Origin of the sequence: Sedimenticola selenatireducens (assembly GCF_963675335.2) — a bacterium.
Classification (GTDB): Bacteria; Pseudomonadota; Gammaproteobacteria; order Chromatiales; family Chromatiaceae; genus Sedimenticola; species Sedimenticola selenatireducens.
The window spans coordinates 1,153,433-1,211,103 of record NZ_CAXXYC010000004.1; the positions used below are offsets into that span (position 1 = coordinate 1,153,433).

At 60.0% G+C, this 57,671-nt stretch carries 52 protein-coding genes (1 of these 52 cut by a window edge); 17 read left to right on the plus strand and 35 right to left on the minus strand.

What is annotated here, in order from left to right:
• Window positions 1–126 precede the first annotated feature (126 nt).
• A complete protein-coding gene (locus tag ACHZBF_RS16540; protein ID WP_273440190.1) occupies window positions 127–798 on the plus strand; it encodes a TetR/AcrR family transcriptional regulator in 672 nt (223 codons plus the stop codon).
• 449 nt (window positions 799–1,247) lie between these two features.
• Window positions 1,248–2,885 (plus strand): AMP-binding protein, encoded by a 1,638-nt coding sequence (locus ACHZBF_RS16545; RefSeq protein WP_321529047.1) that lies wholly within the window; start codon window positions 1,248–1,250, stop codon window positions 2,883–2,885.
• A gap of 78 nt (window positions 2,886–2,963) precedes the next feature.
• Here ACHZBF_RS16545 and ACHZBF_RS16550 read toward each other — a convergent pair whose 3' ends face one another.
• The 7 genes from ACHZBF_RS16550 to ACHZBF_RS16580 all read right to left on the minus strand — a co-directional run bounded on the left by ACHZBF_RS16550 (window position 2,964) and on the right by ACHZBF_RS16580 (window position 10,411).
• Window positions 2,964–3,758: an alpha/beta hydrolase gene (locus ACHZBF_RS16550; RefSeq protein ID WP_321529048.1), complete on the minus strand. Its 795-nt coding sequence runs from the start codon at window positions 3,756–3,758 to the stop codon at window positions 2,964–2,966.
• A gap of 451 nt (window positions 3,759–4,209) precedes the next feature.
• Window positions 4,210–5,787, minus strand: coding sequence for a 3-hydroxyacyl-CoA dehydrogenase (locus ACHZBF_RS16555; RefSeq protein ID WP_321529049.1), 1,578 nt, complete (start codon window positions 5,785–5,787; stop codon window positions 4,210–4,212).
• Between the two features lie 3 nt (window positions 5,788–5,790).
• Window positions 5,791–6,561, minus strand: a complete 771-nt coding sequence (locus tag ACHZBF_RS16560; protein WP_321529050.1) for an enoyl-CoA hydratase — start codon at window positions 6,559–6,561, stop codon at window positions 5,791–5,793.
• Window positions 6,562–6,702: 141 nt separating this feature from the next.
• Complete coding sequence (locus ACHZBF_RS16565; RefSeq protein WP_321529051.1) at window positions 6,703–7,461, minus strand: enoyl-CoA hydratase/isomerase family protein; 759 nt, start codon at window positions 7,459–7,461, stop codon at window positions 6,703–6,705.
• Window positions 7,462–7,539: 78 nt separating this feature from the next.
• On the minus strand, window positions 7,540–8,724 hold the full coding sequence (locus ACHZBF_RS16570) for an acyl-CoA dehydrogenase family protein (protein ID WP_321529052.1): 1,185 nt from the start codon (window positions 8,722–8,724) through the stop codon (window positions 7,540–7,542).
• 59 nt (window positions 8,725–8,783) lie between these two features.
• Window positions 8,784–9,602, minus strand: coding sequence for an enoyl-CoA hydratase family protein (locus tag ACHZBF_RS16575; RefSeq protein ID WP_029132325.1), 819 nt, complete (start codon window positions 9,600–9,602; stop codon window positions 8,784–8,786).
• Window positions 9,603–9,664: 62 nt separating this feature from the next.
• Window positions 9,665–10,411: an SDR family NAD(P)-dependent oxidoreductase gene (locus tag ACHZBF_RS16580; protein ID WP_029132324.1), complete on the minus strand. Its 747-nt coding sequence runs from the start codon at window positions 10,409–10,411 to the stop codon at window positions 9,665–9,667.
• Between the two features lie 403 nt (window positions 10,412–10,814).
• On the opposite strand from ACHZBF_RS16580, the gene ACHZBF_RS16585 reads away from it, so the two are divergent.
• Entirely contained in the window at window positions 10,815–11,573 is a 759-nt protein-coding gene (locus tag ACHZBF_RS16585) for an SDR family NAD(P)-dependent oxidoreductase (protein ID WP_321529053.1), read from the plus strand.
• A 102-nt stretch (window positions 11,574–11,675) separates the two neighbouring features.
• Here ACHZBF_RS16585 and ACHZBF_RS16590 read toward each other — a convergent pair whose 3' ends face one another.
• On the minus strand, window positions 11,676–12,104 hold the full coding sequence (locus ACHZBF_RS16590; RefSeq protein WP_029132322.1) for an acyl-CoA thioesterase: 429 nt from the start codon (window positions 12,102–12,104) through the stop codon (window positions 11,676–11,678).
• 145 nt (window positions 12,105–12,249) lie between these two features.
• The gene (locus ACHZBF_RS16595; protein ID WP_029132321.1) at window positions 12,250–13,092 is read right to left on the minus strand and encodes a LysR family transcriptional regulator; all 843 of its coding nucleotides are present in this window, start codon (window positions 13,090–13,092) and stop codon (window positions 12,250–12,252) included.
• A 113-nt stretch (window positions 13,093–13,205) separates the two neighbouring features.
• Between ACHZBF_RS16595 and ACHZBF_RS16600 the strand changes: the two genes are divergently transcribed.
• On the plus strand, window positions 13,206–14,393 hold the full coding sequence (locus ACHZBF_RS16600; protein ID WP_321529054.1) for a YbfB/YjiJ family MFS transporter: 1,188 nt from the start codon (window positions 13,206–13,208) through the stop codon (window positions 14,391–14,393).
• 92 nt (window positions 14,394–14,485) lie between these two features.
• Window positions 14,486–14,689, plus strand: a complete 204-nt coding sequence (locus tag ACHZBF_RS16605) for a 4-oxalocrotonate tautomerase family protein (protein WP_273440206.1) — start codon at window positions 14,486–14,488, stop codon at window positions 14,687–14,689.
• Between the two features lie 32 nt (window positions 14,690–14,721).
• Here ACHZBF_RS16605 and greB read toward each other — a convergent pair whose 3' ends face one another.
• Complete coding sequence (greB, locus tag ACHZBF_RS16610) at window positions 14,722–15,222, minus strand: transcription elongation factor GreB (protein ID WP_273440208.1); 501 nt, start codon at window positions 15,220–15,222, stop codon at window positions 14,722–14,724.
• A 105-nt stretch (window positions 15,223–15,327) separates the two neighbouring features.
• Here greB and trpC point away from each other — a divergent pair, with 105 nt between their 5' ends.
• Window positions 15,328–16,131, plus strand: coding sequence for an indole-3-glycerol phosphate synthase TrpC (trpC, locus tag ACHZBF_RS16615; protein WP_029132317.1), 804 nt, complete (start codon window positions 15,328–15,330; stop codon window positions 16,129–16,131).
• Window positions 16,132–16,175: 44 nt separating this feature from the next.
• On the opposite strand, the gene ACHZBF_RS16620 is transcribed toward trpC, so the two are convergent.
• Window positions 16,176–16,712 carry an invasion associated locus B family protein gene (locus ACHZBF_RS16620; protein WP_321529055.1) on the minus strand — a complete coding sequence of 179 codons (537 nt, stop codon included), beginning with the start codon at window positions 16,710–16,712 and terminating at the stop codon, window positions 16,176–16,178.
• A 223-nt stretch (window positions 16,713–16,935) separates the two neighbouring features.
• On the opposite strand from ACHZBF_RS16620, the gene ACHZBF_RS16625 reads away from it, so the two are divergent.
• From ACHZBF_RS16625 to ACHZBF_RS16635, 3 genes are read left to right on the plus strand one after another with little or no spacing between them, the layout of a single operon-like run.
• Window positions 16,936–18,984, plus strand: coding sequence for an elongation factor G (locus ACHZBF_RS16625; protein WP_321529056.1), 2,049 nt, complete (start codon window positions 16,936–16,938; stop codon window positions 18,982–18,984).
• A gap of 38 nt (window positions 18,985–19,022) precedes the next feature.
• Window positions 19,023–19,892, plus strand: coding sequence for an Hsp33 family molecular chaperone HslO (gene hslO, locus ACHZBF_RS16630; RefSeq protein WP_321529057.1), 870 nt, complete (start codon window positions 19,023–19,025; stop codon window positions 19,890–19,892).
• 30 nt (window positions 19,893–19,922) lie between these two features.
• Window positions 19,923–20,603 (plus strand): SIMPL domain-containing protein, encoded by a 681-nt coding sequence (locus tag ACHZBF_RS16635; RefSeq protein ID WP_029132314.1) that lies wholly within the window; start codon window positions 19,923–19,925, stop codon window positions 20,601–20,603.
• A gap of 22 nt (window positions 20,604–20,625) precedes the next feature.
• On the opposite strand, the gene msrA is transcribed toward ACHZBF_RS16635, so the two are convergent.
• Window positions 20,626–21,201, minus strand: coding sequence for a peptide-methionine (S)-S-oxide reductase MsrA (msrA, locus tag ACHZBF_RS16640; RefSeq protein WP_321529058.1), 576 nt, complete (start codon window positions 21,199–21,201; stop codon window positions 20,626–20,628).
• Between the two features lie 74 nt (window positions 21,202–21,275).
• On the opposite strand from msrA, the gene ACHZBF_RS16645 reads away from it, so the two are divergent.
• Entirely contained in the window at window positions 21,276–22,577 is a 1,302-nt protein-coding gene (locus tag ACHZBF_RS16645) for a TAXI family TRAP transporter solute-binding subunit (RefSeq protein ID WP_321529059.1), read from the plus strand.
• A gap of 79 nt (window positions 22,578–22,656) precedes the next feature.
• Here the strand turns inward: ACHZBF_RS16645 and ACHZBF_RS16650 are convergent, their stop codons facing one another.
• From ACHZBF_RS16650 to ACHZBF_RS16660, 3 genes are read right to left on the minus strand one after another with little or no spacing between them, the layout of a single operon-like run.
• Window positions 22,657–22,881, minus strand: a complete 225-nt coding sequence (locus ACHZBF_RS16650; RefSeq protein ID WP_029132311.1) for a hypothetical protein — start codon at window positions 22,879–22,881, stop codon at window positions 22,657–22,659.
• Window positions 22,882–22,917: 36 nt separating this feature from the next.
• Window positions 22,918–23,274, minus strand: coding sequence for a TraR/DksA family transcriptional regulator (locus tag ACHZBF_RS16655; protein ID WP_051301812.1), 357 nt, complete (start codon window positions 23,272–23,274; stop codon window positions 22,918–22,920).
• Window positions 23,261–24,136 (minus strand): HpcH/HpaI aldolase/citrate lyase family protein, encoded by an 876-nt coding sequence (locus tag ACHZBF_RS16660; protein WP_029132309.1) that lies wholly within the window; start codon window positions 24,134–24,136, stop codon window positions 23,261–23,263. Before ACHZBF_RS16660 ends, ACHZBF_RS16655 begins: the two co-directional genes overlap by 14 nt.
• 163 nt (window positions 24,137–24,299) lie before the next feature.
• Between ACHZBF_RS16660 and ACHZBF_RS16665 the strand changes: the two genes are divergently transcribed.
• Window positions 24,300–25,277, plus strand: a complete 978-nt coding sequence (locus tag ACHZBF_RS16665; protein WP_321529060.1) for an ACP S-malonyltransferase — start codon at window positions 24,300–24,302, stop codon at window positions 25,275–25,277.
• Window positions 25,278–25,522: 245 nt separating this feature from the next.
• Window positions 25,523–27,271, plus strand: coding sequence for an EAL domain-containing protein (locus ACHZBF_RS16670; protein WP_321529061.1), 1,749 nt, complete (start codon window positions 25,523–25,525; stop codon window positions 27,269–27,271).
• A gap of 159 nt (window positions 27,272–27,430) precedes the next feature.
• Here ACHZBF_RS16670 and ACHZBF_RS16675 read toward each other — a convergent pair whose 3' ends face one another.
• The 11 genes from ACHZBF_RS16675 to ACHZBF_RS16725 all read right to left on the minus strand — a co-directional run bounded on the left by ACHZBF_RS16675 (window position 27,431) and on the right by ACHZBF_RS16725 (window position 43,101).
• Window positions 27,431–28,591 carry an HD domain-containing phosphohydrolase gene (locus ACHZBF_RS16675; RefSeq protein WP_321529062.1) on the minus strand — a complete coding sequence of 387 codons (1,161 nt, stop codon included), beginning with the start codon at window positions 28,589–28,591 and terminating at the stop codon, window positions 27,431–27,433.
• On the minus strand, window positions 28,588–29,799 hold the full coding sequence (locus ACHZBF_RS16680; RefSeq protein WP_321529063.1) for a response regulator: 1,212 nt from the start codon (window positions 29,797–29,799) through the stop codon (window positions 28,588–28,590). Before ACHZBF_RS16680 ends, ACHZBF_RS16675 begins: the two co-directional genes overlap by 4 nt.
• Before the next feature lie 15 nt (window positions 29,800–29,814).
• Entirely contained in the window at window positions 29,815–31,983 is a 2,169-nt protein-coding gene (locus ACHZBF_RS16685; RefSeq protein WP_321529064.1) for a PAS domain S-box protein, read from the minus strand.
• A gap of 251 nt (window positions 31,984–32,234) precedes the next feature.
• Window positions 32,235–32,681, minus strand: coding sequence for a YiiD C-terminal domain-containing protein (locus ACHZBF_RS16690; protein WP_051301809.1), 447 nt, complete (start codon window positions 32,679–32,681; stop codon window positions 32,235–32,237).
• Entirely contained in the window at window positions 32,678–33,322 is a 645-nt protein-coding gene (gene can / locus ACHZBF_RS16695; protein ID WP_288108468.1) for a carbonate dehydratase, read from the minus strand. Before can ends, ACHZBF_RS16690 begins: the two co-directional genes overlap by 4 nt.
• A 197-nt stretch (window positions 33,323–33,519) precedes the next feature.
• Entirely contained in the window at window positions 33,520–33,918 is a 399-nt protein-coding gene (gene mce / locus ACHZBF_RS16700; RefSeq protein WP_029132305.1) for a methylmalonyl-CoA epimerase, read from the minus strand.
• Window positions 33,919–33,945: 27 nt separating this feature from the next.
• Window positions 33,946–34,950: a methylmalonyl Co-A mutase-associated GTPase MeaB gene (meaB, locus tag ACHZBF_RS16705; protein ID WP_321529065.1), complete on the minus strand. Its 1,005-nt coding sequence runs from the start codon at window positions 34,948–34,950 to the stop codon at window positions 33,946–33,948.
• 332 nt (window positions 34,951–35,282) lie between these two features.
• Window positions 35,283–37,265, minus strand: coding sequence for an acetyl/propionyl/methylcrotonyl-CoA carboxylase subunit alpha (locus ACHZBF_RS16710; protein WP_321529066.1), 1,983 nt, complete (start codon window positions 37,263–37,265; stop codon window positions 35,283–35,285).
• Window positions 37,266–37,344: 79 nt separating this feature from the next.
• Window positions 37,345–38,877, minus strand: coding sequence for an acyl-CoA carboxylase subunit beta (locus ACHZBF_RS16715; protein ID WP_029132302.1), 1,533 nt, complete (start codon window positions 38,875–38,877; stop codon window positions 37,345–37,347).
• Between the two features lie 80 nt (window positions 38,878–38,957).
• The gene (gene scpA / locus ACHZBF_RS16720; RefSeq protein ID WP_321529067.1) at window positions 38,958–41,108 is read right to left on the minus strand and encodes a methylmalonyl-CoA mutase; all 2,151 of its coding nucleotides are present in this window, start codon (window positions 41,106–41,108) and stop codon (window positions 38,958–38,960) included.
• 97 nt (window positions 41,109–41,205) lie between these two features.
• Window positions 41,206–43,101: a propionyl-CoA synthetase gene (locus ACHZBF_RS16725; RefSeq protein ID WP_321529068.1), complete on the minus strand. Its 1,896-nt coding sequence runs from the start codon at window positions 43,099–43,101 to the stop codon at window positions 41,206–41,208.
• 383 nt (window positions 43,102–43,484) lie between these two features.
• On the opposite strand from ACHZBF_RS16725, the gene ACHZBF_RS16730 reads away from it, so the two are divergent.
• The gene (locus tag ACHZBF_RS16730) at window positions 43,485–44,375 is read left to right on the plus strand and encodes an isocitrate lyase/PEP mutase family protein (protein WP_321529069.1); all 891 of its coding nucleotides are present in this window, start codon (window positions 43,485–43,487) and stop codon (window positions 44,373–44,375) included.
• 58 nt (window positions 44,376–44,433) lie between these two features.
• On the opposite strand, the gene ACHZBF_RS16735 is transcribed toward ACHZBF_RS16730, so the two are convergent.
• Together ACHZBF_RS16735 and ACHZBF_RS16740 are read right to left on the minus strand one after the other, a co-directional pair.
• Window positions 44,434–45,174, minus strand: coding sequence for an OmpA/MotB family protein (locus ACHZBF_RS16735; RefSeq protein ID WP_273440231.1), 741 nt, complete (start codon window positions 45,172–45,174; stop codon window positions 44,434–44,436).
• A complete protein-coding gene (locus tag ACHZBF_RS16740) occupies window positions 45,174–46,022 on the minus strand; it encodes a motility protein A (protein ID WP_037374667.1) in 849 nt (282 codons plus the stop codon). The genes ACHZBF_RS16735 and ACHZBF_RS16740 overlap by 1 nt, the downstream gene beginning before the upstream one ends.
• Window positions 46,023–46,259: 237 nt before the next feature.
• On the opposite strand from ACHZBF_RS16740, the gene ACHZBF_RS16745 reads away from it, so the two are divergent.
• Window positions 46,260–46,691, plus strand: coding sequence for a CBS domain-containing protein (locus ACHZBF_RS16745; protein ID WP_029132297.1), 432 nt, complete (start codon window positions 46,260–46,262; stop codon window positions 46,689–46,691).
• A 77-nt stretch (window positions 46,692–46,768) separates the two neighbouring features.
• Window positions 46,769–47,440 (plus strand): endonuclease I family protein, encoded by a 672-nt coding sequence (locus ACHZBF_RS16750; protein ID WP_273440232.1) that lies wholly within the window; start codon window positions 46,769–46,771, stop codon window positions 47,438–47,440.
• A gap of 18 nt (window positions 47,441–47,458) precedes the next feature.
• Here ACHZBF_RS16750 and ACHZBF_RS16755 read toward each other — a convergent pair whose 3' ends face one another.
• The 6 genes from ACHZBF_RS16755 to ACHZBF_RS16780 all read right to left on the minus strand — a co-directional run bounded on the left by ACHZBF_RS16755 (window position 47,459) and on the right by ACHZBF_RS16780 (window position 52,861).
• Complete coding sequence (locus ACHZBF_RS16755; protein ID WP_321529070.1) at window positions 47,459–48,085, minus strand: DsbA family protein; 627 nt, start codon at window positions 48,083–48,085, stop codon at window positions 47,459–47,461.
• 3 nt (window positions 48,086–48,088) lie between these two features.
• On the minus strand, window positions 48,089–49,408 hold the full coding sequence (locus tag ACHZBF_RS16760) for a hypothetical protein (protein WP_321529071.1): 1,320 nt from the start codon (window positions 49,406–49,408) through the stop codon (window positions 48,089–48,091).
• A gap of 38 nt (window positions 49,409–49,446) precedes the next feature.
• Window positions 49,447–50,550 carry a prephenate dehydrogenase/arogenate dehydrogenase family protein gene (locus ACHZBF_RS16765; RefSeq protein WP_029132293.1) on the minus strand — a complete coding sequence of 368 codons (1,104 nt, stop codon included), beginning with the start codon at window positions 50,548–50,550 and terminating at the stop codon, window positions 49,447–49,449.
• Between the two features lie 95 nt (window positions 50,551–50,645).
• On the minus strand, window positions 50,646–51,260 hold the full coding sequence (locus ACHZBF_RS16770) for a flavin reductase family protein (RefSeq protein WP_273440235.1): 615 nt from the start codon (window positions 51,258–51,260) through the stop codon (window positions 50,646–50,648).
• Entirely contained in the window at window positions 51,257–52,426 is a 1,170-nt protein-coding gene (locus tag ACHZBF_RS16775; RefSeq protein ID WP_321529072.1) for an alkaline phosphatase family protein, read from the minus strand. The genes ACHZBF_RS16770 and ACHZBF_RS16775 overlap by 4 nt, the downstream gene beginning before the upstream one ends.
• A 3-nt stretch (window positions 52,427–52,429) precedes the next feature.
• On the minus strand, window positions 52,430–52,861 hold the full coding sequence (locus tag ACHZBF_RS16780; protein WP_029132290.1) for an FKBP-type peptidyl-prolyl cis-trans isomerase: 432 nt from the start codon (window positions 52,859–52,861) through the stop codon (window positions 52,430–52,432).
• Window positions 52,862–53,039: 178 nt separating this feature from the next.
• Between ACHZBF_RS16780 and ACHZBF_RS16785 the strand changes: the two genes are divergently transcribed.
• Window positions 53,040–53,642 carry a TrmH family RNA methyltransferase gene (locus tag ACHZBF_RS16785; protein WP_321529073.1) on the plus strand — a complete coding sequence of 201 codons (603 nt, stop codon included), beginning with the start codon at window positions 53,040–53,042 and terminating at the stop codon, window positions 53,640–53,642.
• 3 nt (window positions 53,643–53,645) lie between these two features.
• Here ACHZBF_RS16785 and ACHZBF_RS16790 read toward each other — a convergent pair whose 3' ends face one another.
• Entirely contained in the window at window positions 53,646–55,268 is a 1,623-nt protein-coding gene (locus tag ACHZBF_RS16790; RefSeq protein ID WP_029132289.1) for a PAS domain-containing protein, read from the minus strand.
• Between the two features lie 221 nt (window positions 55,269–55,489).
• Between ACHZBF_RS16790 and metH the strand changes: the two genes are divergently transcribed.
• On the plus strand, window positions 55,490–57,671 hold the 5' portion of the coding sequence (gene metH / locus ACHZBF_RS16795) for a methionine synthase (RefSeq protein ID WP_321529074.1). 1,526 nt of this gene lie beyond the right edge of the window; only the first 2,182 of its 3,708 coding nucleotides appear in the window; its start codon is at window positions 55,490–55,492; the stop codon falls past the right edge of the window.

Here is a 57,671-nt window from a genome sequence, read left to right on the forward strand (position 1 = left end):
GGCAGAATATGAGAAATGCCTGACCGAAGTCATATAGCACCGGCCGGCATGAAGAAAAGGTTTGTTCGATGCGAGTCTCTATCGCATAATCAGGACGCCTTATCAACGTTCGAGTGCAAAAAAATCATGTCAGCTCCCATAAAATTTGCCAGCACTGTCACCGATCCCAAACTGGTTGAAGAGCGCAGAACCCAGATTCTGGGAGCGGCCATAAAACTGTTTTCCGATAAGGGCTACTACCGCACCACTATTCTTGATATTGCCAAGACTGCCGGTATCAGCAGCGGTTTGATATACCAGTACTTCAGTGAAAAAGAAGATGTACTCTGTTTTGCACTACTGCATGTGGTGGATACCTACGAACGTGAAATCCCAACACGGATTGCCGGGGCGAAGGACCCGGTAGACCGTCTGTGTCAGTCAGTGGAGGCCTACTGTACCATTGTCGATAACTTGCGAGACGCCACCCTGCTGGCCTACCGCTCAACCAAATCACTCTCTCCGGCAGGCCGGAAACATGTCATGGCGGGCGAACAGCGCTCAAATCAGATAATTCTCGGATGCATCAATGAATGTATTGATGGAGGATACTTCCGGGAAGTCAACAGTGACCTGCTTGTCTATCAGTTTGTCATGTATTGTCATACCTGGGCACTCAAATACTGGGCTTTCAGGGACAAATATACGCTGAAGCAGTACGTAGATGAGGGATTAAAGCTGTTGGTAGAGCCATATCTGACGCCGCGCAAAGGACGGGGAGCATTCCGCAAAAGGCAGGAAACCGCTGTAGTTGACTGAGCGGTGATTAGACCGCCGTTGCGCATAAATCCATAACCCCGGTTATTTCACTGCCGGATTCGGACTCATACCGATTGCCACTGCGCGGAAGCAATCCCATCGGCACCCGCCACCTGAAACCCGCCTGGTATCCTTCCCACCGCACTTAACCATTATCTGTGAGTCAGGCCAACATCGCTGCCTGATGCGTCAGTAACCTAAACAGCTTATGTGATCACTGACTATTCTGCACCAATAAATGAATGATCATTCATTCAGTTATTGACACCGGTGATATGAATGAGTAATCATTCAGTATCTGATCGAATACAGACTGGCATAGCTGGAAAACTCCCATACACGTCATCGCCATCTATCCCCCTGATGGCAGGGCGTGACGGAAAACTCACGCTGGCCCTATGGCTTGACTAGCCCAAATCACCTGAGCAGGCTAAAGGAATGGAGGATTTATGAATTTACCCGGTGGTATCCCGTCGGCGCATACAGACACCTTCGCACGCACACTTTTACCTGCCAGGAAGTACTGGCCAGAATTCGACTATTCTGCCGACCATCTCAGCCATTACCCCGATCAGATTAATGCTGTTGAAGTTCTACTTGACAATGCCATCAGGGAAGGAGCCGGGGATAAGCCTGCCTATATCCATCAGGGCGAGACCTGGACCTATAGCATGCTCAAGGAGCAGGCCGAGCGTATTGCCCGCGTCCTGGTGGAAGATTATGGCCTGGAACCGGGCAATAGGGTGTTACTCCGTTCGGCCAATAATCCCATGGTCATAGCCTGTTGGCTTGGGGTACTCAAGGCGGGCGGAATCTGCGTCTCCACCATGCCGCTGCTGCGCGCCAAGGAGCTTTCCTACATAGTCGAGCGGGTCAAAATCCGCCTGGCTTTGTGCGAGTATTCCCTGGATTCCGAGATGGAAAAGGCCAAAGACCTGTCGCCCTGCCTTGAGCGGGTGAGCTACTTCTCCCCCCTCGGCCAGAACAATGATGAAAAAGCCGACCTGGACCGCCGCACAGCGGAAAAGCAGCCGTCCTTTGAAAACGTCAAGACGGCCGCCGACGATGTTGCATTGATCGTATTTACATCCGGCTCAACTGGACAACCCAAGGCGGCCGCGCAGTTTCACCGGGATATTCTGGCTGTCAGCGACAGCGTGCCACTGACTTATCGTATTCAAGCCGATGATGTAATTTGCGGATCGCCGACCTTCGCCTTCACTTACGGACTGGCGGCCTTCATTCTCTACCCCCTGCGTTACCGTGCCTGCGCGGTTTTGACCCCACCCAAACCGGAATTGATATTGCAGGCCATTGCACAACATCGGGTAACCAATTTGCTTGCGGTACCTACCTCCTTTAACGCCATGCTGAATATTATCGACAATTACGACACCAGCAGCCTGAGGCAGTGCAGTTCAGCCGGGGAGCATCTGCAACTGCCTCTCTGGGAAAAGTGGCTGGAAAAAACCGGCGTCAGGATTATCAACGGCGTCGGGGCAACCGAGTTCATGTCGCACTTCCTGTCCGATGATGTGGCTGTCAATCGCCCCGGTACCGCTGGACGTGCAGTGCCCGGCTTCAAGGTCAAGATCATTGATCAACTGGGTAATGAAGTACCTCGCGGAACCAGTGGGCTTATCGCGATAAAAGGACCCACCGGCTGTCGTTATCTTGATGACGAAGACCGCCAGCGCGGATTTGTTCGTGATGGCTGGAACGTGCCCAGCGATCTGTTCATGCAGGATGAAGATGGTTATTTCTGGTATCTCGACCGCGCCGACGACATTATTGTTTCATCTGGTTACAACATCTCCCCCCTGGAAGTGGAACGCTGCATTCTGGAGCATCCGCTGGTAGCCGAGTGCGCGGTGGTGGGGGTGCCAGATAGTGAACGAGGCAAGCTTGTACGCGCCTGCGTGGTGCTGAAAAATCCGGCACTGGAAGGTGCACAAACCGCTAAATCGATTCAGGATTTCGTCAAGGAGAATATTGCACCCTATAAATATCCGCGTGATATTGTTTTCTTCGACGAACTACCCCGCACCCCCACTGGAAAAATTCAGCGTTTTCGTCTGCTCGAGTAAAGTGAAAACCGCCGGAGACTCTTTATCCGCTGAACGGTATCGAGGGGGGGGTGGTTACCCAGCCATTCCTCGGCGATATCAGGTTTGCGCGGATGGCGCTTTCGCATCCCGAGCGGTATCAAATGCCCTGAGCAGCACCGCCGAGATCTCCCGCAGCGCCACATGCGCTGCCGAGATTACCCCACCCATACTTAGAAACCCGTGAATAGTGCCCTCGAAACAGCGGTACTGAACCGGAATGCCGGCCTGTTGCAATCGTTCGGCATAACACCTTCCCTCATCAACCAGGGGATCGAGCCCGGCCGTCAGGATCAGGGCGGGAGGCAAGCCGCTGAGGTCGCGTTTTTGGATAGGGGCGGCAAGGGGGTCGAGAAGCGTATTCTCATGTCCGAAATAGTGGTGTGAAAACCATCTTATGGTATCGGACGTAACCGGAAATACCTCCCGGTACCGCTCTCGGGATGGATAGCATTTCGCAAGCTCTTCGCCGCCCTGGTCCAGGCAAGGATAGATCAATACCTGGCATATCAGGCGAAATGTATCACACTGCTGCGCCACTACCGCGGCCAGCGTGCCGCCCGCACTATCGCCGGCGACGGCGACCCGTTCGCGATCTCCCCCATGACGTTCAATCTCACTCATGACCCAGGATACGGCTGCCATTGCATCTTCAACCGCAGCGGGGTAGCGATGCTCGGGGGCCAGGCGATAATCCACGGAGATCACCAGACACTGGGCGGCGAGGCAGAGAGTGCGGCAGAGCGAGTCATGACTATCCAGGTCTCCCAGCACAAAACCACCCCCGTGAAAAAAGACCAGGACCGGCAGCAGCACATCGCCTCCGGCCGGAGGCCCATATAATCGCAGGGGCATCTCGCCTCCAGGACCTGGAATCCGAATATCTTTGCAGACATCAACGGCAGGCGGGGGAATATCGGCTTTTTCCGACCGCAGCCTGAACTGGCGGCGCGCTTCAGCCGGTGTGTATGCAGTCAATGGTGGCAGGTTGGCCGCGGCCACCCAGTCTAAAAGGGCCTGCGTTTCCGTGTCCGGGTGCATACTTGGGCATCCTCATTAAAGAGAAGGGCGGCGATAGCGGCCGCTCTTTTATCGAGATAATCAGGGTGAGATTAATCCATACCTTCACGAATGCATGCGGTCTGTTATTCCAGAGCGCTGTATAGGGCGAGTGACATCCGATAAAATCCCGCCCCCTGCCTGAACAGAGCAGCACCGTGACCGATCCGATCAACCACGCTTCATGGTAAACGCTGGACGCCTGCGCCTAGGAGGACCCACGGGCGCTGCCTGCGCCACACCTCCATCAGACCACCGCCCCTGTCCAATCTTCCGAAAAAATATGTTCGTCTGACAATAACGATAATCCGAGTCGCGCCCGCCGGGACAACCAGGGGCTGACCCGATACCGGGGATCCTGCGACGCCTGATGCATATTGGTCAGAATTTTAACCAGCTTTTCCGCGCCCAGGATATCGCCCCAGGCCAGCGGGCCATGCGGATAGCCCAACCCCAGGGTAACCGCCCGGTCAATATCGGCCGGTGACGCGATACGTTGCTGCGCCATATCACAACCGATATTGGCTATGGTCGCCAATACCCGTTGCGCCACGAAGCCCGCGCTTTCGCGGATCATAACCACCGGTACCTTATCGCTTGAAAACAGATAATATGCCGCCCGCTTGATCGCTTCCCGGGTAGCCGGTGTCGCCATCAGCGTACGAACCCTGTCGAGGTCGGGTATCACGTCTATGGCGATAGCACGGGTCGGGTCCACCCCCAGTTCCAGCGCCGCCGTAGTCGCGTCCTGCCCCAACGGAGCCAACAGACAGAGGGAATCGTCCGCCGGCTTAGCTCCCCGATCGACCGTTCCACCCAGCTTTTCCACTAAGTCGCTCAGCTGTTTAAAAGTCGGCTCATCCCCTGGGCTGACCCAGATGCTCGGCAAGGGCACCGCCCGGGGTTCAGCCCGTGGCGCAAGCAACTTCTGATTCTGTTCATAGGTGTAAAATCCCTTGCCGCTCTTTCGTCCCAGGAGGCCGGCCTGCAACCGCTGAAGCGCCAGTGGTGTAGGACGATAGCGCGGCTCCTGATAATACTGTTGATAGATGGACTCCATTACCGGTTGCGAGACATCCAGACCGGTAAGATCCATCAATTCAAACGGCCCTAATCGAAAACCCATCCCATCGCGCAGAATATCATCGACCGCACGGAAATCGGCAACACCCTCACTGTGAAGCCGCAGGGACTCGGTGATCATGCCACGTCCCGCATGATTGACCACGAATCCCGGGGTGTCCTGCGCCCGTACCGGCGTATGCCCCACCTGTTGCGCTAACGCTGTCAGTTTATCGGTCACCCGGGACTCGGTTTGCACGCCTTCGATTACCTCTACCAGTTTCATCAACGGAACCGGATTGAAACAGTGAAAGCCGCCGACCCGCTCCGGGCGCGAGCAACCGGCGGCAATTGAAGTTACCGACAGGGAAGAGGTATTGGTGGCCAGGATGCAGTCGTCCGCAACCACCCGCTCCAGCAAACCCAGCAGTTCCTGCTTGGCATCGAGACGTTCGACAATTGCCTCAATGACAACTGCGCAAGAGCTGAACGCGTCGAGATCGGTTGCACATGAAATACGTGAAAGTGCCTGTACCACCTGTTCGGGTGTGAGCTTCTTCTTGTTTTGCAGTCGGTCGAATATGTGGGCGATTTCCTCTATGGCGACACTCACCGCCTCGCTGTTGGCGTCGTACAGGACGACATCAATACCTGCCTGCGCGGCCACCTGCACAATACCACGGCCCATGACTCCGGCGCCCACGACACCCAGGGTCTCTCCAGGCACCCATGCCCTGGTGCAATTTGGCTGCTGTTGCGACATTTATTAGTTCCCCCGGTAAGCCGGTATACGCTTCTCGATAAAGGCCTGCATACCCTCTTTTTGATCGTTGGTGGCAAATAGCAGCTGGAACGCCTTGCGCTCCAGCGCGAGCGCCTGATCCAGCGAGGCATCCTGGCCCGCCAATACCACCTCTTTAATCTGTGCAACGGCGAGTGGAGGCATACTGGCGATACGCCGGGCCATGGCCAACGCGCGGTCGAGCACCTGCTCATCAGGCACGACCATCGAGACCAGACCCATCTCCCGAGCTTCACCGGCGGAGATTGCATCACCCGTCAGGAGCAGCCGCATGGCGTTGTATTTACCGACCGCTCGAAGCAATCGCTGGGTTCCGCCCGCCCCGGGCATAATTCCCACCTTGATTTCAGGCTGGGAAAAACTGGCGTTTTCACCGGCAATGATGATGTCGGCATGCATGGCCAGTTCACAGCCGCCGCCGAATGCATAGCCGGCAACGGCGGCAATCACCGGCTTGGGGCAGTCGGCTATCGCCTGCCACATCAGGTGCGTCTTGCGCAGCATCATATCGAGGGCACTGCGTTGCGCCAGGTCGACGAGATCTGCGCCGGCGGCAAACGCCTCCTGATTACCCGTGACAACAATGGCGCGCACCTGATCATCATCACTCAACAAGGAAAAGCAGGTAGCCAACCGTTCACGTACCGCCATATTGAGAGCGTTCTTGCACTCAGGACGGTTAATTTGGATGATGGCCACTTCGGTCGTGTGCTTTTTGAGAATAACTTCGTTCATGTTCAGCACCGTTATTTTCGCAAATTTTTCCCGCGTCGAGCCGGCAACGGTCATCCCGGGAACGACCACCATAAGAAGGGCAAAACTCTCTGCTGCGCTGGCTTGCCGGCGGCAAGAGCGGGCTGTCGCTGCCGGATCAGATCAACCCGCCTTATCTAAAAACCGGCGGACGATTTCCTGGGAAATCGGGTTTTCATACAGACGTTGCGTACCTTCAAGTTCGATCGCGTAACCGTCCTGGTCGGGGTTCAGCGCCGCCTGGATGCAGCGCTTGCATTCCGTGATGGCGTCCCGGGGAACTCTACCTATTCTGACCAGCAACTCATCGACCAGACCGGGCAATTGCGCCTTGTCGGCCACCCAATGCACCACGCCCAGCTTTTCCGCCTGAACACCATCCAGCACTTCGGCCGAAAGAATCATACGACGCGCAACCGCATCACCGCACAATCGGGTCAGGCGCTGGGTACCACCCGCTCCCGGCAACAGACCAAGGCCCGCCTCCGGCAGGCCAATCCTGGCCGTATCAGCGACCACCCTGAGATCGCAGGCAAGCGCCAGTTCCAAGCCTCCGCCCAGCGCTGCACCTTCGATTTGTGCCACTGTCACCATAGGCATCGCCTCAAGCTGGGCGAATACGCGTTGCATCTTTGCAGCCAACTCCACCATTTGCAGCCGACCTGCCTCACTGGTAAAACGACTGCGCATCACTGCCAGATCAGCGCCGGCACAGAATACCTTCTCGGCGCTACGGATGCGCAAGGCAGACAGGTCCGGATTTGCACTGGTTTCATTCAGAACCCACTCGAGTCGCTCGATCCATTCGTCGCTGATCGCATTTACCGGCGCACGGGACAGCGTGGCGGTGGCGACGGCACCGTCTATCTCTAGTGAAATCATACTAACCCTCTCAACGACGTTTCGTTTCGGCAGGTACGGGATCGCTTCAATTGCGGCCTGGCGGCGGCCGCATGCGACTTACCCCAAAAGTACGGCATTCGCGATGACAAGCTTCTGGACCTCGGTTGTACCTTCATAAATGCGCAATGCCCTGATGTCCCGGTAGAGTGATTCGACACGCACGCCGTGCACCACACCCAAACCGCCAAACAGTTGTACCGCCTTGTCTATCACCTCTTGCGCTTTCTCGGTGGCGTACATCTTGGCCATCGAGGAGGGAGCGGTATTGCGCCCGCCAAAGGTGTCCTTGCTCCATGCCGAGCGATATACCAATAGGGAAGCCGCATCGATCTCTGTCGCCATCTCGGCAATCTTTGCCTGGGTGAGCTGAAACTCGGACAGCAGCTTGCCAAATACGGAACGCTCCTGAACGCGGGCCAGAGCCTCGCTCAATCCCCGCCGGGCAAAGCCGAGTGCGGCAGCCCCTACGGTGGTACGAAATACATCCAGCGTACCCATCGCCACCTTAAAGCCTTCGCCCGGATTGCCCACCATGGCCGAAGCCGGCACCCGGCAGTTTTCCAGCCTGATGGTGGCGAGAGGATGGGGAGCGATCACACGGATCCGCTCTACCACGCTAAACCCGGGATTATCGGCGTCGACAATAAAGGCGGAAAGGCCTCTGGCTCCGGGGGCCTCGCCGGTGCGGGCAAAGACCACATAGTGATCGGCAATGCCACCGTTCGATATCCAGGTTTTAATACCATCAAGAACAAAATCGGCACCCTCGCGGCGGGCGGTGGTGGAAATCGCCGAAACATCGCTGCCGGCATCCGGCTCGGAAAGCGCAAAGGCGGCCAGGCGCTCTCCCCGCATCACCGGCGGTAGATAGTCGGCGCGCTGCTGTGCGCTACCGGCGATAGATATGGGCCCGGTACCCAACCCCTGCATGGCAAACGCGAAGTCGGCCAGCGGCGCATGACAGGCCAGCGTATCGCGACTCAGGCAGAGGCTGCGCACATCAAACTGCCCCCGGGCATCAACTACGGCGCTACAGTTCAGAAACCCGGCTTCACCCAACCGGCGGACGATCTCCCGGCAGGCAATATCCTGTGCGTCGTCGTCCTCTCCGGCGTCCTCGGCAACAGCAACCAGCTGCTCCCTGGCAAAGGAGTCCAGTGCCGCAACCTGGTTGCGGTGCCGATCTTCAAAAAACGGCCACTGCGCAAAGCCCGAAGCACGATAATGTACCTGTTCAACCATGGAAGACCTCTCCTGTTCGACCCTGCCGCACGAGGTTTTCCCTGTACGGCAGGTGGATCTCAGTTGCCCTCGAACTGGGGCGTCTGCTTGTTGACGAAGGCGTTGTAGGCGCGCTCAAAGTCTTTGGTTGCCATACAGATGGCCTGGGCCTCAGCCTCGGTCTCCAGTGCCTGTTCGATGCTCTGGCTCCACTCCTGGTGCAGGCATTTCTTGGTGACCGTGTGGGCGAAGTAGGGCCCTTCGGTGATCACCCGGGCCATACTGTAGGCCTTTTCCATCAGCTCTTCCTGCGAGACCACTTCGTTAAAGAATCCCCAGTTGGCACCCTCTTCAGTGCTCATGACCCGCCCGGTATAAAGCAGTTCCGAGGCCCGGCCATGACCAATAATTCGCGGCAGGATGGCGCACGCCCCCATATCGCAACCTGCCAGCCCTACCTTTACAAACAGGAAAGCGGTTTTAACCCGTGGCGTTGCATAACGGAAATCACTGGCCATCGCCAGAATGGCGCCGGCACCCACACAGATGCCATCGATCGCGGCGATAATGGGTTGCGGGCACTGGCGCATCTCCTTGACCAGATCGCCGGTCATGCGGGTGAAGCGCAGCAGGTCATCCATGCCCATGCGGGTCAGCGGTCCGATGATATCGTGCACATCGCCCCCGGAGCAGAAATTGCCACCGGCACCGGTGATCACCACGGCCCGCACGTCCTCGGCATACTGCAGCTTATGGAAGGTATCGCGAAGCTCCGCATAACTTTCAAAGGTAAACGGGTTTTTCCGTTCGGGTATATCCATGGTCACGGTGGCAACACCATCCTTCACTTCCCAACCAAAGTGATCCGGTTTCCAGTTTGCGGCTTTTACTTTGTACATAATGTGTTCCTCGGATTAACAAGCTATTCTTGCATCGACAATTGAGTTGATTACACGACAGTTCAGTCGGCCATGGTCAGTCCGCCACTGACACTCAATACCTGTCCGGTAACAAATGAGGCGCGGTCACTGGAGAAAAACAGCACGGCATCAGCCAGTTCCGAAGGCTTACCCAGGCGGCGCATCGGCGTAGCGCGGACAAACGCCTCCTGATGCTTTTCCGGTACCGCACGTAACAGGGGCGTGTCGGTGGGACCGGGACAAACGGCATTCACATTGATATTGTGGCGTGCAACTTCCCGCGCCAGCGACTTAACAAAAGCAATCGCCCCGCCCTTGGCCCCGGAGTACACGGTTTCCCCCATGCTGCCGACACGGCCCGCATCACTGGCGATCACCACGATTTTTCCCTCATTGCGCTCGATCATCTGATCCAGAAACGCGCGGGTCACCATAATCGGTGCCATAAAATTAAGGTCTACCACCTTGCGCCAGAAATCGGGCGTGTTTTTCACGAACGGTTCGATTTTTCCCCATCCGGCAACATTTACGACAATGTCCACATGGCCTTTACTTTTGTATGCGGCTTGCTTGAACGACTCGATGGAATCGGGGTCGGTTACATCCATACGCAGAAATTCAGCGCTACCCCCGTCGGCACGAATTTTCTCTGCGGCCGTCAGCCCGTCATCCTCATTGATGTCTCCCAGAAATACATGGGCGCCGGCTTTAGCGAGGGCCTGTGCAGTGGCAAAACCAATTCCAGAGGCAGCGCCGGTTACTACAGCGGTTTTTCCGTCTATATGCATAATAATTTCCTTTGGGTATTGAGCGGTTTCGGGTTGCACATTCATTATGAATGAACGATCATTTAATAATGTTAACTGAATGATCATTCATTCAATCAAAAAGGTCAAGCATAAAATATGCGCAGGAATCAGCCCGCATTATCCCTGGACGGCACGGAATTTCGCTCCGCAGGCGACGAAAAACACCTTTTATTATTAATAACTTATAATCTATTCAAATACACGGAGAAGCGACGTGGCTTGACATTTATTTTTTATGAGTGAATAGTCATTCAATAATCGTTTAACTAAGCACTCGCATTCCCAGGGCACCGAAAATCCCGGCCGGATGCATGCCATCCTACGCTGCCCTGAACGGCGATGCTTGATCACCGTTCAGGGCAACCAGATACTGAGGCTAATGATGAAAAACCAAGCTCTGCCAAAAGCAATAGGCGTTACCGGTGCCAGCCGGGGGATCGGGGCCGCCACCGCGATCGAACTGGCCCGGCGCGGCTTTATGGTTGCCTGTCTGAACAGGAATGGTCTGGCAACAGCGTGCCCGGAGGGAATTTCCGGGGACGTGGCATCCCGTCTGGTAGGTGTACAGTGCGACATCCGCGACGAAGAATCTGTGCAGCGCGCGCTGCAGCAAGCCAACAATCTGGGTAGTGGCCTGTTTGGTGTTATCAATAACGCAGGCATTGCCAGCGGTGGCCCCTCCGATACATATGCATTAAAGGATTTTGAAGAGACTCTTCGCACCAACGTGATCGGCACATTTTCTGTTTGCCAGTCCGCCTACCCCTTTTTGGCTGCCAATGGAGGCGGGATTATCGTCAACATCGGTTCCTTCTGGGACCGGATTGGCGGAAAGCGATACGCCGCTTACTGCGCATCAAAAGCGGCCGTTGCGGCCATTTCCCGTGCACTGGCAGTCGAATGGGCAAAAAAGAACATCCGCGTACTGGATGTGGCCCCCGGCTACGTGAGAACGGAAATGACCGCTGATCACCTTGACCAGCAGGCGATGCAAGAACACCTGAAAGGGAGAATTCCGAGAGGTTATCCCGGGGAGCCCGGGGATATCGCCAGGTTTGTTGGCTCTATATTTGTCGAGAACAACAGCTACCTGACCGGAACCACCATTTATATCGATGGAGCGCAGGGAATCTCACCCTAGGGTCTGCCGGGTTCACCGCTGACCTGGCGCGAAAATCCGCTTGGGCGTCATCTTCGTTCACCCCCGTGCCGGTGCGCGCCAGCCGGCGAATACGCTGAGTTGTCAGAAATCCCGCTGCATTGCCTGGCGGATAGCCTCAGGTATCGGCTGCGGCCGCTGAGTTTCCCGGTCGACGTAGACATAGACCCAATGGCCGATGGCCGCCGCCTCGTCCTCACCCTGACGAAACAGGGCCAGTGCATAATTCACGCTGGAGCGTCCCACCTTGGTCACGCGCAGCCCCACATCGAGCACATCGGGAAAACTGACCGCACGGAGAAAACGGCACTGACTTTCCGCCGTAAAGGGGATAACCCTGTCCTGCATCCAGTCAATTCCAGCTTCCGTTACATACTGAATAATCACCGCCTCATACAGGCGATAATAGATGACATTGTTCAGGTGTCCGAACTGGTCATTGTCATTCCAGCGGGTAGGGATGGTGTAGAAATAGCGGTAATCGTCGCGCTTCAGCCATTCATTGTTGATCATCGGGGATTAGCTCGGTTGCTGCCATCGTGCGGTCACACCCAGGCCGCAGAGCGGCCGGTAACCACATGAATCACAGGTAAATTCTTCAGTCGGATCGGCCGGACAGAATAGTCTCACCTGATACTATCTGGCAAGTGCCGATGGCTCACCGGTAGCTTGCTGTCAGTTCGATCAGCTTCTGCATGGCGCCACTGAGCGGGGTATCCTTGCGGCGGACCAGCAGAGTCTGGATGCGGGCGATATGGGCCGGGATCGGGCTGATCACCACATCGATCTTGAAGGCGGAACGCTCCACCACGGCACGCGGCATCAGGGTACACCCCAATCCCGCATCGACACAGCCCAGGATCCCCTCCAGAGTGCCGTACTCCATGATCGAATAGGGCAGCCGCCCCTCCTCCCGCAGCCACTGTTCCGCCCGCGCGCGATAGACGCAGCCGGTACGGAACACCAGCAGGACATTCGGTGTCACCGCCTGGCGGGCAGTAACCAGCACCAGTTCCTCCTCAAAGGCGATCTCGCTCTCCAGATCCGGATGCTCCACCGGCCCGCCCACATAGGCACAGTCCAGCCGGTGCTCCAGCACATCCCGGATCAGCCCCTCGGTGCGCCCGGTACTGACACTGATCTGCGCCGCCGGCAGGTCATTGTGCAGCGTCTTGAGGATTGCCGGCAACCGGATCGCCATGGTGGTCTCCATGGAGCCGAGACGGACCGAGCCACCATCCTTGATGGTGCCACGCACCGCATCCGAGGCCTGCAGTTCCAGACGCAGAATCCGCTCCGCATAATCCTTCAGCACCCGGCCGGCCGCGGTCAGGGACATACCGCGGCTCTGGCGCACGAACAGCGCCGCACCCAGTTCCTCCTCCAGCTTCTTGATCCTGGCCGTCACATTGGACTGGACATAATGCAATTTCCCGGCAGCCGCAGAGATACCGCCGGTCTCCGCCACGCTGAGAAAGATACGCAGGCTGCTCACTTCCACCCGACACCTCCAAGCATCACTAATACAGAACGATTGGATCATTATAAATCGTTTGTAATGATAGGCAAGCCGCCGCATGCTCTGCTGCAGACAACAGCCACCGGGAGCATCACTTGAACAGCCAGCGACACAACCTGCAGATCCTCGCGGGCGGGATCAGCAGCCTGATTCTCACCATGGGAATCGCCCGTTTCACCTATACCCCGGCCTTGCCGCGCATGCAGGATGCCCTGGGCCTGGGCGACGCGGCGGCCGGCCTGCTGGCGGCGATGAATTTCGCCGGCTATCTCAGCGGCGCGCTGCTGGCCAGCAGCCTGGGGAATCTCCGGGTGAAGGAGCGGCTGTTTCGTGCCGGGCTGATCCTGGCGGTGCTCTGCAACGCCCTGCTGCCCCTGACCGAATCCACACCCGTCTGGTCCCTGCTGCGCTACCTCTCCGGGCTCAGCAGCGCCGCCGGCATGGTGCTGGGCACCAGCCTGGTCCTGGAGCACCTGACCCGACAGGGGGTGCGGCAGCTGATCGGGGTCCACTTTGGCGGGGTGGGGGTCGGTATCGTGCTCACCGCCCTGGCACTGGGTGGTGCGGACAGCCCGCTGGATTGGCGCATGACCTGGTGGAACAGCGCTCTGTTGGGCTTACTGTTTATCCTACCCGCCTGGTTCTGGGTCAGGGGCGGCAGAGATGCAGAGCACCCGCAGGCCAGCCAATCCGTGGCCTGGCGTGAACTGGGACGACCGTTTATCTATCTGACCGGTAGTTACTTCTTCGCCGGGGCCAGCTTCGCCGTCGGCACTACTTTCATCATTGCCGTGATTCAGGCAAGCCCGGAACTGGCCGGGTTCGACCAGTCGGCCTGGTTGCTGCTGGGCCTGGCCGCCGCCCCCTCCTGCTATCTCTGGGTACGCTGGGCGGCGCGCCTCGGCAACCTGCCAAGCCTGCTGATGGCCTATGTCATTCAGACCCTGGGCCTGTTGCTGCCGCTATTGGGGAGCGGCAACGCCACCCTGGTGGGGGCACTCTGCTTCGGCTTCACCTTCATGGGTATCGTCGCCATGGTGTTGAGCCAGGCGGGGCACCTGGCCCGGCACAACCCGGCACGGCTGATGGGCCTGCTGGTCACTTCCTATGGAGTTGGCCAGATCAGCGGGCCGATTGTCGCCGGACAGTTGATGACCCAAAACAGTAATCCGCAGCTTGCCCTCTGGCTGGCCGCCGGTCTGAGTGCCGCCGGCACCCTGCTGGCCATCGGCACCCGGGAGCGTCGGGTCCAACTGCAGCGGGAGTGTCCCCAGCCCGGCTGAATCTCGCCAGGCGCACATCGTTAGCCGACGCGACCGGGTATGTGGCACCATACCGGGCACACGAACCAGACACCCTACCGGAGGAGCAACCCATGCCTTACGTGAACATCAAGATTACCAACGAAGGGGCCACCGCCGAACAGAAGGCCACCCTGATTGAAGGCGTCACCCGGCTGCTTCAGGAGACCCTGAACAAGAACCCAGCCACCACGGTCGTGGTGATCGAGGAGGTACCTACCGACAACTGGGGCATCGGCGGGCGTTCGGTGACCGAATTACGGCGGGAAACTAAGTAGTTCATGGTGTGAGCCCGCAAACCCCAACCGACTCAGTCAACCGGGTAAGTGACGGACAGCACCCAGTAGCGGCGCTCCCCGGACGGGGTTTGCACCCGCACCTCATCATCCACCGACCGCTTCAGCAGCGCCCTGGCCAGCGGTGCATCCATGCTGATCCAGCCACGCTCCGGATCAAACTCGTCCGGACCGACAATCCGATAGGTCACGGGATTGTCGTCCTCGCCTTCCAGTTCCACCAGGGCGCCAAAAAAGATCTGCTCGGGATTGCTTGGCACCGTATCCACCACCTTCAGGTCAGGCAGGCGTTTCTGCAGATAGCGGATACGCCGGTCCAGTTCGCGCAGCTCCTTCTTACGGTAGATATACTCGGCGTTTTCCGATCGATCGCCTTCGGCCGCCGCCGCCGCCAGTGCCTTGGTCACGTCTCGGCGGCGCACCCAGAGGCTTTTTGATTCCGCCTCCAGGCGCAGATAGCCCGCCCGGGTGATATAGGGGGACTGCTTCGGCTGGGGGGGGCGATAACGGCCCATTTCTACCTCACTTCGGGTAAGCACCCCGGTTCTAACCGGGGTTAATTCAAAATCGAGAACGTGTAAACTACGCCCCCAGACTGTATTTACCAGAGAAGATTGCCCATGAGCAATACACCCGACATCCTGAAAAAGATCGTCCAGCGCAAACGGGAAGAGATCGCCCAGCGCCGGGCGGCGCTGCCGCTCGATCACCTGATTGAGCAGTTGGCCGGTATCGACAACCCGACCCGCGGCTTTGTTCAGGCCATCGCCGATAAAATCGACCAGGGTGGAGCCGGCGTAATCGCCGAAATCAAAAAGGCCTCTCCCAGCAAGGGAGTGATCCGGGCCGACTTCCATCCGGCCGAGATTGCCGTCAGCTACCAGCAGGGCGGGGCGGCCTGTCTTTCCGTGTTGACCGATATGGATTTTTTCCAGGGCAGCGATGCCTATCTGCAACAGGCCCGCGCGGCCTGCAGCCTGCCGGTAATCCGCAAGGACTTCATTATTGACCCTTACCAGGTGTATGAGGCCAGACTGATCGGCGCCGACTGTATCCTGCTGATTGTCAGCTGCCTGGACGATGCAACGCTGGTGGAACTGAACGACCTGGCCCAACGGCTGGGCATGGATGTACTGGTGGAGGTACATGACGCGGCAGAATTGCAGCGGGCACTGAAGCTCAACAATCGGCTGATCGGAATCAACAACCGCAATCTGCGCACCTTTGAGGTCTCCCTCGACACCACCCTGGAGCTGCTGACACAGATCCCCCCCGAGAGCATCGTGGTAACCGAGAGCGGCATCCACACGCCCGCCGATGTGGCGCGTATGCGCGGGCATGGCGTCAACGCCTTCCTGGTCGGCGAGGCGTTCATGCGTACCGCCGAACCGGGTAAGACACTGGCCGCGCTATTTGGCCAGTAAAATCACCCGGCCGTCGGGCCGCTCAAACCGGCCCGGCGGTGCCACTACTTCTGCAGCGATTCGCTGGCACCGGCAAAGCCATTCAGTGATACCTCGATGCCCATCAGCTTGTTCTGGGCATTGGCGATGGCCACCTTGAGCTTGTCACCACGTTTCATCGCCTCCAGCAGTGTGTCGTCCACCGGCAGGCTGGCGCGGCAACCATCCGCGACACAGAGATTGTAAGGCACCTTGATCGGCTCACCCACATTGTCCACCTTCAGCTCGACACCCGCGACCAGGGAGACGCCCAGTGGCGTGGTCAACACCATGACCGGTCCCTTGGCAAAGGGCGGATATCCGAAGCTCACATGCAGTACCGTCTGGTTGTTCTCTTTCAGCCGCAGGCGCTGAAACACGAGGCAGAACTCTTCTCCGGTTTTCAGGGTTTCGCAACGGCGCCCCCAGTCATTGAAAACCTGTCCGGCCGCCGCCTCAGCCGCCTCCTCCTCTCCCTTCTGTTGCTCGGCCAGAGACCCGCTGACAGGTGCCAGTAGCGCCGCCATGGCCAAGAATAGAATCGCACATCCACGCTGCATCATAAGCTGTTGCTCCCAAACTGCTTCACGTCCTGATTAACCAATGCCGCATCCGGTCGAAAACGACACCCTGACATCATACTGCATCTCTATCTTTGAAGTATGGAATTATCCACCACCAATTTTGCGGGAGAAAAAAAGCGGCCGATTGCACCCCCGGATATTCCACATTGCCGCTCAGTCGTTTAGTCTTGCCCGGGTAATCACTCTCGCTGCAGTCAACCAAATGAATATTAGCCATTCAATCGATAAAGTTCGCAATATCGGCATTGCCGCCCATATCGATGCCGGCAAGACCACCCTGACCGAACGCATTCTGTTCTATACCGGGGCACTCTACAAAATCGGCGAAGTGCATGACGGGGCCGCCCACATGGACTACATGGCCGAAGAGCAGAGCCATGGCATCACCATCACCTCGGCACTGACCAAGGCCACCTGGCGGGATCACCTGATCCAGATTATCGACACCCCCGGACACGTGGACTTCACCATCGAGGTGGAGCGCAGCATGCGGGTGCTGGACGGCTGCGTGATCGTGCTGGATGGCGTCAGGGGCGTTGAACCACAAACCGAAACGGTCTGGCGGCAGCGCTCAAAATTCAATCTCCCCTGTCTCTTCTTCATTAACAAGGTCGACCGGCCCGGGGCCGATTTTGACCACGCCCTGGCCACGGTCGGCAAACGCCTCGGCGTCCGGCCACTGCCGGTCACCCTGCCGCTGCCGGAACAGGGCGCGGTGATTCATCTGATCGAGCGCACCCTGATCCGGTTTTCCGGTGAACATGGCGACCAACTGGAGATAACCCCCTGCGATCCGGCCCTCTGGGAATCCGTCGCATCCCACCGGGAAAACCTGCTGCTCGGTATCGCCGAAACCGATGAGGTGTTTGCCGACCGGGTACTGGCCGGCGAGGAGCCCGCGCCGGAGCAGATCTGGGCGGCACTGCGCAGCGCCACCCTGACGGGTGAGGTCTGCCCCTGCTTCGGTGGCTCGGCACTGCGCGATCTGGGGATTCAGCCGCTGATCGACGGCGTGACCCGGCTGCTCCCCTCACCCCTGGAACGCCCACCCGCCAACGCCTGGCTGCCGGATGGCTCCACCACACCCATCGACATGGAAGACAACCAGCCGCTGGTCGCCCTGGCCTTCAAGGTGCAAATGTGGGAGGGGCGGCGCCATGTGTTTGCCCGGATCTACCGGGGCCGGCTGAAGCCGGGTGATCAGGTCCGCTTCAGCCGGGCCGACGGCAGCGTGGTACAGGAGCATGTGGCGCGTATCTTTGACGTGGATGCGGCCAAGAAAACCCGCCTCGACATCGCCCACGCCGGCGATATCGTGCTGTTGGCCGGCTTGCGTCATGCCGCCACCGGCGACACCCTCTGCCACCCAGACCATCCGCTGCTGCTGGAGCGCATCGATACCCGGGAACCGGTGCTCAGCCTGGCGGTGGAGCCGGCCTCGTCCGGCCAGGAGGAGAAGTTCCTGGAAGTGATGGGCAAACTGCAGGAGGAGGACCCGACACTGCAGTTCGGTGAAGACCCGGAGACCGGCCAGAAACTGCTCCGGGGCATGGGCGAGCTGCACCTGCAGATCATCATCGAGCGGCTGCAGCGGGAATACAATCTGCAGGTCAGGACCGGCAAGCCGGCCGTGGCACTGCGCGAGACCATTACCCGGCGAAGTGAACTGACGCACCTGTTCCAACCCCCGGCCGATCCATCCCGCAAGGAGCCGCTGAAGGCCCAGGTGACGGTCTCTGTCAGCCCGCTGCCACGCGGTGCCGGCATGGTGAAAAACTGCCAGCCGACCATCCTGCCCGAGGGTAGCCAACTCACCAACCTGCAGCAGGAAGCGCTGGACCAAGGCATCCGCTTTGCCCTCGGCGGCGGCCCGCTGGAAGGGGCACCACTGCAGGATCTGCAGGTGAACATTACCCAGGTGGAACTGTTCGGCGCCCACTCCACGCCGGAAGCCCTCACCTCCGCCGTCGCCCGCGCCCTGCGCAAGGCCCTGGAGGGGGCCGGGCCGGCGCTGCTGCAGCCGATCATGAAAGCAGAGATCGTGGTGCCGGAAGAGAACCTGGGCACGGTTCTGGGGGACCTGCAATCCCGCCACGCCCTGATCCAGGACACCGAGCGCACCGTCGAGCAGGCCACCATTCACTGCGAGGCGGCCCTGGCCAGCCTGCTCGGTTACACCACCGAGCTGCGCAGCATGACCCAGGGGCGAGGGCAGTTCAGTACCCAGTTCGAACGCTTTGATATCTTCTGAGCAATCATTCATCCATCGGATCGCCTACTATCATCATCATGAACAGCCAGGATCAGCTCTACCGGTTTGTCTTTGAATCCCTCGATATCCGGGGCGAAATCGTCCAGATGGATGCCAGCTGGAAGGCGGTACTGGAGCGCTACACCTACCCGGCCACGGTTGCCGAGCAACTGGGCCAGGCCATGGCCGCGGTGATCCTGCTCTCCGCCACCATCAAATATGACGGCTCGCTGATCCTGCAATCCCAGGGCAACGGCCCACTGCGCACCCTGGTGGCGCAGGCCACCCGGCAGCGCACCGTCCGGGGGCTGGCCCGCTGGGAGGGGGAATTGCCGGAAGGCAATCTGGCCAAGCTATACGGCACCGGACAGATGATGCTGACCGTAGTCAACCGGGGCGGCGAACGTTATCAGGGCATTGTCGGGCTGGAAGGGGAGAATCTGGCCGAGGCCCTGGAGGGCTATTTCAACAACTCCGAACAACTCGCCACGCGCTTCTGGCTGGTGGCTGATGGCGAGCGGGCGGCCGGCCTGTTCCTGCAGCAGCTCCCATCGGAGCTGGACCGGCAGGCGGAGTGGCAGCGCATCGGCATGCTGGCGGAGACCATCACCCGGGACGAACTGCTCAACCTTCCCGTTCAGACCCTGCTGCACCGGCTGTTCCATGAGGAACAGGTGCGGCTGTTTGAGCCCGAGCCGGTGGCATTCCGCTGCAGCTGCTCGCGGGAGCGCATTGCCGATTCCCTGCGCGCCATGGGCAAGGCGGAACTCCTATCCATTCTGGAGGAACAGGGGGCCATCGAGGTCGACTGCGACTTCTGCAACAAGCATTACCGGTTCGACGCCATCGATACGGAACAGCTGTTTATCGACGGTGTGCCTATCGATACGTCCGACACACCACAATAGCCATAGCTATCATCCGGGCAAGGAGCAAAAATGAGATTTCGATACCTACCGCTACTGCTGATACTGGTCACCAGCCTGGTCATTGGCGAGGAAACAGCGCCGACCTACGACCGCATCAATCTGGCGGTGTCCGCCGGTGAAGAGATCGACAATGACACCCTCAGCGCCACCCTGTTTGCACAACATGAGGGCAACGACCCGGCCGAACTCGGCACCCGGGTAAACCAGGCCATCAGACAGGCGGTGGAAACCGCCAAAAAAGAGCCCGGTGTCAAGGTGCAGACCCTGGATTATCAGACCAGCCCGGTGTATCGCAACAACACGCTGTCCGGCTGGCGCGTACGTCAGACGATACGTCTGGAGAGCCAGGATGTGGCGCTGATCAGCCAACTGATGGGCAAACTGCAGGAAGGGCTCAGTATCGGCAGTATCAGCTATGCCGTGTCACCCGAACAGCGCCAGCAAGTCGAAGAGCGGCTGATCAGCCAGGCCATCCAGCTGTTCAGGGCCCGGGCGGCTTTGATCAGCAAAGAGATGGGGCACAGCGAGTATCGACTGGTACAGATGAATATCAGCAGTAGCGGTGCCGCGCCAGGCCCCTATCCGGTGCGGGCCATGGCACTGCGAGCGGAATCAGCACCCACCCTGGAGGCAGGCAGCCAACGACTCGAGGTGCAGATCAACGGCACCATCGAGTTGAAGCCGGAGTAATCACCAGCAGGGCAGCATACCGCTAGCCGACCCCCGTCGGGCAGCCCACACCGGTGCCTCCCAGGCCACAATAGCCCGCGGGGTTTTTGGCCAGATATTGGTGATGATAATCCTCGGCATAATAGAACTCCGGGGCCTCCAGGATCTCCGTGGTGATCGGCCCGAAACCGCGTTCGGTAAGCGCCTGCTGATAGGCATCGCGGGACGCTTCCGCCTGTTCCCGCTGTGCGTCACTGGTGACATAGATCCCGGAGCGGTACTGGGTGCCGATATCATTGCCCTGACGCATGCCCTGAGTCGGGTTATGGCTCTCCCAAAACAGCTGCAACAGCTCGGCATAGCTGATGACAGCGGGATCAAACAGCACCTGGACCACCTCGGCATGTCCCGTGTTACCGCTACAGACCTGCTTATAGGTCGGATCTGTCGTGCTCCCGGCCGCATAGCCCACGGCCGTGCTATAGACTCCCGGTGCTTCCCAGAAACGCCGCTCCGCGCCCCAGAAACAGCCCATGCCGAACAGCGCCCGCTCCAGCCCTGCGGGGAAGGGCGGCAACAGCGGATGGCCATTGACGAAGTGTTTATTGGTTATCTGCATGGCGACCTCGGGAATCTGGGTTATAGTGGGCACCAAGTGGAATAACAGACCTGGATTAATATCAGGATAGCGTCTTGAGCAAGCAACGCAAACCCCGTCAGAGCAAGGATAGTTTGAATATCTTCGGCCCGGCCGTGCTGCTGGTGCTGCTGGGTTTCATCCTCGCCTACCAATTCGTCAAGCCGGCACCTCCCGATCATATTCGCCTGGCCAGCGGGCAGCCGGATGGAGCTTATTACCTGTTTGGACAGCAGTACCGGAAGCGACTGCTGGAAGAGAAAATCCACCTGGAGGTGCTGACCAGCGCCGGATCCATCGACAATATCGGGCGACTCACGCGCGGTGAGGTGGACGCGGCCCTGGTACAGGGTGGCACCACCGGTGACACGCCCGGGGAGGCCAGCCTGCTCTCCCTCGGCAGCCTCTATTTCGAGCCGATCTGGGTGTTTTACCGCAAAGAGTTATCAGTCTCCCACCTCACCGATCTGCAGGGCAAACGCACCGCCATTGGCGCGGAGGGGAGCGGCACCCGCTCGCTGGCACTCCGGCTGCTGGCGCAAAACGATATCAACCCGAGCAACAGCCCGCTACTCGAATCCAGCGGACGCAGTGCCGCCGACGCCCTGCTGGAGGGGAAGATCGACAGCGCCTTCTTTGTCGCCTCTCCCATGTCGCCGGTGGTGCGTGCCCTGCTCGATGCGGAACATATCCAGCTGATGAGTTTTGAACGCGCCGAAGCCTATACCCGGACGCACCGTTTTCTCTCTTCCGTGACCCTGCCGGAGGGGGTGATCAACCTGAAGCGCAATCTGCCGGACCGGCCGACCACCCTGCTGGCCGCCAGCGCCAACCTGGTGGTCAGGGACGATCTGCATCCGGCGCTGATGGACCTGCTGCTACAGGCTGCCCAGGGGGTGCACGAGAGAGGAGGGTGGTTCGAGGAGAGCGGACAGTTTCCGGCCCCGGAGTATCTGGTCTACCCCCTGAGCAGCGCCGCCGAGCGCTTCTACAAATACGGCCCACCGCTACTGCAACGCTATCTGCCGTTCTGGGCCGCCACCCTGGTGGATCGACTGAAGGTGATGCTGCTGCCGTTTCTGGCCCTGATGATCCCGCTGTTCAAGATCATGCCGCCCATCTACCGCTGGCGCATGCGTTCGCGCATCTATCGCTGGTACCGGGAGGTGCTGGCCATCGATCACCAGCTGTTCAAACCGGACGCGGACCTGGCACAGGCCAGATCCGCGCTGGATCAGATTGAGTACGATGTCTCACATATCGAGATACCGCTCTCCTATGCCGAAGAGCTGTATGACCTGCGACTGCATATCAGCCTGATCCAGCAGAAGTTGGAGCGACGGGCGCGGCAACCCTGAATCGACAGGCAGCGGCGGGCATGGCCCGATCTGTAGGGCGCCCTGCGGGCGCCGTATCACCGGAGCCGTTGAGTTTGGATCAGTCCAGCGCCGGCCCCAGTACGAACTCCAGGGTGCGGAAGCCGTGGGCATCCAGCGCGTCCTCGATATCATCCCAGGTAAAATCGGGATTGGCCTCCTCGGCGGCGGCGATCACACCGGTGGCGTGACGAAACGCCTCATGCGACTCCATATCCTCGGGAATCCTCACCAAACGGATCTGCTCCGGCTCCTTGCTTGGCAACACCATCACATTGCAATTCATCAAACAGCGCTCCTCTGATTTTCGGGGCCGATACGCTCAGTCACGCACCTTTTCCCGCTCACTGGCACAACGGATACAGAGTGGCGTGGCCGGATCGATCTCCAGGCGGTTCTCTGCGATCTCGTCTGCGCACTCTACACAATAACCATACTCATGATCCTTGATGCGGCTCAACGCCTGGACAATGCGCTTCAGCTCGAGCGCGCGACGGCGCTGGTTCTCCTGGGACATGGCCTGCTGCTGTAACGCATCCATGCGCGACAGGCGGCCGACCCGGGTCTGATCCAGCTCTACGGTATCCGCCGCCGTTGCGGCGGTATCGGCCACCGCCAACAACTCGGCCTGACGGGCCAGCAACTGCCGCCTGAACCGCTCCACATCAGTTGCGTCCACGGATCACCTCATGCATCGTCACCAGTCGCTCCGCCTCTTCCACATGCAGATTCTCCACCAGGCGCCCGTCCACTACGCAGACACCACTCCCGGCCTGCTGTGCCTCGCGCCAGGCGGCGATGATCTGCTGCGCCTGCTGCAACGCCTCCGCGCTGATGCCAAATATCCGGTTAGCCGGTTCAATCTGTCGGGGGTGAATCAGTGTCTTGCCATCAAAGCCCATGTCCCGGCCCTGTTCACAGGCCGCAGCAAAACCGGGCTCATCCCGCAGGTCCAGATAGACCCCGTCCAGGATCTCCAGGCCCCGGGCACGGGCCGCCAGTACACAGAGACCGAGCGACGCGAGCAGGCCCTCACGACCGGGGGTATGCCGGACCCGCAGCTCCTTGGCCAGGTCCGATGTACCCATCACAATCACTTGCAGGCGCGGATGAGCCGCGGCAATGGAATCGATCTGCAGAATACCGCGCGGCGTCTCGGCCATGATCCAAATCGGCAGATCGGCCGGCCCGCCGGCGGCATCCAGCGCCGCCACGGCCGTCTGCACCGCCTGGGGACTCTCCACCTTGGGCAGCAGAATGGCGTCGGCACCGGTCCGGGCCATGGCCGCGATATCCGCCTCGCCCCAGGGGGTATCCAGACCGTTGACGCGCACGATCCGCCGGCGATAACCGAATCCACCCTCGGACAGCGCGGCGACCACCGCGTCCCGCGCTGCGGCCTTGGCGGCCGGAGCAACCGCGTCCTCCAGGTCCAGGATCAGGCCGTCTACCGGCAGGGAGCGGGCCTTATCCAGTGCCCGGCTGTTCGCGCCCGGGGCATAAAGTACGGAACGGAGTGGGCTGTACGATCTGGGACTCATGGATCTTGCCTGTCGGATCTGATTAAAAACGCCGGGCGCCTGCTGCGCCGTAGCATGATCTCTATCCTACCCGAACCCCCATCGGGAACAAGGGCAATGCTTGTCCTGATTTACAGAAATGTCTATCCTTCCCGCTCGCATTTTTATCCAAAAGAGAAGCACCATGTCTGATACCGAACAGCGCGCCCTATTTATTTTCCCCGGCCAGGGCTCACAATACACCGGCATCGGCAGCGATCTCTGCGCCGAGTTCGCCTCCGCCCGCCAGGTTTATGAACAGGCCAGCGAGGTACTGGGTTACGACATGACCAGTCTTTCGCGTGAGAACCCGGATGACCGGATCAACCTGACCCGCTACACCCAGCCGGTGCTGCTGACCCACCACATCGCCTGCCTGACGGTCTACCGGGAACTGGCGGACACCCCGCTCCAACCGGTGGCGGCGGCCGGCCACAGCCTGGGCGAATACAGCGCCCTGGTGGCGGCCGAGGCCCTGGGCTTCGAGGATGCGCTGCGCCTGGTCGCCAAACGTGGCGAGCTGATGGGCGATTTCGGCGAGGGCGAGATGGCGGCCCTGACGGTGGACCTGGAGACCGCGCGCCCCCTGGCCGACAAGCATTTCTGCGGCATTGCCGGGCTCAACCTGCCGGACCAGACCGTGGTCGGTGGCGCCGGAGCCGATCTGGATGCCCTGGCAGCGGAGATGGCCGAGCTGTTGCCGAACAAGAAGGCGGTACGGCTCAAGACCGAGGGCGCCTTCCATACCTACTACATGGTGGAGGCGGCGCGGCGCTTCCGCGAGGCGCTGACCGAGGCAACCTTTTCCGAGGCCAGGCTAAAAGTGCTCTCCAACTACACCGGCGGTTTCCATGAGGCCGATGCCGAGACCATCAAGTCCCGACTCTTCTTCCAGCTGTTTCACCCGGTCAACTGGGTCGGTTGCATGCAGAGCGCACTGGATGACGGCATCAATCTGTTCGTCGAGTTCGGCGGAGGCATCGGCAACGGTGAGGGACCAGCGGAGAAGCGTCCCAATCTGGAGGGCATCATCAAGAAATTTACCCGCCGTGCCAGTCCCCGGCCTGGCTATGTCCCCGCCATCAATCTCGCCACCATCCGCTCCGCGGCCGGGATCGAGTAACCGAAAATACCCGCACGCCCGGCTGACCGATTCAGCCGGGCGATTTGGCGCCAGCACCACCGGCCATCGGGCAATCAACGCCTGTCGGACCCCATCCACAGGCGGGGCGGTGAGCCCCACCTATAATTTCGACCAACAGTACATAGCCGAACCCGGCGAGAGGCGGACCCGCTCCAATATTGTTAATCGATTAAATCGCCTGGCATACGACAATCGCAATAACTTTTCCCAGGGGGACAACCCAAGTGACTGAACGTATCCTGCTGGTCGATGACGAGCCCTTGATCCTCTCCGGTTACCGCCGTGGCCTGGGCAAACAATTCAGCATCGATACAGCCACCAGCGGAGCCGAGGCACTGGAACTGTTCGACCGGACAGGTGATAACCCCTACGCTGTGGTGGTGTCGGATATGCGGATGCCGGAAATGGATGGCGTTGAGCTACTCAAACGCCTGACGGTTTCCCATCCTCAGGCGATTCGCATCATGCTGACCGGAAACTCCGACCAGCAGACCGCCATGGATGCGGTCAATCAGGGCCACGTCTTCAAATTCCTCACCAAGCCCTGTTCCGCCGCTGCCCTCCGGGAGGCGCTGGACGAGGCACTGGTGCAATATCGCACCGAACGGCATCGGGACGCCATATCACAGCATGCCGCGGATAAGGTCCAGCATCTCAGTGCCAAGCTCTCCCACCATCTACGGCATGACATTCTTACCGGTCTGGCTAATCGTCGGGCATTCGAGCTGCGCCTGAAAAGCTCACTGGAATCGGCCAAACAGGAGGAACGACAGCATATCTTCTGTTTTATCGATATCGACTACTTTCACCGTATCAATGACGCTTGCGGCTACACCGCCGGTGATGAACTGTTGCGACAACTGGGGGCGCTGCTTTCACATCAGCGGCGTAGCGGGGATATCGCCGCGCGCCTGGGCAGTGACCAGTTTGGCCTGATCCTGAGCGACTGCAGTCTGCAGGACGGCCAGCAGATCGTCCAGCAAATACACCAGCAGATGAAAGCGTTCGTTTTTCATTGGGAAGAGGGCAATTATGACCTGAGTACCAGTATTGGTCTGATACCGGTCAACAGCGACAGCGAAAGCGTCACCGCGCTGTTCAACGCGGCGGAAACCGCCTGCAATGTGGCCAAGGATCAGGGCAGAAACCGGATTCACACCGGCGGCGCACAGGATGCCCTGCTGACCCGGCGCCTGACCGAGATCCAGTGGATCAGCCGCATCAACCGGGCAATCACGGAGAACCGCTTCCAGCTCTATTACCAGACCATTGAACCGATCAACCCGATTGAAAGCGAAGGAGAGCACTATGAAATACTGATCAGGCTGGAGGGGGATGACGGCCGGATTATTTCACCAGGCGAATTTCTACCGGCGGCAGAACACTACCACCTGACCCCCCAGATCGACCGCTGGGTGATCCGCAACACCATCGGCTGGCTTAACGACCATCCGGACCAGTTGCAGGCGCTCTCGCTCTGCTCCATCAACCTGTCCGGTCTCTCCATCGGTGACGAGGAGATGCTGAACTTCATCCAGGAAACCCTGGCCCAGTCCGAAGTGCCGCCTGGCAAGATCTGTTTCGAGGTCACGGAGACCGCTGCCATCAGCCACCTGGATGCCGCGGTCAACTTTATGCAGGTTCTCAAGGCGAGTGGCATCCGCTTCTCCCTGGATGACTTTGGCACCGGACTCTCCTCCTTTGCCTACCTGCGCACCCTGCCGGTGGATTTCCTCAAGATGGACGGCATGTTTGTGCGCCACATTGACCGTAACATCATCGACTGGACCCTGGTCAAGTCGATCAACGACATGGGCCAGATCATGGGCAAACAGACAATCGCGGAATTTGTGGAGAATGAAGACATCCATCATCAACTGCATGAGATCGGCGTCAACTACGCCCAGGGCTACCTGCTGAGCAAACCGAGCCCGCTGTTTGACAAGGGTATCCTGCTGGACCCGGAAGCGTAGCGCTCCGCCGGTATCGCTTCCGGCGAGTATCCTCCTCGCTGGCGATGCTCGAATACCATAGCGTGGGCCTTGCCCGCCGACGACGCCCCTATGACTGGATTTCAAAATGCGGTCGTGAAGCGAACCGCATGGCCCCACAGGAGGCCGGCGCCCAATCGATCAGGCTTCCGCCGGCATGGCGATCTTGATCGGCTCCCTGACCCGGTGCACATGATGATAGTTGACCAGCCGCTGGAGCATGGTCTCGGTCAGCTTCTGGCCGGCGGTAATCAAAGTGTGCCCCTCCACCGTCTCCACCGGGTTGATCAGCACCACCCCCGGTCTCAGCTCGGCCACCTTCACGTGGATCGGCGGCAGTAGCGCTTCCTCTTCTTCCGTCGCCATCAGGAACCAGCCTACCGTCTGCAGCACTTGGGGGTCATAGCGCCCCGGCTGCCTGCCCATCTGCTTCAGGGCGGTGGCAGTGGACAGGCCGTTATCCTCCTGTACCGACAGTTCGTGCAGCACCTTGAGGATGCGGCTCTCCAGCGGAATCTCTTCGCCGGCCAGCATATCCTGGGGAAAGCCGCTGCCGTCAAAATTCTTGCGCTGATAGAGAATGATGCGTGACACCTGTTCCAGGCGGGGGATATTAGCCAGCAGATTGCTACTGGTTTCCGGCAGCCGCGCGATCACCAACTGCTCGGCCTGATCCAGCGCCTTGCCGGCCCGCACCCGGGCCAGGGTCTGGGGCGGCAGGGTGACATAGGCAATCTTGGAGAGCATCGCGGCCATTTCAATATCCCAGGTGGACATCAGGCGCATGGCGCGGGCGATTTCCCGTGCCAGCTCCCGCAACTCGGTCAATTTGCCGAAGGTTTCCGGGGCCACCATAGACAGGATATCGGTCAACAGCTTGATGGAGCCGTTGACCGTACCCTCCAGCAGCTCCTGCTCGGATTTGACCAGTCGATACTGTTCCAGGGCCGCCTCCACACTCTCGACCAGCAGCGTGACCGGACAGGGCTTGTTCATGAAACGGAACACCGCGCCCCGGTTGACGGCATCGATGGCGGTCTGCTGGTCGGCATTGCCGGTCAGCATCAGCCGCACGCTGTTGGGCGAAAGCTCCCGGGCCCGATGCAGAAACTCAACACCATCCATCTCCGGCATGCGCATGTCGGAGACAATAACGGCAAACTCCTCGCCCACCCTGATCGCATCCAGCGCCTCGGCACCGCTCAAGGCGGTGGTTATCTCGTACTGTTTCCTGAGCTGGCGTTTGATGCCATTCAGGATATTCTCTTCATCATCAACGAACAGTACCCGCGCTGCCATCATCCGGCCTCCGCCAACAGGGTGGTGTGGAGGGCGCGCCATCCATCCAGTCGGTCCGTCATACCGGCGGCGGCCAGATAGTCCATATTCAGCATTGTCGGAATGACGGACGTCTCCGTGCTGTGAGCCGATATCAGGGCATCCGCCACATGCACCGCTAGCAGCGGTGACAATCCGAAGTGTTCCGAGAGCTGCGGTTCATGATGATAGGCAACCGCCTCCACCAGGCTGTCGGGTAATGCCCACAGACCCAGCAGATAGGCACCCACCCGCCCATGATCGACATTGAACACGGCACGCTCCGCCTCCAGTAATCCGGTCTGGCAGTCATGCATTTTATTAATAAACTCCTGATATTCGTTCGGCAGGCTCTGTACCAGGACCAGCCTGCCGATATCATGTAGCAATCCCGCCAGCAGGGAATCCTCTACTACTTGCTTCTCCGCCTCCATGGAGACAGCGATTTCCCTGGCCAGGCGCGATACCTGCAGGCTGTGACGATGCAGCGCTTCCAGCGTGAAGCCGCCGACATTTAAATTCTTGGTATTAAACTGCATAAAAATGCCCGCGGAGAGCACCAATCCCCGCAGCGTTTCGGTGCCCAGCATAGTGGCCGCCTGCACCGGGCTGGAAATGTGGTGACCGATACCAAAAAAGGCCGAATTGACCATCTGCAGGATTTTCGAGACCATCGCCGGATCCTGGCCAATCACCTCACCCACCTGCTGTATCGAAACTCGATCCGAATCCAGCAGTTCGGTCAGTTCCACATAGAGTTCCGGCAGCGTCGGCAGCGAGCGGATCTGCGACACCAGCATCTGCATGCGACTATCCTCCACCAGCGACTTCAGCTTGAGTGAACGGGTAATGACATGCTTGATCACCTCCGCATCGCAGGGTTTGGCGAGAAACTGGTGGGCGTAGGGCACCGCCTTGAGAATCAGCGCCTCATCCGAATGTCCGGACAGGATCAGCCGGATCATATCCGGGTAATTCTCGGAAAGTCGCGCCAGCAGCTCCGCCCCGTTCATGCCGGGCATGCGCATGTCCGTGACCACCACATCGAAGTGTTGGTCATTCATCAGGCGGACCGCCTCCTCGCCGGAAGTAGCGAAGCTCATTTCCCAGACATTGCGCTGGCTTCTGAGTGATCTTTTCAAGCCATCCAGCAGATGCTGCTCATCATCTACAAAGAGGATCCTGCTTTTCATTTCAATGTCCCTGTCCTAGCCGGACAGGGACACCATGTCACCCACCCGTTCCGTGCCACCCACAGGCAACAGCACCACGAATACTGCTCCGCCGGAGGGATTATCCTCCACCCGGAGGCCACCGTGATGGTGCTCAACAACGGTATTATAGGCGATATAAAGTCCCTGCCCAGTACCCTTGCCCACCGCCTTGGTGGTAAAGAAGGGGTCAAAAATGCGCTCTTTTATATCGGCCGGCACACCGCTTCCGCTGTCGCTTACCCGGATCTCGATCTGATCACCCAGCAGGCTCGTCGAGATATCAATAGTGCCTCTGCGAGTGTCACCCTGCTCAATAACACCGGCAATCGCATGGGCAGCATTAACTATCAGATTCAGGAATACCTGATTAATCTGATCAGGCACACAAGAAATTTTTGGCAGTTCTTCCGCCAGATCCAGGTGAATTTCGGCAACATACTTCCACTCATTGCGGGAAACCTCCAGCGTGGTACGGATCGCCCTGTTGATATCGGTCTCCACCCTGCCTGCCACGCCAGGATGGGAAAACTCTTTCATCGCCCGAACAATCTTGCTGATTCGACGCACTCCTTCCAGTGACTGATCGATCGCCTTCGGTACCTCCTCACGTAAAAAACTCAAATCGATCTCATCTTCCTTCTGATGAATCTGTTGTATAAGTCCCGATGTATCCGCCCCCGATCCGATTCCCTCGAGCAGTTGGCGGTATTGGTCAATTAACGACTCCAGATCAGCAATCGCCTCTTTCAGAAACTGGGTATTGTCACCAACGAATTGAGTGGGTGTATTAATTTCATGCGAGATACCGGCCGCCAATTGGCCGATTGATTCCAGTTTCTGTGCCTGGCGTAACTGCACCTCCATCAGTTGGCGTTCCAGTTCGGTTTTCTTGCGCTCTGAAATATCACGAATAATACAGATGACCTGCCACCGCCCTCTCAACTGCAGGGAGGAGATCGACAGTTCGATAGGGAAAGCTTCACCCCCCTTCCTCAGGGCCGTCAATTCCACCGTTTTTCCAATAGAGCGCCACATGTGCGGTTTGGTCAATTGCGAAACCAATCTGGCAAATTCATCCCGGCTGGCACCCGGCTCAATCCAGTCATCCAGTCGCTGCCCGACAATATCTTCAACCTGGAAACCGAACATCACCTCGGCGGCCATATTCCAGAAGATCACCTCCTCATCCTGGTTGACCATGACAATGGCATCCTGGGCCGAATTGGCCATGGCCGAGAACTTCTCCTCGCTCTCCTTCAGGGCCGCTTGGGCGCGCTTCTCCTCTGAGTTGTCCCAGTACATGCCGAAAACTCCCATAACGAGGCCGGCGGGACCACGTAATGGCGCCTTCAGAAGATGGTAGGATGACTCCACCCCGCGATAGCTGCGAATCACATCCTTCTCGATGGTCTCCCCGCTCTGCATCACCCAGCGATCCTCCCGGGCGAACTGCTCCGCCTGCTCGGGGGAGTAGAAATCGGTATCACAACGACCACCGATATCCCCCGGCTGGATCTCCAGGTCCCGGGCATAAAGCCGGTTGCAGGAGACATAGCGCAGATCCGGGTCCTTGTGGAAGATACGCTGCGGCAGGTTCTCGATCAGACTCTGGTAGTGGCTCTCCTGCTGCTCCTCGAAACGCTTGCGCTCGATGATTCCGGTCAGCACCAGGGCCGCCGTCTCCAGGAAACGGATCTCCCCCTCGTCCCGCCGATGGCCATGAGGCAGGTAGAGCACCATCACTCCCAGCACCCTTGCACCGGAGAGGATCGGCACATTGTAGTGGCCGTGGGGCTGTATACCATCAAACAGGATCTCGTGCCGCTCATCCACGCACGCGGCATGCATAATCTGTCGCTCGGCTGCTGCACGACCGCACAAACAGTGTCCAAAAGGCACCCGGGCACAGAGGGTATGCAGCGGCTTAGCAAGATTTTCGTGGACCAGCAGCTGAAGCTCCCTCGTCTCGCGGCTGGCCAGAAAAATGGCGCCGGAGGGAAGCAGTTCGGAGAAGGGGGCGGTCAGAATGATCCGCAGGGCCTCCTGCAGACAGTCACGCAGGGCGCGATTGCTCAACCTGATTTGCAGCAGGGTCACCAGCACCGGGTGCAGCGCACTTTCACTGGCGGAGATATCCTGGTTCAGATTCTGCAGCTTGCTCATTGGCTTTACCTATACCCGGGGTCCGTTTCGCCTGTCAGCCTGTCGCAACCGCCTGCCCGAGGGCGATCCACGCAATAACAGGTTAGCGGCAAAACCTTATTATCCTTAATTCGCTCTATCACAAGGCCGCGGTCAACAGGGCCTCGCAAGTTCTCTGAACTATAGGCCGATATGGAATCAGGATAACTCCGGTGCCAGGGAGATTGGCTAACTGCCGGGGTAACAAGCGCAGTGGTGTCGTGGCTGGCGGCTCAGGTAGTGGCCGAATAACTGCCAATAAAGCGCACCGCCACGCCACGCTCGGTGAGGATCTCCGCGGTCAGCTCGATGCGGCTGCGCTTGCCGGCCCGCAGGTTTTCGATGAAGGCCTCATAACTGCCATCCTCAGGCAGGCGGCAACGTGCCTTGATTTCACCCCGCACCGGCAGACGGTAGCTGATATTGGCATCCCCCAGGACACTGTGGGCCTGCAGCCCCTCGTCCTCATACTTGAGGTGCAGCATCCCCCAGCAGACCACCGCGCAGATGCTGTAGAGGCTGCCGCCGAAAGCGGTGCCATGGATATTGATATTGGGCTCGAAGTCGGCCAGAAACAGCAGTTCCCGTCCGTCATGCTCCTCCACCCGCACCCCCATGGTGCGTGTCAGCGGCACTTCACGATGCAGGGTCTCTTCGAGTAGTGCAAGCCGCTGTTTCATGAGCCCTTGGCCGGCTTGTGCCGATAGACGGCCGGGAGTTGTCCCGCCGCATCGTAACTGACATCCAGATCCCGCAGGATGCCGTCCCGGATACTGTAGATCCAGCCGTGTACCGACAGCGGCTGACCACGGCTCCAGGCATCCTGCACAATCGTGGTATGGGACAGGTTGGCCACCTGCTGGATCACATTCAGTTCACAAAGGATATCGACCCGCTCTTCCTGGTCGATACAGCTCTCGAAACGTTCCTGGTGACGGAAATAGATATCCTTGATATTGCGGATCCAGTTGTCGATCAGACCCAGGGGGCGGTTTTCCAGCGCGGCCGCGACACCACCACACCCGTAATGCCCAACAACCATGATGTGCTTCACTTTCAGCACCTCAACCGCGTACTGCACCACGGTCAGGCAGTTGAGATCGGTGTGCACCACCATATTGGCTACATTACGGTGGACGAAAATCTCACCCGGCAGCAGGCCGGTAATCTGATTGGCAGGTACCCGACTGTCGGAGCAGCCGATCCAGAGATATTCGGGTGACTGCTGTTTCGACAACTTGTCAAAAAATGCCGGATCTTCCGCCTTTATGCGGGCCGCCCAATCGGCGTTGTAGTCAAAAAGCTGTTCAATGGAGGCCATGGTCAACCCTGTATCTATATTTCAGCCAGAGTCCGTAGGTTGGGGTGAGCCTGCGAACCCCAATGGGATTTCATGCATGCGCGCCATCCTGATGTTGAGGTTCGTTCGTTCCCACCCCAACCTGCGGACTGTGCCACAAAACCGGTCCGAGGCGGGCCAAGTATTGACAATTTCGACCCGACGGGCAAGGGAATTGTCTACGCCTGCTCCAACTCCACCAGGGTGCCGCAAAAATCCTTGGGATGCAGGAACAGCACCGGCTTGTTGTGGGCGCCGATCTTGATATCGCCCAGCACCCGCGCACCCGCCTGTTGCATCTTCTCCGCCGCCGCCTGGATATCCGCCACCTCGTAACAGACATGGTGCACCCCGCCACCCGGATTCTTCTCCAGGTATTTGGCGATGGGGGAGTTTTCGCCCAGCGGATAGAGCAACTCGATTTTGGTGTTGGGCAGCTCGACAAATACCGTAATGACACCATGCTCCGGCAACGCCAGAGGTTCGGATACCTGCGCCCCCAGGGTATCCCGATAGATGGCGGTCCCAGCCTCCAGGTCAGGTACAACAATCGCTACGTGATTCAGTTTTCCAATCATTTATATAACCTCATGGGTAATTGGGGCTCAGTCGGGCAACCGGTCGTTGCGTAAAAAGGCATTCAGCAGTTGAGCGGCGGCCAGGGTCGGGGGCAGGGTGCCGTCGGTCACCGCCCGTTCCAGCCGGGGGATCAGCTGCGCCACCTGCCTGTCCTCGCGCAAGGCGGTAAGCAGATTCTCCGCCGTCTCGCTCCACATCCAGGATTTGGCCTGCTGGGCGCGTCGCTGGGCCAGCTCACCACTGGCGGTGAGCACGTCCCGATAACGGCAGACCGTCTCCCACGCCTCGGCAATGCCCCGCCCCTCCAGGGCCGAACAGGTCTTGACCGGCACCCGCCAGTTTCGGGTCCGGGGATGCAGCAGCTTCAGGGCATGAATATAGTCGCTGGCCGAGTGATTGGCGGTGGCCGCCATATCACCATCGGCCTTGTTCACCAGCACCAGATCGGCCAGTTCCATGATGCCGCGCTTGATCCCCTGCAGATCGTCGCCCCCCCCCGGCAGCAGCAACAGCAGGAACATGTCGGTCATATCGGCCACCGCGGTCTCCGACTGGCCAACCCCGACGGTCTCGACAATCACCACATCAAACCCGGCCGCCTCACACAACAGCATGGTCTCGCGGGTACGTCGGGTGACGCCGCCCAGGGTCCTGCCTGCCGGCGAGGGGCGGATAAAGGCGTCGCGGTGCCGGCAGAGTTCCTCCATACGGGTCTTGTCCCCCAGGATCGAACCCCCGCTGATGGCGGAAGAGGGGTCCACCGCCAGCACCGCCAGCTTGTGCCCCTGCTCCAGAATATGCAGCCCGGCCGCTTCGATGAAGGTGGATTTACCCGCCCCCGGCACACCGCTGATACCGATACGGATGGAATTTCCGGCATGCGGCGTGAGCCGCTGTAACAGGGCATTGGCCTGGACCCGATGATCGGACCGGGTAGACTCCACTAGGGTGATGGCCCGGGAAAGCGCCCTGCGGTTGCCCGCCAGTAGCTGCCCGGCCAGTTGCTCACTCAGTTGTTCGGTATCCATCATGCGAAATTGCGTACCTGACCTCTGGATATCCAGCCGTGAATGAATGCCGGTATCCCGACCCTGAATTCGAGCCTTGCGTTCAACCTTGCGGGCGGACCCGACATCTGGACCGACCACCGAGAGACGCCCTGTTTATTCTGAATTCCTCAATTTAACCGCGAAGAACGCAAAGTGCGCAAAGAAATACAATGGCTTACCTTCATTTTCGGCCCAACCCGCCAGGAGAATCGGGAGAATTCAAGTCGTTGTTTTCCTTGGTGTTCTTTCCGTTCTTAGCGGTTGAAATAAGGTTTTTAGGTTTATTCGCTGCTGATAATCCCACCCGCTGTGACTCACTCGAACTCGATGATGATCTGATCCACTCTCAGACTATCACCGGCCTCGGCCTGGATGCTGGCCACGGTGGCGTCCTGCTCGGCACGCAATACGTTCTCCATTTTCATCGCCTCTATCACCGCCAGCTCTTCACCCGCCTTGACCTCCTGGCCTTCGACAACCGATACCTTGACCAGCAGCCCGGGCATGGGAGAGAGCAGGAATTTGGACAGATCCGGCGCCTCCTTTTCCGGCATCAGGGCATGCAGTTCCGCCGCCCGCGGCGTCATCACCAGGGCATCGGTCTGGTTGCCACGATGGAACAGCCGCAGCCAGAGCCCCTTGCGTTCGACCTGGAAACAGACCGACTGGCCGTTGATAGTGCCATGCAGCAGCGGCTGACCCAGCGCCCATTCGGTAGTCACATCGTAACCGTTGCCGGCATACTCCACCCGGCAGCCGCCATTGGCCGGCACTGCGCTGACCGCATGGTGCTCTCCGTTGATAATCACCACCCACTCATCATTCACCTTGCGCTCATGACCGCGCAACTGGCCGCTCAGCCGGGCCGCACGATCCATATACTGACGATGAATCATGGCTGCCACGGCCACCACCTTGGCCGGATCATCCTGCGGCACATAGGAGGCATCGAAACCATCCGGAAACTCTTCGGCGATAAAGTTGGTGGTGAGCCGACCCTCGATAAAGCGCGGATGCACCATCAGGGCGTTGAGGAAGCTGATGTTGTGCTGCACACCGCGAATGCAGTAGGCATCCAGGGCATCCTGCATACGCGTGATCGCCTCATTGCGATTGGCCCCATAGGTGATCAGCTTGGCGATCATCGGGTCATAGAACATGGAGACCTCGCCGCCTTCGTAGACGCCGGTATCCACCCGCACGTTGTCACCCACCGGCGGCTCATACTTGACCAGGCGGCCGATTGAGGGGAGGAAGTTGCGGAACGGGTCCTCCGCATAGACCCGCGACTCCATGGCCCAGCCGGTCAGTTTTACATCCTCCTGCCGGAGCGGCAGCTCCTCACCATTGGCCACCCGGATCATCAGTTCCACCAGATCCTGACCGGTGACCAGTTCGGTGACCGGATGCTCAACCTGCAGGCGGGTGTTCATCTCCAGGAAATAGAAATTGCGCTTGGCATCGACAATGAACTCCACGGTTCCGGCCGAACGGTACTGCACCGCCCGGGCCAACTGCACCGCCTGTTCACCCATCTGCTTGCGGGTGGCCTCATCGATGAAGGGCGAGGGGGCCTCCTCGATCACCTTCTGGTGGCGGCGCTGGATGGAGCACTCGCGCTCGCCCAGGTAGATCACGTTGCCATGGGTATCGGCCATCACCTGGATTTCGATGTGGCGCGGTTCCTCGATGAATTTCTCGATAAACACCCGGTCATCACCAAAGCTGGAGCGGGCCTCGTTGGTGGCGCGCTCGAAGCCATCACGGCACTCCGCCTCGTTCCAGGCCACCCGCATGCCCTTGCCCCCGCCGCCGGCCGAGGCCTTCAGCATCACCGGGTAGCCGATGCCATTGGAGATCTCCACCGCATGCTCCGCATCCCGCACCACATCGGTATAGCCGGGAATCACATTGACCCCGGCCTGCTCCGCCAGATTCTTGGAGGTGATCTTGTCGCCCATGCTGTTGATAGCCAGGGTAGCCGGCCCGATAAAGGCGATACCCTCTTTCTCCAGCGCCTCGCAAAAGGCCGAGTTTTCCGACAGGAAGCCGTAACCGGGATGCACCGCCTGGGCACCGGTATCGCGACAGGCCTGGATAATGCGCTCCATCACCAGGTAACTTTCGGCGGAGGCAGAGGGACCGATATGCACCGCCTCGTCGGCCATCTTGACGTGCAGCGCCTCGCGGTCGGCGTCGGAGAAGACTGCCACGGTTTTGATACCCATCTTGCGGGCACTCTTGATCACCCGGCAGGCGATCTCACCTCGGTTAGCTATCAGTATTTTTTCAAACATATTTTTATGTCTCTGTGTGTTAGCCGCGGATGAATGCGCTGATCCGCGGCTCGCCATAGCCTTTTGATTGTTCAGTGCGTTAGAGCGGAATATTGCCGTGCTTGCGCCAGGGATTCTCCAGCTCCTTGTCCTTCAACATGGCCAACGAGCGGCAGATCCGCTTACGGGTACTGTGCGGCATGATCACATCATCGATAAAGCCGCGGCTGCCGGCGACAAAGGGATTGGCGAACTTCTCCCGGTACTCCTCGGTGCGCGAGGCGATCTTTTCCTGGTTGCCCAGATCCTGCCGGAAGATGATCTCCACCGCCCCTTTCGGACCCATCACGGCAATCTCGGCAGTCGGCCAGGCCAGGTTGACGTCGCCGCGCAGGTGCTTGGAGGCCATCACGTCATAGGCGCCACCGTAGGCCTTGCGGGTAATCACGGTGATTTTCGGCACGGTGGCCTCGGCATAGGCATACAGCAGCTTGGCGCCATGCTTGATGATGCCGCCGTACTCCTGGCTGGTGCCCGGCAGGAAACCCGGTACATCCACCAGGGTAACCACCGGTATGTTGAAGGCGTCGCAGAAGCGGACGAAGCGGGCCGCCTTCTTCGATGAGTCGATATCCAGACAGCCGGCCAGCACCATCGGCTGGTTGGCAACGATGCCGATTGTCGATCCCTGCATGCGGCCAAAGCCGGTGATGATATTGGCGGCATAATCGGGCTGGGTCTGGAAGAAGTCGTTGTCATCGACCATCTTGGTGATCAGCTCCATCATATCGTAGGGCTTGTTGGGATCAGCCGGGATCAGGGTATCCAGTGACGGGATCTTGCGATCGGCCGGGTCATCCGTCGGCCATACCGGCGGCAGCTCCTTGTTGTTGGCCGGCAGGAAGTTGACGAAGCGGCGTAGCATCAGCAGCGCTTCCACATCATTTTCGAAGGCCAGATCGGCCACGCCGGACTTGGTGGTGTGGGTCACCGCGCCGCCCAACTGCTCCGCCGTGACGCTCTCATGGGTCACGGTCTTGACCACATCCGGACCGGTGACGAACATGTAGGAGGTGTCCTTTACCATGAAGATAAAGTCGGTCATGGAGGGGGAGTAGACCGCGCCACCGGCACAGGGGCCCATGATCATGGATATCTGCGGTACCACACCAGAGGCCAGCACATTGCGCTGGAACACATCGGCATAGCCGGCCAGCGACTCCACGCCCTCCTGGATACGTGCACCGCCCGAGTCATTCAAGCCGATCACCGGCGCGCCCACCTTCATGGCGTGATCCATGATCTTGCAAATCTTCTGCGCATGGGCGCCGGAGAGCGAGCCGCCGAACACGGTGAAGTCCTGACTGAAGACGAACACCAGCCGGCCACTGACGGTGCCGTAGCCGGTCACCACACCGTCACCCGGGATCTTCTGCTTTTCCATGCCGAATTCGGTGCAGCCGTGCTCGACGAACATGTCCCACTCCTCGAAGGAGCCGGGATCCAGGAACAGTTCGATACGCTCACGCGCGGTCAGTTTGCCCTTGGCGTGCTGGCTTTCAATGCGTCTCTCGCCGCCGCCGTTCACCGCGGCGGCACGCTTATCATCGAGCCGGCTAATCATATCTTGCATGAATCTCTCCTCAAGCTTGAACAGTGGCGTTGCCACCTGACACCTCTCCCGGCACGGGGGAGGGGTTTATTCTTGTCTCATCAGGCACCCTGGCGGCGGCGAATAAATGCCAGCATTTCCGCCGCCGAGGCCGGTATATTGGTGCCGGGCCCATAGACGGCCGCCACCCCCATTTCCAACAGCACCGGGTAATCCTTGGGCGGGATCACCCCGCCGCAGACCACCAGGATATCCTCGGCGCCCTCCGCCTTCAGCGCCTGTATCAGGGCCGGCACCAGGGTCTTGTGCCCTGCCGCCAGGGACGAGACGCCCACCACGTGCACATCATTTTCCGCCGCCTGGCGCGCTGCCTCCTCGGGGGTCTGGAACATAGGGCCGATATCCACATCGAAACCCAGATCCGCATAAGCGGTGGCGATCACCTTGGCGCCCCGATCATGCCCGTCCTGGCCCATCTTGACCACCAGCATGCGCGGCCGGCGACCCTGCTCCTCGGCAAAATCGGCGATCTCCTGCTTGATCTTTTCAAAGCCATTGTCCCCCTCGTAGGCAGAACCGTAGACTCCGGAGACCGAGCGGGTTATCGCCTTGTGCCGGTTGTACACCGACTCCAGGGCGTCGGAGATCTCGCCCACCGTGGCGCGGGCTCGCGCCGCATCCACCGCCAGCGCGAGCAGATTGCCACTGCCATCCTTTGCCGCCGCGACCAGGGCATCCAGCGCCGCCTGGTGGGCTGTCGCATCGCGTCCGTCGCGGATCCGTCGCAGCCGCGCCACCTGGGCCTCGCGCACCGCCGTATTGTCGATATCCAGTACGTCGATCTCCGGCTCCTGGGCCAGCTGGTACTTGTTGACGCCGACGATCACCTCCTCACCCCGGTCGATACGCGCCTGGCGCAACGCCGCCGCCTCCTCGATACGCAGCTTGGGCATACCGGACTCCACCGCTTTGGTCATGCCGCCCAGCGCCTCTACCTCGTCGATCAGGGCGCGCGCCTCTTCCACCATCGCATTGGTCAGGCTCTCCACATAGTAGGAGCCGGCCAGCGGATCCACCACCTTGGTGATACCGGTCTCCTCCTGGATCACCAGCTGGGTGTTGCGGGCGATGCGGGCCGAGTTGTCGGTCGGCAGGGCCAGCGCTTCATCAAAGGCGTTGGTGTGCAGCGACTGTGTGCCACCCAGCACCGCCGCCAGCGCCTCGATGGTGGTACGCATCACGTTGTTGTAGGGATCCTTGGCGGTCAGGCTGACACCGGAGGTCTGGCAGTGGGTGCGCAGCATCTTCGAGCGCTTATCCTTGGGCTGAAAATGCTTCTCCATCAGTTCCGACCAGAGCAGGCGCGCGGCGCGCAGCTTGGCCGCCTCCATGAAGAAGTTCATGCCGATGGCGAAGAAGAAGGAGAGACGCGGCGCGAACTGATCCACATCCAGCCCCTTGGCCAGGGCGGCCCGCACGTACTCCAGACCGTCGGCGATAGTGAACGCCAGCTCCTGCACCAGGGTCGAACCGGCTTCCTGCATGTGGTAGCCGGAGATGGAGATAGAGTTGAACTTGGGCATATTCTCCGCTGTGTAGCCGATGATATCGGCGACGATGCGCATCGACGGTTCCGGCGGGTAGATATAGGTGTTGCGCACCATGAACTCTTTGAGGATGTCGTTCTGCAGGGTACCAGCCAGTTTTTCCGGCGGCACCCCCTGCTCCTCGGCGGCAACGATGTAGCTGGCCATCACCGGCAGCACCGCGCCGTTCATGGTCATGGAGACCGACACCTGGTCCAGCGGGATGCTGTCGAACAGGATCTTCATATCCTCGACCGAGTCGATGGCCACACCGGCCTTGCCCACATCACCCACCACCCGCGGATGATCGGAGTCGTAGCCACGGTGGGTGGCCAGATCAAAGGCCACCGACAGGCCCTGTTGACCGGCCGCCAGATTGCGCTTGTAGAAGGCGTTGGACTCCTCGGCGGTGGAGAAACCGGCATACTGCCGCACCGTCCAGGGACGACCCGCGTACATGGTGGCCCGCGGACCGCGCAGGTAGGGAGCAAAGCCCGGCAGGCTGTCGATATGGTTCAGCCCCTCCAGGTCGGCGGCGCTATAAAGCGGCTTTATCACAATACCTTCCGGGGTCTGCCAGTTCAGCGTCTCCAGCGGGCGTCCGCGCAGCTCTTTCTCGGCCTGTTGCTTCCAGTCATCCAGGGTCGGTTTTGGCGTATTGGCCATGGTGAATCACTCCTGCACAGTGGCGCGATGCGCCCCTGTCTCATTAAAGTCCGGCGGCGAACGCCGCCGGTTTTGGGTCACACACTACGACTGAAAATCAGTGCTTCTGGGCGTAGCCGATGCGGATCAGCGCCTCGGTGATCTCATCCAGGATGGCCGGATCATCGATGGTCGCCGGCATCTTGTAGGACTCGCCATCGGCGATCTTCTTCATGGTGCCACGCAGGATCTTGCCGGAACGGGTTTTGGGCAGACGATCCACCACTACTACCTTCTTGAACGCGGCTACCGGGCCGATCTTCTGCCGCACCAGGGCCACCAGTTCCGCAACCACCTGCTCCTCTGGACGGTTGGCACCCGCCTTGAGCACCACAAGGCCGACCGGCAGCTCGCCCTTGAGTTGATCGGCGGCGCCGATCACGCCGCACTCGGCCACGTCGGGATGGGACGCCAGCACCTCCTCCATGCCACCGGTGGAGAGACGGTGACCGGCCACGTTGATGATGTCGTCGATCCGGCTCATGATCCAGAGGTAGCCGTCGGCATCCTTGTAGCCGGCATCGCCGGTCAGGTAATAGCCGTCGGTGGCGCTCAGGTAGGAGTCGACAAAACGCTGGTCGTTCTGCCACAGCGTCGGCAGACAGCCCGGGGGCATGGGCAGCTTAATCATGATGCGGCCGATCTCGCCGGCCGCCTCTTCATTGCCATTCTCATCCAGGATGCGCACGTCATAACCCGGCACGCAGACCGTGGGCGAGCCCGGCTTCACCGGCAGCTCCTCGATACCGAGACAGTTGGCGGCGATGCCCCAGCCGGTCTCGGTCTGCCACCAGTGGTCGATCACCGGCACCGCCAGTTGCTTCTGCGCCCACTCCAGGGTGTCCGGATCACAGCGCTCGCCGGCCAGGAACAGCGCCTCGAAACCGGACATGTCGTATTTTTTCAGGTAATCGGCTTCCGGGTCCTCGCGGCGGATGGCGCGGAACGCGGTGGGCGCGGTAAACAGGGTCTTCACCTTGTGCTCGGAGATCACCCGCCAGAAGGCACCCGGGTCGGGGGTGCCGATCGGCTTGCCCTCGTAGAGTATGGTGGTGGCGCCCTGCAGCAGCGGGGCATAGACGATGTAGGAGTGACCCACGACCCAACCCACGTCCGAGGCGGCCCAGAACACATCGCCCGGATCGACGTTGTAGATGTTCTTCATGCTCCACTGCATGGCAACAGCATGGCCGCCGTTATCACGCACCACGCCCTTCGGCACGCCGGTGGTGCCGGAGGTGTAGAGGATATAGAGCGGGTCGGTGGCGGCCACCGGCACGCAGTCGGCCGGGGTCGCGGCCGCGGCGGCCGATGCCCAGTCCACATCGCGCCCCGCCTGCATGGCGGCAGTGGCCTGGGGGCGCTGATAGATAACGGTGTGATCGGGCTTGTGGGTAGAGAGCTCGATCGCCTCGTCCAGCAATGGCTTGTATTCGATTACCCGGCTGCCCTCGATACCACAGGAGGCAGAGACCATCACCTTCGGCTTGGCGTCGTCGATGCGGGTGGCCAGCTCCTTGGAGGCGAAGCCGCCGAACACCACCGAGTGGATGGCGCCAAGACGGGCACAGGCCAGCATGGCGATGGCGGCCTCGGGAATCATCGGCATATAGACGATAACCCGGTCACCCTTGGTCACCCCCTGGTCTCGCAGCACCCCGGCAAACTGGGCCACGGCATCGCGCAGTTCGCTGAAGGTATAGATTTTCCGGGTATCGGTGACCGGGCTGTCGTAGATCAATGCGGCCTGATCGGCACGGCCTTTTTCAACATGCCGATCCAGGGCGTTGTAGCAAGTATTCAGCTCGGCGCCGGCAAACCAGCGGTAAAAGGGCTTGCGACTGTCATCCAGCACCTTATCCCATGGCTTGTACCAGTCGATAGCGGCCGCCTGATCTCCCCAAAAACCCTCGGGATCTTCCATTGAACGCGCATAGATCTCTTCGTAGCTCATAAGTCTCTTCCACAGTTGGTGGTAAATACCCAGCCTGGGATAACCCCAGACCACGCCGATATGCTAATTGCTTCGCATAGATTACGTTTGCGTAACGGAAAAATAAACAGCTAACTGCTTATATAGCTGCATTTTTTTTGAAAAAAAACACTTCTTTTATGGTAATCCCTTATAACTGCGAATTTGTTTGCAATGGATATTTTTGACTGTAAAGCGTGAGAAGGGTAAATCGGCACCAGTTTCCCCTTCTGGCCGCCCTGGCGGTTTCACGACAGCCAACGTTACACCGCTTGTTCTGTGGAAATATAGCAAAGATAATCATCGTCTGAACCATTTTCACCTGATGATGGGACCGTACAGATCAGCCAAGCCGGACAACCACCATGCAGACAGAACCTTCGCCCGCCGACAGACTGCGTCAGTTACTCGCCCAGCCGGGGCTGATCACCATGCCGTGCTGTTTTGACGGGATCAGTGCACGCCTGATTGAACAGGCCGGCTTCCCCCTCACCTTCATGAGCGGTTTTGCCGCCTCCGCCGCGCGCCTGGGGATGCCGGATACCGGACTGATCTCCTACAGCGAGATGCTCGACCAGGGCCGGAACATCTGCGCCGCTGTCTCCATCCCGGTCATCGGTGATGCCGATACCGGTTACGGCAATCCGATGAATGTGCGCAGAACGATAAGCGGATATGCCTCTGCCGGCTTTGCCTGCGCCATGGTCGAGGACCAGGAGAGCCCGAAACGCTGCGGCCATACCCGCGGCAAACGGATAGTCGGACGACAGGAGGCGCTGAACCGCATCCGCGCCGCCGTGGATCAGCGTGAAGCCGGTAGTGACATCCTGATCATGGCCCGCACCGATGCCCGACACAGCCAGGGCATGCAGGAGGCACTCTGGCGCTGCCAGGCCTTCGCCGACCTGGGCGCCGATATCATTTTTCTCGAGGCCCCCAGAAGCCGGGAGGAGATGGAGCAGTTCTGCCGCGCCATACCCGGCCCGAAGATGGCGAATATGGTGGAGCAGGGCGATACGCCACTGCTATCGCCGGAGCAGCTTGAGGGCATTGGCTACAAGATCGCCGCCTATCCGCTAACCCTGATCAGCAGCGCGATACGCGCCATGCAGGAGGCGCTGGCGGCACTGCAACAGGGCGGGCACCCGGACAATCTGCTGCCCTTTGCCGACCTGAGAACCATCGTGGGATTCGATGAGTATGACAGTGAGCTGAATCGTTACCCGGCCAGCGACAATGGCGATCTTTGCGACTGACGGCTTGTGCCATCCTCGGACCCGATACGCTGCAACCTGACCAGGCCTGGCGAGCGCTCTACTCCTCCAGCCGATGCAGTATCAGGGCTACGCGGCGGTTACGCGCTCGTCCCTCAGCGGTTGCGTTATCAGCCAGTGGCCGGGTCGAAGCGTAGCCGACGGCACGCATACGCTCGGCGGCAATCCCCTGGGTCAGCAGGAATCGCAACACCCCGGTGGCACGCTGTGATGACAGCTCCCAGTTGGAGGGAAACTGGGCATTGGCAATCGGCGTGGGATCGGTATGCCCCTCGATCGACAGACTGTGGTCGCTGGCCACCGACAGCAGCGGCACCAGCTTCACCAGCACCTCGCGCCCCTCCGCGGTCAGCTCGGCCTGACCCAGCTCAAACAGGATGCGCTCACTGATCTGAAGATTGACCTGATTGGCCGACACCGTGACCTCGATCGCCTCCTGTAGCCCCTGGCCGAGCAGGGCACTCTGAAACCGCTCCTGTAATTGTTCCGCCTCCGTATCGGCCGGCCGTTCAATATCCGCCTCCCGCTCCCTGGGCTGCTGCTGGGGTTCGACGGGCGTCTCCACCGGACCGGCTACCGTCGCCGTACTGGAGAGGGTCCGGGCCAGCGCCTTGTACTCTTCGGTTGAATAGCTGGAGTAGGCGAGCAGTACCACAAACAGACAGAGCATCAGGGTCATCACATCCAGGTAGATGATCAGCCAGCCGCCATCCGTGTCATCCGGCAACGGCTCGTCCTCCCACTGCGGGGGCGGTGGCAGATGGGGACGTCGGCGATCCATCAGCGCACTCTCCCACCTTCGCCAGTTGTCACGCCGTCGCTCTCCGCCTCCACCCGCTGTTCAATCTCCTCCAGGGAGGGCGAGTGGATCTCATCTTCATACTGGGCGACAAAGGAGTTAAGGGTCTCACGGATAAAGCTGGGGTTGCGTTTCTGCCCCAGCATGCTGATCCCCTCCAGCACCATGTACATCAGCATGACCCGCTGCTCGGTGCGCCGCTCCAGCTTGATCGCCACCGGTTTCAGCAGCAGGTTGGCCAGGATAATCCCATACAGTGTGGTGGTCAGGGCGATGCCCAGGTTGAGACCGACCACGCGGAAATCGGCGTTATCCATCGCCTGTAGCATATTGACCAGACCAAGCAGGGTACCGGCCATACCGAAGGCGGGGGCAAAGGTGGCCATGGAGCGAAACACCTGCGCCTCGCCCCACTCCTGGCGGCGTAGTTTGAAAATACGCCATTTCAGCAGCGCATCGATATCACTGGGCGGCGTGCGGTCGATCACCAGCTGGATGCCGGTGCGCAGGAACGGGTTATTTATCCGGGCCAGCGCATCCTCGATGGCGGAGAGCCGGCCATGACCGAGCAGGATGGAGACCCGTACGATCTCTTCGATCTCGCGATCCACCGCCAGCTCCTGATGTCGCCAGATCAGGCGGAAGCTGCGATAGACCTGGCGCAACTCTTTCATGGGGTAGCTGATAAAGGTAGCCGCAATGGTGCCGCCGATGACAATCAGCAAACCCGGCAGATTGAGGAATACCCCCGGCTCCTCAGCCGACAACAGCACCGAAAGCACAATCAACAACATCCCGGTGATAATACCCACCAGAGTGGAGCTGTTCAGATCCTTGCGCGGTGGTAGCAACGCCACACCCCCTCCCCTGCAAGCCATTTGGCTGATTAATATTCCAATTATTACAGCGTGTTAGGCAACTATAACGCCAATACCCCGCGGATACCACGTACACCAATATCGCACAGCCCGGTGATTTCTGTTTTACTTAAGTGAAGCGCCCCGTCCAGTCCGGCAGCCGGTCAGCCACGGGGCGGTTGCGATCATTGGCCAAAGGAGGATGCAGTAATGACATTGAATGATGTATTACAAAAAAAACCTGGCGGCGTTATCACCGTTCCTGCCAGCATGGATCTGCTGGACGCGATCAACACCATGTGTGATCACAAGGTGGGCGCGCTGCTGGTCAAGACCGAGGACGGCGCGCTGCACGGCATCGCCACCGAACGGGACATTCTCCGCTACTGCTCCTCCAGCAAGGGAAACCTGCAGGGCGCCGTGGTCAATGATGCCATGACCCGCAAACTGGTCGTGGTCAGCCCTTCCACCAGCGTGGATGAGGCGATGACCCTGATGACCGAGCACCGTTTCAGACACCTGCCGGTGCTCGAGGACGGCGTCCCGGTCGGCATGATCTCCATCGGCGACCTGGTCAAGGCCCAGCTAACCGATATCACCGTCGAGGCGACCTATCTGCGGGAGTACATCAACTACTCCTGATCAACACCCGATGTAGTACGCCGTGAGCGCGGAAGCACTTCCGCCCACGGCCCACTCACGCGCTGCGTACAGAGGCCATGCGAACCATTAAATCCAGATCCGGTTTTATCCTGCTCTTTCTGCTCTCCCTGCTGACCGCCATCCCCGTGCAGGCGGATGGACAACTGGTGTTCAAGCAGTACTTTGAAGCCCTGCCGGTGTTCTGGCAGCGCATCTACCCGGACGGCGGTCATACCCTATACTGCGACGAGAAATTCGGCGCCTACCACGGCCGCAGCATCAATATCGAGCACATCTTTCCGATGGCCTGGGCGATGCGCGATGAGGGGTGCCGCAGCCGCAAGCTGTGCCGGGAGACCAGTCAGCGCTTCAACCGCATCGAGGCCGACATGCACAACCTTTACCCCGCCCGGGCCGACATCAACAAGATCCGCAGCAGTTTTCCGTTTGCCGAGATCGCCGGCGAAAAGCGCGAGTTCGGCCGCTGTGACTTTGAGTTCCACGCCCGCCAACGGGTAGTGGAACCGCGCCCGGCCAGTCGGGGCAACATCGCCCGCGCCTTGTTTTATATGCACGATACCTACGGACTGACGCTCTACCGGCGCCAGGGTGAGTTGATGAAAAAGTGGCACCGGGAAGATCCCCCGGATGCCGAAGAGCGGCGGCGCAACGACCTGATCGCCCGATACCAGGGGACGCGTAATCGCTTTATCGACGACCCCAGGGCCGCGGATGCGTTGCGGTTCTGAGACGAAACGGCGGATGCGCTATCCCTTATCCAGCCAGCTGTTCAGCTGCGCCAATACCGGCGCCGGATCCCGATAATCGTAATCCAGACGCTGATGGCGCCCCTGATGCTCGAGAATCAGGGACGGAAACCCCTCGGCGCCGATCGACCGGCCCAGCAGAATCTCCTGCTCCAGCTGCTGCCGGGTGGCCGGAGCATTGAGATCCCGGGTAAAACGCCCGCCATCCAGGCCGATCTCTCCGGCCAGGCTAATCAAGGTATCGTCATCCGACGGATTCATCGCATGCAGATAGTAAGCCTGCTGGATGGCCAGAATCATCGCCGGTTCAGACTCGGCCGCCTGCAGGCGGGCGGCGATCACCGCGCGGCAGGCCGGATAGGTTGAGCGGCGCGGTTGGCAGCGGGTCCAGAAATCAAAATTGAACCGGGTACCCGGCACCCGCTGCTCGATGGTGCGCCAGGTGGCCTGCAGATAATCCTGCAACTGGCCGGGCATCGGCTCGTCACTGTCCGGCGCCAGCCCCCCCAGCAGCCTGACCAGAGAGAGACCCGCCGGCAGCGCTTCGGTGATCTGCGCCATCACCGGACGGAACGCCCAGCACCAGGAGCACATGGGGTCATGGACATAGTAGAGCCTGCTGTTCATGCGTTACCTGACCGCCTCCCCCGTTTCCGGCTGCTCCCACCGCAACACCTCGACCCGGCTGATTTTTTCCAGCGGGATATAGAGCGTCATCTTGCCGCCATACAGGCGCTGCTCAAGTTCCAGCTGGCGATCGCGCAGCGACATCAGTATGCCCTGCTGCGGATCATCTCGCTCACCGCCATAGACCCGCACATCACCGCCGATATAGCGACTCAACCGGGCTACCGGCGTGGCCATAAAACGCGCCCTGGGTTTGGGGCTTGCCGGTGCAGGGACCGTCTCACCCCCACCGTTTTCACCAGAGGCCGCCGGAGCAAGGGTGCCGAACAGGTCGGCCAGCTGTTCATTACCCTGGGGCAGACTGAAGCTCAGATCGGTTACCGGCTGATCATTGACACTCAGGCTGAGACCCAACAGCCTGACCAGCTCCTGCGGTTTATACTGTTGCAGCAGGGCGGGGGAGAACTGGCTGTCGGGTACCGAGGTAATCAGCAGGTCACCTGGCCTGCTGATCAGGCGGCGTAGCGCCGAGCGCAGACCCTCGCCGGGGATAAAACCGAGGTTGCTGGCATAGTAGGTGGAACCACCGGTAAGCAACCGGTCGATAAACGCCGCCGAATCCAGTCCCGCCTCCCCGGCACAATAATCAACCGTCCGCCGCATATAGTCCGGATCGATCCGATAATGCAGCGAAAACCGCTCCAGTACCGGCGTCGCTCCTGCATCCATGGGGGAGAGTTTATTCAGGGACATCTCCACGCTCAGTGCCGCCAGACCATCCAGAGTGTAGTCCATCAGCAGGGTCATCTCACCGGAGCGCCGGTCAAAATCGTAACGCAGCCGGGTATCCGCAAGCCGTTGACGGAACCCCAGACGCTCGATCTGCGTCTGCCCCAGCAGGCCACCGAGCGTACAGATGTCCGGTTCGGTGGCACTCGAGGCCGGGAACCACTGTTGCAGGTAGCCACCCCCCAGTGGCATAGCCATGCGGCTGACCGAGAGCTGCAGTCGTCGCGGCGGCCGCTCAGCATCGAAGCCTTTCAGCAGGTCCAGCAGGAACCGTGTCCCCTCACCCTGCAACTCGATCCGCTCGATCCGGATACCCACCGGCGCATCTGCCGGCATCACGCTGATGCCGGTTACCGCCACGCTACCCTGCAGAGCCGATTCGATAGCTTCGTACTTGAGGGTGGCAAAGGGCGCAACCATGGCGGTCAGCCGACCCAGCCCGGTCTTGACCTGGTAATAGACCGCACCCTTGAGCGCGGCATAGGCGACCAGGCCGACTACTAACGTGATCGACAGCACCCGTTTCAGTTTCACCCGTTGTCTCCGGTCATATGCATCTGCCTGCCAGCCGATCAGGGCCGGTCCTCCGGGCGCCGGGCCAGGAACGCCTTGCCCTGGGCCATCAGATCGACAAAGCCCTGTTCATCCCCGTCCAGCACCCGCCCCGCCACCTGGGTGACGGCATTCAGCAGCGTCACCAGGGCGCGTGGGCTGTGAGCGTTGAGGGACTGGATCTCGAAATAGAGATAGGGATTCTCCTCCGCTACCCGGCTGGCCACATCCATCTGCGCATCGAAGGTGCTGCTGGAGAGAGTTGCCAAAGCCTCCGCCTCCTCGCCGCTCTGGGACAAGGCGTTGAAAAAGGCAATATTGACGGCATGGGAGAGGCCGAGCACATAGGCCATGGCCCGGTCATGTCCGTCCAGGGACATGCTCACCTGCTCCGCCATGGTGGAGGCAAACAGCTCCTGCACCATGGCCGTGGCATCAGGGTCGCCCAGATCGACGAACACCACATTGCGCCCGGAGAGCAGTTCGGTGTCGGGGCCGAACATGGGGTGAATGGAGGTGACGTGACAGCCGGCAGCGCGCAGCCTGCCGAGTGCCTCGGCCAGCGGCCCCTTCAGGGAGCTGATATCAAATATGATGCCGCCCGGTTTGCGTTCGGCCAACCGTTCCAGCAACCGCACCGTCTGCTGTATGGGTGCAGCAATCACCACCAGGTCATGTTCCAGCCCCGTCTCATCCAGTGAAGCAAAGCGGACATGACCGGAGCGGGCCGGTTGTGGGTCACAGATCTCCACCGCGTAGCCCTGGGTGTCGAGAAAACGCACGAACCACTGCCCCATCTGGCCGGAACCACCGATCACCAGTGCCCGCTTGCCGCTGCCCGAGCCCTGCGAAGAGACCTTATCCAGCTCCTGAGCCGCCAGCGAGGCGCGGATCAGCAGGCGGAACATCTCCTCGCCGATATCCTCATCCAGCCCGACCCGCCTGGCGGTGCGCCTCGCCAGTTCCAGTACATCCTTTTCCCGGGCGTAATCCCGGGTGCCCCGGCCGGCGGAAGATTTGGCACGGCCGATCTCCGCGACGATCTCCTGGCGGCGCGCCACCATCTCCAGGAGTTCGACGTCCAGCCGGGAGAGCCGCTCCCTCAGCGCCTGTAGATCTTTCATCTTGCCATTACCTGTCTGGGTCCACCGGATGGCAGTGCTACCGACATCCGGCCTGTAGATACTGTAGCGTCAGCCACGGCCGTTTCTGCAACCACTCACGCTGGCCGGGGCAGGGTGATGATTTCGCCGCCGGCAAAATATTCCCGCGCCCCGAGGCGGCCGAGGGGGTTCAGGCGGTCGGCATGGATCTTAAGCCGGCCCTTGGAGTCCTGCTCTGCGACGCCATCTTCAATGTACAGGTGAGTCAGGCGCCCGAATACCAGCGCCTGGGGCACCGGTCCCAGCTCCATCACCTCATACAACTCGCAGGCCATGGCCAACCGGCATTCAGCCAGCCGGGGCAGCCGGGAACCGGGAAACTCGGCGAGCTCCAGACCCAGATGGGTGATTTCGGATTCGCCGGCGGGCAGGGTCGCCGAGCTCGCATTCAGCGGCTGGATCTGCTCGACCCCGGCAATATGCACCACGAAGGATCCCCGCGCCTCGATGTTGACCCTGGTATCCTTGGGCGTGCCGTCAGGCTTCTTGCCCAGAGAGATCATGATCAGCGGTGGATCACTGCAGACCGCATTGAAATAGGAGAATGGCGCCAGGTTGTAGTCACCCGCCCCGTTCTCGGACAATACCCATGCAATGGGCCGGGGGATAATCGCCTGGGTCATGGCGAAATAGGTTTCGGAGGTACTCAGGTCGTCAAGATCAATAATCATGTATAACAATCCAGGCTGATCAGGGGAACATACATTTCATGGGGCGACAGGCCACCATGTACACCGATATGGCTCAGCGGCTTTTCACCCGGCAGCTCGCTGGTCATTATATAGTTCTCTTTCATTATCAGGGCATAGTGGCCGATCCGGTCACGCAGACGCGGATGCGCCACACCCAGGCCGAACCGCCCCTCGCGCAACAGCTGCTCGCTGCGGCACAGGGTCACTGCCTCGCCCAGCCGGTCGGTGACATAGCGTTCAAACTGTCCGGCGCGGTCCGGGTGCACGTAACAGAACGACAGCCGGGGTTCACCGCACAACGGCATCATCAACGTCTCCGCCAGCTCCGGATGGGCCGACAGCCGTAGCGTCCTGTCCGGTGTGGTGTCGACAAAACCATGGTCCGCCGTTACCAGTAGTTGGGTATCGGTCCCGCGCAGTCGCGCGACCAGTTCGGCAAAGGCCTGGTCCAGGGCGGCCAGGTGTGCCGCCACCTCCGCGCTCGCCACCCCATATTCATGAGAGAGACTATCGAATTCCGGCCAGTAGGCGTAGATAAAATTGCGCCCCTTGCCTGCATCCACCGCACCGCCGATGCCCTTGAACATGCCCTGCAGACCGCCCCGGTATGAGCGGAGCCGGCCCTGTCCGGTGAATGCCCGGTTAAAGGTGGTTCCGGCGATCCAGTCCGGTACCACCAGATGACTCTGTACCGCCAGACGGTCATAGATCGGCGCCACACCGCTCAACTGACGGGGGTTCAACAGCCGATCATCGATCGGCATACGCCCCAGCCGCGTGGTGTAGGGGAGCACCGTCACAATGGAGCCGACCTCGGCAAAATAGGTGAACCAGCCGGTCAGTCCATGTTGCTGTGGTGGCAGTCCACTGAGAAAAGTGGGGATTGCCGTAGCCGTGGTTGACGGGCAGACCGAGGTCAGCGAGTCGATACAGTGGCTGAACAGTACGCTCTCCGGTGCGCGCTCCTTGAGATGGCGGTAGCCCAGGCCATCCACCACCAGCAGCACCAGATTGCGCACCCGGCCAAGCCGATCAGCGTCGAGCTGACCGAGCGGCAGATAGCCGGTCTCCCAGCCCCCCATCGCCAGGGCGATGGAGGACATGAGATTGGCAATGCTGCCGCCACGGTAGTCAGGAAAGATCATGACTCAGGCGGCGATCTCCACCAGTTCCAGCTCAAACGTGAGGGCCTTGCCGGCCAGCGGATGGTTGCCGTCCAGGGTGACGCTGGCCTCCGCCAGTTCGGTCACCACCAGGCGAAACACCTGGCCGTCGGGTCCCTGGGCCTGCAACTGCACACCGACCGCCAGCTCGATTTCATCCGGAATCTGCGCCCGATCCACTTCCTGCACCAGCTCCGGCTGGTGCTCGCCATAGGCCTGATCGGCCGGGATCTGCACCGTTTTGGTCTCGCCGACCGCCATCTCGGCAAGCGCCTGCTCAAAACCGGGTATGACCTGCCCCTCCCCCAGCGTAAACTCCAGCGGATCACGACCGGCGGATGAATCAAACTGGGTGCCGTCTTCGAGGGTACCGGTGTAGTGGACTTTGACCGTCTGGCCTGGTTGAGGTGTAGACATGAATAGTCTCCTTGTATTTGCGTCGTTTGAAATGGCAGGCGGGCGTTGCCTCCCGGTCCGCCTTGAAAGATTGCAACCACGCACAAGTACACGGCTAACAACCGGGGGTCCCCGACAAGGGGGACAAAGCCATTTTATCATGGCATGATTTCAGCCCCGTTGCCCACCCAAAGCCGTTATGCCGTTAAGAAAGTCAAAAAAACCCTCACGCAATCAGGCCATCCTGCGCTACAAGAAACAGCGCCAGCGAAACCTGCTGGCGCGCCCGGGACTACACCGGTTCGTACTGGTGCTGGATCATCTGAAGGCGGGCTTCAATGTGCCCAAGATCTTCCGTAGCGCCGAGGCCTTTGGCGCCCGCGAGGTCCATCTGATCGATATCGGCATGTTCGACCCGGCACCGGGCAAGGGTTCGTTCAAGAAAGTGCCGGCACGTTTCTATGACACTTTCGAGCAGAGTTACGCGGAATTGAAAGCACGCGGTTATACGTTGTTCATTCTGGAGGCGGGCGGTGCGGAGTCGCTATTCCAGGCCAGGCTACCGGAGAAATGTGCCTTTGTACTCGGGCATGAAGAGCGCGGCATCAGCTTCGACCCGCATGACTATCCGGATATACGGCGCCTGGCGATACCGCAGTTTGGCCAGGTGGAAAGCCTCAATGTGAGCATTGCGGCCTCTATCGTGATGTATGAATTCGTCCGCCAGCAGGGTGATCTGACGGCCGCCGTCGCGCCACCTGAATCCGGAAACAGCCTGCGCCGGAAAGGAACAGCCAGGTAAGGATCAGCCGGCGCGTGCCGGGCGAAAGATCACCACCGCACCGGGCATATCGCCATTGGCCATGGGGTAGGCCGAATACTCCACCGCCAGGGGGGCACCCTCCCCATGCCAGAAAACCCCGTTCTCGACATGTGCCCGCCTGCCTTGACGGTAAGCATTGTAGAGGGGTGACTCCTCCTCGGGATAGGGTGTCTCGTCAGCCCGCGTGTGCTGAACAAGGTCATGGAATTTACAACCCGTCAGCTCATTACGGGTATAACCCAGTATCTCCAGTGCGGCCGGATTGGCGAAGGTGCAGCGCCCCGCGCCATTGAGTCCGCAGATGCCGTCGCCAGCGGATTCCAGGAGCAACTGCAACTGCTGATGCAGATGACTCAGCTCCCGGGCCGTCTCTTTCTGGGCAGTCACATCCAGTCCGATGCCGCCTACCATCTCGGTCTCTCCGCTGAGACCGGCTATGGGAAACCGGATCATCTGCCACTGGCTCGGCCGGTCACTCCAGGGATGCACCTCGATACTCTCCACTACCTGGCCCGCCTCAAGGACCTTGCGCTCCTCCCGCTCCCGCGCCGCCAGATCCCGTTCCGGCCAGATTTCAGCGGCACTGAGTCCGAGCACCGCCGCCTCGCGCAGGTGATTGGTCCGCTCCCAGACCGGGTTGACAAACAGGTAACGGCCGGACGCCGACTTCATGTAGGCAATGCCCGGCAAATGCCGCATGAAAGCGGCAAACCGCTCATTCATTTCACGGATCTCTCCGGTCTGGAGCCTGACCTGGCGGCGCAACACCATCACACCACCGACCAGCAGCAGCAACAGCAGCAACAGGACCAGCAGCACCCAGCGCAGCCACTCGGGAATTTCCTGAGGATCCTTGTCACCGAACCAGCGCTCCTGAAGCCGGTAAAACGCTGACTCCCGATCCCCCTTTAAGCGGGTCATATGATAATCCAGCCGCTGGATACGCTTGGCATTGGGGATCTGGCCATTCAACGGAGAGAGCGCGATTCGGATCTCGGCCGGATTGAAGATCACCGAGGACTTGATCAGCGGAAACTGCCTGAACCCGGCCAGATCAAAAGAGCGCGGCACCAGTCCCGCATCCACCGGACCGTGATCCACCCAGGCCAGGACCGATTCATAGTCGCCAACCTCGAGAAACCGCACATTGATATCAAAACGGGCCGCCAGCTCCTTGAGATCGGCGAAGTGCGGATCACTGGAGAGCGCCACCACGGTCTTGTCCGCCAGATCCAGGGGGGATTTGATCACATCCTTGCCCGCCATCACGATCTGTCCCCAGTTCACATAGAGGCTCTCGCGGTTATAGTCCAGCCGGCGCTGCTTGGCCTCATTGGAGGAGATGGGCGTCAGCATATCTACTTCACCCAGCGCCAGCAGTTGATTGCACTCATCCCACCTGCAGGGAACGTACTCCAGTACCCAGCCCTCTTCAGCCGCGATCAGGTCGAGCAGATCGACCACAAAGCCCTGGACGGCACCCTGGCCATCGACCAGCGAGAGGGGCGGTTTGGCATGGATACCGACCCGGACCGATTCCGCCGCCAGCGGGCTGCCGGTGAGGACCAGCAGTATCAGCAGCAATAAGTACCGTTCTAACATCATGGTTATTATATTGTTTTCGCCAACCGGAGCATGGGAAAAGTGTATCTCTTTCGCGGACAAAAATGGATTATTTTCTTGGACCAGATCAATAAAACACCTTTGCGCACACCACTTTTTCCAGCGACAACAATAACTAACCAACTTGCTCCCCGCCCGTTTCCCCTTCACCCCCGCCGCACCCTATAATAGGCCGTTCTGTTTCCCTGGATATCGAGTGACCCATGAACCGCCCCGAAGACCGCTCCGCAGAACTCCACACCCTGTTGCAACAGCGCATCCTGCTGCTGGATGGCGCCATGGGCACCATGATCCAGCGGCACAGCCTGGTGGAGTCGGACTACCGGGGCGAGCGCTTCGCCGACTGGCCCTGCGACCTGAAGGGCAACAACGATCTGCTCTCCATCACCCGGCCGGATCTGATCGGCGACATCCATCGCGCCTACCTGGAGGCCGGTGCGGATATCCTTGAAACCAATACCTTCGGTGCCAATCGCATCTCCATGGCGGACTACCGGATGGAGTCGCTGAGCCACGAGATGAACGTCGCCTCGGCGCGACTGGCCCGACAGGCGGCCGATGCGGCCAGCACACCGCAACGCCCGCGCTTTGTCGCCGGCGTGCTGGGTCCGACCAACCGCACCTGTTCCCTGTCACCGGACGTGAATGACCCCGGTTTCCGCAATATCACCTTTGACGACCTGGTGACTGCCTACGCCGAGGCGACCCGCGGATTGATCGAGGGTGGCAGCGACATCATCCTGATCGAGACCATTTTCGACACCCTGAATGCCAAGGCGGCCATCTTCGCCGTGGAGCAGGTGTACGAGGAGGACGGCCTGCGCCTGCCGGTGATGATCTCCGGCACCATCACGGACGCCTCCGGCCGCACCCTCTCGGGGCAGACCACCGAGGCGTTCTACAACGCGCTGCGCCATGCCCGGCCGATCGCCATCGGCCTCAACTGCGCCCTGGGGCCGGATCAACTGCGCCAGTACGTGGAAGAGTTGTCGCGCATCGCGGAGACCCACGTCTCGGCCCACCCCAACGCCGGTCTGCCCAACGAGTTCGGTCAGTATGACCTGGAACCGGAGACCATGGCGAAACAGATCCGCGAATGGGCGGCCAGCGGTTTTCTGAATATCGTCGGTGGCTGCTGCGGCACCACCCCGGACCACATCCGTGCCATGGCAAGCGCCATTGCCGACCAGCAACCACGCCAACTGCCGGAGATCGAGCGCGCCTGCCGGCTCTCCGGCCTGGAGCCCCAGACCATCAACCGCGACAGCCTGTTCGTGAATGTGGGCGAGCGCGCCAACGTCACCGGCTCGATCAAGTTCAAGCGTCTGATCATGGAGGAGCAGTACGACACGGCGCTGGAGATCTGTCGCCAGCAGGTAGAAAACGGCGCCCAGATCATCGACATCAATATGGACGAGGCGATGCTCGACTCGAAAGCGGCGATGATCCGCTTTCTCAATCTGATCGCCACCGAGCCCGACATCGCCAAGGTGCCGGTGATGGTGGACTCCTCCAAGTGGGAGGTGCTGGAAGCGGGGCTCAAGTGCATCCAGGGCAAGGGGGTGGTCAACTCCATCTCCATGAAAGAGGGTGAAGAGAACTTTCTCCGCCAGGCCACGCTGATCCGCCGCTACGGTGCGGCAGCAGTGGTCATGGCGTTCGACGAGGCGGGTCAGGCCGACACCCTGGAGCGCAAGGTGGCGATCTGCAGCCGCGCCTACCGGCTACTGACCGAACAGGTCGGCTTTCCGCCGGAAGATATCATTTTCGATCCCAATGTGTTCGCAGTAGCGACCGGTATCGAGGAGCACAACAATTACGGCGTCGACTTTATCGAGGCGACCCGGCAGATTACCGACAGCCTGCCCCACGCCCTGGTCTCGGGCGGCATCTCCAATGTCTCCTTCTCGTTCCGCGGCAACAACCCGGTGCGCGAGGCGATCCACGCAGTGTTTCTCTACCACGCCATCCAGGCCGGCCTGACCATGGGCATTGTCAATGCAGGACAGCTGGCGATCTACGACGACCTGCCGGCTGAACTGCGCGAGCGGGTCGAGGATGTGATTCTCAATCGCCGCGCCGACGGCACCGAGCGGCTGCTGGAGATCGCCGAGAAATATCGCGGCGACGGCGCCGCGGCGGAACAGAAAGAGGACCTGGCCTGGCGCGCCTGGCCGGTGGCCCAGCGCCTGGAACACGCCCTGGTGAAGGGCATTACCGAATATATCGAGGAGGACACCGAGGCCGCCCGCCAGGGGGTGAAGCGCTCGCTGGAGGTGATCGAAGGCCCGCTGATGGACGGCATGAACCGGGTCGGCGACCTGTTCGGCGCCGGCAAGATGTTCCTGCCACAGGTAGTCAAATCGGCCCGGGTGATGAAGCGGG

Excerpts from the sequence above, each read along its gene's own strand:
- ACHZBF_RS16540 (WP_273440190.1), top strand. The coding sequence starts at position 127 with ATGTCAGCTCCCATAAAATTTGCCAGCACTGTCACCGATCCCAAACTG.
- ACHZBF_RS16545 (WP_321529047.1), top strand. The coding sequence starts at position 1,248 with ATGAATTTACCCGGTGGTATCCCGTCGGCGCATACAGACACCTTCGCA.
- ACHZBF_RS16550 (WP_321529048.1), bottom strand. The coding sequence starts at position 3,758 with ATGCCCCTGCGATTATATGGGCCTCCGGCCGGAGGCGATGTGCTGCTG.
- ACHZBF_RS16555 (WP_321529049.1), bottom strand. The coding sequence starts at position 5,787 with ATGTCGCAACAGCAGCCAAATTGCACCAGGGCATGGGTGCCTGGAGAG.
- ACHZBF_RS16560 (WP_321529050.1), bottom strand. The coding sequence starts at position 6,561 with ATGAACGAAGTTATTCTCAAAAAGCACACGACCGAAGTGGCCATCATC.
- ACHZBF_RS16565 (WP_321529051.1), bottom strand. The coding sequence starts at position 7,461 with ATGATTTCACTAGAGATAGACGGTGCCGTCGCCACCGCCACGCTGTCC.
- ACHZBF_RS16570 (WP_321529052.1), bottom strand. The coding sequence starts at position 8,724 with ATGGTTGAACAGGTACATTATCGTGCTTCGGGCTTTGCGCAGTGGCCG.
- ACHZBF_RS16575 (WP_029132325.1), bottom strand. The coding sequence starts at position 9,602 with ATGTACAAAGTAAAAGCCGCAAACTGGAAACCGGATCACTTTGGTTGG.
- ACHZBF_RS16580 (WP_029132324.1), bottom strand. The coding sequence starts at position 10,411 with ATGCATATAGACGGAAAAACCGCTGTAGTAACCGGCGCTGCCTCTGGA.
- ACHZBF_RS16585 (WP_321529053.1), top strand. The coding sequence starts at position 10,815 with ATGAAAAACCAAGCTCTGCCAAAAGCAATAGGCGTTACCGGTGCCAGC.
- ACHZBF_RS16590 (WP_029132322.1), bottom strand. The coding sequence starts at position 12,104 with ATGATCAACAATGAATGGCTGAAGCGCGACGATTACCGCTATTTCTAC.
- ACHZBF_RS16605 (WP_273440206.1), top strand. The coding sequence starts at position 14,486 with ATGCCTTACGTGAACATCAAGATTACCAACGAAGGGGCCACCGCCGAA.
- greB (WP_273440208.1), bottom strand. The coding sequence starts at position 15,222 with ATGGGCCGTTATCGCCCCCCCCAGCCGAAGCAGTCCCCCTATATCACC.
- trpC (WP_029132317.1), top strand. The coding sequence starts at position 15,328 with ATGAGCAATACACCCGACATCCTGAAAAAGATCGTCCAGCGCAAACGG.
- ACHZBF_RS16620 (WP_321529055.1), bottom strand. The coding sequence starts at position 16,712 with ATGATGCAGCGTGGATGTGCGATTCTATTCTTGGCCATGGCGGCGCTA.
- ACHZBF_RS16625 (WP_321529056.1), top strand. The coding sequence starts at position 16,936 with ATGAATATTAGCCATTCAATCGATAAAGTTCGCAATATCGGCATTGCC.
- hslO (WP_321529057.1), top strand. The coding sequence starts at position 19,023 with ATGAACAGCCAGGATCAGCTCTACCGGTTTGTCTTTGAATCCCTCGAT.
- ACHZBF_RS16635 (WP_029132314.1), top strand. The coding sequence starts at position 19,923 with ATGAGATTTCGATACCTACCGCTACTGCTGATACTGGTCACCAGCCTG.
- msrA (WP_321529058.1), bottom strand. The coding sequence starts at position 21,201 with ATGCAGATAACCAATAAACACTTCGTCAATGGCCATCCGCTGTTGCCG.
- ACHZBF_RS16650 (WP_029132311.1), bottom strand. The coding sequence starts at position 22,881 with ATGAATTGCAATGTGATGGTGTTGCCAAGCAAGGAGCCGGAGCAGATC.
- ACHZBF_RS16660 (WP_029132309.1), bottom strand. The coding sequence starts at position 24,136 with ATGAGTCCCAGATCGTACAGCCCACTCCGTTCCGTACTTTATGCCCCG.
- ACHZBF_RS16665 (WP_321529060.1), top strand. The coding sequence starts at position 24,300 with ATGTCTGATACCGAACAGCGCGCCCTATTTATTTTCCCCGGCCAGGGC.
- ACHZBF_RS16675 (WP_321529062.1), bottom strand. The coding sequence starts at position 28,591 with ATGATGGCAGCGCGGGTACTGTTCGTTGATGATGAAGAGAATATCCTG.
- ACHZBF_RS16680 (WP_321529063.1), bottom strand. The coding sequence starts at position 29,799 with ATGAAAAGCAGGATCCTCTTTGTAGATGATGAGCAGCATCTGCTGGAT.
- ACHZBF_RS16685 (WP_321529064.1), bottom strand. The coding sequence starts at position 31,983 with ATGAGCAAGCTGCAGAATCTGAACCAGGATATCTCCGCCAGTGAAAGT.
- ACHZBF_RS16690 (WP_051301809.1), bottom strand. The coding sequence starts at position 32,681 with ATGAAACAGCGGCTTGCACTACTCGAAGAGACCCTGCATCGTGAAGTG.
- can (WP_288108468.1), bottom strand. The coding sequence starts at position 33,322 with ATGGCCTCCATTGAACAGCTTTTTGACTACAACGCCGATTGGGCGGCC.
- mce (WP_029132305.1), bottom strand. The coding sequence starts at position 33,918 with ATGATTGGAAAACTGAATCACGTAGCGATTGTTGTACCTGACCTGGAG.
- meaB (WP_321529065.1), bottom strand. The coding sequence starts at position 34,950 with ATGATGGATACCGAACAACTGAGTGAGCAACTGGCCGGGCAGCTACTG.
- ACHZBF_RS16710 (WP_321529066.1), bottom strand. The coding sequence starts at position 37,265 with ATGTTTGAAAAAATACTGATAGCTAACCGAGGTGAGATCGCCTGCCGG.
- ACHZBF_RS16715 (WP_029132302.1), bottom strand. The coding sequence starts at position 38,877 with ATGCAAGATATGATTAGCCGGCTCGATGATAAGCGTGCCGCCGCGGTG.
- scpA (WP_321529067.1), bottom strand. The coding sequence starts at position 41,108 with ATGGCCAATACGCCAAAACCGACCCTGGATGACTGGAAGCAACAGGCC.
- ACHZBF_RS16725 (WP_321529068.1), bottom strand. The coding sequence starts at position 43,101 with ATGAGCTACGAAGAGATCTATGCGCGTTCAATGGAAGATCCCGAGGGT.
- ACHZBF_RS16730 (WP_321529069.1), top strand. The coding sequence starts at position 43,485 with ATGCAGACAGAACCTTCGCCCGCCGACAGACTGCGTCAGTTACTCGCC.
- ACHZBF_RS16735 (WP_273440231.1), bottom strand. The coding sequence starts at position 45,174 with ATGGATCGCCGACGTCCCCATCTGCCACCGCCCCCGCAGTGGGAGGAC.
- ACHZBF_RS16745 (WP_029132297.1), top strand. The coding sequence starts at position 46,260 with ATGACATTGAATGATGTATTACAAAAAAAACCTGGCGGCGTTATCACC.
- ACHZBF_RS16750 (WP_273440232.1), top strand. The coding sequence starts at position 46,769 with ATGCGAACCATTAAATCCAGATCCGGTTTTATCCTGCTCTTTCTGCTC.
- ACHZBF_RS16755 (WP_321529070.1), bottom strand. The coding sequence starts at position 48,085 with ATGAACAGCAGGCTCTACTATGTCCATGACCCCATGTGCTCCTGGTGC.
- ACHZBF_RS16765 (WP_029132293.1), bottom strand. The coding sequence starts at position 50,550 with ATGAAAGATCTACAGGCGCTGAGGGAGCGGCTCTCCCGGCTGGACGTC.
- ACHZBF_RS16770 (WP_273440235.1), bottom strand. The coding sequence starts at position 51,260 with ATGATTATTGATCTTGACGACCTGAGTACCTCCGAAACCTATTTCGCC.
- ACHZBF_RS16775 (WP_321529072.1), bottom strand. The coding sequence starts at position 52,426 with ATGATCTTTCCTGACTACCGTGGCGGCAGCATTGCCAATCTCATGTCC.
- ACHZBF_RS16780 (WP_029132290.1), bottom strand. The coding sequence starts at position 52,861 with ATGTCTACACCTCAACCAGGCCAGACGGTCAAAGTCCACTACACCGGT.
- ACHZBF_RS16785 (WP_321529073.1), top strand. The coding sequence starts at position 53,040 with ATGCCGTTAAGAAAGTCAAAAAAACCCTCACGCAATCAGGCCATCCTG.
- ACHZBF_RS16790 (WP_029132289.1), bottom strand. The coding sequence starts at position 55,268 with ATGATGTTAGAACGGTACTTATTGCTGCTGATACTGCTGGTCCTCACC.